This is a genomic window from Paenarthrobacter sp. 22069 (assembly GCF_052046035.1).
Classification (GTDB): domain Bacteria; phylum Actinomycetota; class Actinomycetes; order Actinomycetales; family Micrococcaceae; genus Arthrobacter.
On record NZ_JBQEQF010000024.1, the window covers coordinates 1 to 57671 of the forward strand.

Below are 57671 nucleotides of genomic sequence, written 5' to 3' on the forward strand. Positions count from 1 at the left end.
CTCACGGGCTGCTCGCACCACACTGTAGCCAGGCACGTCGCCGCGCGGGACGCCGGCCGGCCAATTGCAGAACCGGCGCCCCGGCCCAGGGTCACGGACGCTTACCTGCCTAAGATCGAGGAATGGGTAGAGGCGTCCAAGGGCCGGATCCGCGCCGACAAGGCCCACGAAAAGCTGCTCGCCCTAGGCTATGAGGGGTCCGAGCGGTCTACGCGCCGGGCGATCGCGCAGGTCAAGGCCGCGTGGCGGCTCGGACACACCCGTGTGCACCGGCCGTGGATCACCGAGCCTGGGATGTGGCTGCAGTACGACTTCGGCGACGGGCCACGGATCGGCGGCGTAAAAACCATTCTGTTCGTTGCCTGGCTGGCGTTCTCAAGGTTCCGGATCGTGATCCCGTTGCGGGACCGGACCGCGCCGAGCGTGTTCGCAGCCCTCGACCGGTGCTTCCGGATCCTGGGCGGGGCACCAACGTATGTCCTGACCGATAACGAGAAAACCGTGACAACGGCCCATGTCGCAGGGGTTCCGGTGCGGAACCAGCAGACCCTGGACTTCGCCCGGCACTACGGGGTCACCGTGCTGACCTGCCAGCCCGCGGACCCTGCAACGAAAGGCGGAGTCGAAGCGTCGGTGAAACTGGCCAAAGCCGACCTCGTGCCCACCGACACGAACCTGAGGCCCGGTTACGCTTCCTTTGCCGAGCTGGAGGCCGCCTGCGAGGCGTTCATGGACGAGGTCAACAACCGCGAACACCGGGCCACCCGACGTAAACCCGCAATGGTTTTGGCGGAGGAAGCGGCCCGGCTGCACCGGATCCCGGAGACCGCGCACACGGTCGCGTTCGGGCTGGCCCGTATAGTCCCGGAGAACACCCCGATGGTCTCCTTCGAGAACGCCCAGTACTCGGTGCCGTCGCATTTGCTCGGCGCGAAGGTGTTCGTCCGCTCCCACGGCACCGGCCCTGACGAACAGGTCATCATCGTCCACCACGGCCCGACCGGCCCGGTCGAAGTCGCCCGCCACGGCCGGGCAAGGCCCGGCAGTCCCGCGGTCATCGAGGAGCACTTCCCAGGGACCAGTACCAGAACCCCGGGCGACTACGCCGTGAAGGCACGCACCGCCGGTGAAGCCGAGTTCCTGGCCATCGGCGCCGGCGCCAAGACCTGGCTCGTGGAAGCCGCGGCTGCAGGAACAGGCCGGATGAACATGAAAATGGCCGAGGCCGTGACCCTGGCCAAGATCGCCGGGACCGAGTCCGTGGACCGTGCCCTGGGAGACGCCGCGCTGCACGGCCGGTTCGCCCACGGCGACCTGCCCTCCATCCTGAACGCGAACATCCGCCGCACCACCACCCACGCCGCTAACGAAACCAGGTCCCTCACCCAAGGCACCAGCGCCTGGGCAGGCCTCGGCGCCGAGCCGTCCAGCGCCCCCGCAAAGGAGCAGAGCCGATGAGCCCGGTCACCACCACGAACACCACCGCCCCGGCCCTGCCGGCCGACCTCGAAGCACTGATGCGGCAACTGAAAATGCCCCACGCCCGGGCACTGGCACCGGAACTCATCGCGACCGCCCGCGCCCAGCGCTGGGAACCAACCGAGATCATCAAGGCACTGTTCACCGAAGAAGCCGCAGGCCGGGCCCGGTCCATGCTCGCCACCCGACGCAAGGCGGCAGGCTTCCCGACCGGCAAAACCTTCGACGCCTGGGACCCCGCGGCCTCGTCGATCCCGGCGCCGACCCAGCAAGCGCTCCGGACGCTGGAATGGATCACCCGACGCGAGAACCTGGTCGTCTGCGGGCCCTCCGGCACCGGGAAAACGTTCTTCCTCGAAGCCCTCGGCCAGCAAGCCGTCGAAGCAGGCATGCGCGTGGCCTGGTTCAGACTCGAAGACCTCGGCGCCCTCATCCGCGCACACCGCACCGACGACAGCGTCACCAAAGCCGTCGCCCGGATACTGCGCGCCGAACTCGTCGTAATCGATGACATCGGGCTCCTGCCGGTGGCCACCGACGCCGCCGAAGGCCTCTACAGGGTCGTGGACGCAGCCTACGAAAAACGCTCCGTCGCGATCTCCTCGAACCTGCACCCCGCCGGGTTCGACGAACTCATGCCCAAAACCCTCGCCACCGCCACCGTTGACCGGCTCCTGCACCACGCCCACGTCTGCCAAACCAGCGGCGACTCGATCCGCCTCACCCAGGCCCTCGCCGGAAAAGGAGTCACCCAACTGAACTAACACCACCCGACAATGGCCAACCCCGCCGAGAACCTTCAGTGGGCAGATCTGTTGGCCATCACCGGGCAGTTTTACTGGCCACCGGCGGGCACTTTAAATGGCCGCCCGTGGGCAGAAACTAATGGCCATTGACATACATACTTGCTCAGTTAGGCGTTAGTGCGGCCAACCTGGCGATCGGTGCTCACAAGGAAACTCCAAAGCAAGAAGCACCAAAACCTACACACATTCCTGCGGTATGTCGTTTTTTAGCGGGATAGCTTGTCCCGATCCGGCTCCGTATCGCCGATGTGCCCGGCTGTGTTTGCCGCCAGGACTCGGGCGACGAAGGCGCCGGACTCGTCCATGTAGTGGCGTAGGAACTTCGCCGTGCGTTCATCCTTGACTTCGCCCCGTTCCTCAAATACTTCGATGTCATATGAACGTACGCTTCAGGCGAATTCAGTTGGGATGCGTCCAGGATGCTGCGGAAGGACGACTGCATCACTGCTGTGCCGATGCTTCCGGGAGAGGTCCCGATGATTCCCGTGGGTTTACGGGCGAATGAATTCTTCCCCCAACGACGAGAACCACAGTCGATAGCGTTTTTAAGGGCTATCGAGAATGGAACGGTTGTATTCGTGAGACACGAAGAGGATCAATTCCAGCGTCGTGGCGCTCCTCACCTCCGGCATGGCGAAGGTCCGCTCATCCCGCCGCTAAGTTGGTCCGGCTTACTTGGTATCGCTCTCCAAACGAACGTATCCTAGGAGGCCGCGACAACCCTGGCCAGGACCGATCAAGGGAGACGAACTGGGCTTGACCTTTGTGGTTAATCGGGAACACGACTCCGCGTTTCGCTTTCGCAACAACAGGATTGCCAGTTCACCTTCTACAGCCTTCAAAGCACTGATCTTGCCGGGCCGCGTGGCCCCGACATTCCTCTGTTTCCTAGGTGAATCGGAACCTCCGCGCGCCGAACTCAATCTGCCATCCCACCTTTGGCCCCCGCTTACGGCAGAGAGTGGATCGTAAAAGATGACATCAAAGCCGTGCCGTCCAGTTGTCACGCCCGCAGGGAGGGGCGGCGCTGGAATTGCTGGTGTCACCCAATCGGGGATCCTTGCTCGGTAGTTCATTCCGTGCTTTCCTTTTCAAGCTCTTTAGCCAGGTCACGGCCTTTCCGATCTTGCCAGTCGGTTCCAGGAAATTCATAGACGATAACCTTGTGGCAGCCATACCCGGAAACCCTCATCGCCGTAGACGGCTATGCGTCCGCGGCCGCCGTCAAGCCAGACCCAGAAGACCGATGCATCTTGTGTAACGACATCCACTTCCCCGGAGACCGCCGGCTCACTGTCCCGCTGAACGATTACATAGTGACCTTCCTCCAGCTGGGCCCAGTCGGCGGCCAAGAGCTCTTCGCCCTTCTCGTGCGCCTTGGGAAAAGGGACTCCACAGTTATCCCGAGGTCCAACGTCAATACCCATCGTCGGCCGTGCGTCTACTAACGCGGCAGCTGCATCCGCCCACATGGAAAAGAATGCAAGCGATGATATGTGAGGGAACGAGTACGCTTTCATGGCCTCATTCGAACCGGGAGCGGGGTTCTCGGAACCACTGCAATCCATACAAACTCCTATGTGGGGCACCGCCGTTGGCTGCCACTGAACAGTCCGGAGCCATGGCGACGGGAAGGCGATCGTCAAAAAAGCCAATTCTTAACCGAATTTAGCGTGCCTGTGACCCCCAAGGCCATGCAGTCAATGACTGAGAGGTCATTGCTTTTTGTACGCACGTACGGTTGCGCAGCGGCCAACGATACTGCCGTCGTCTATACAATCATTCCCACCTACACCCGAAACTACTTTACAAAGGACGGCCTCGCCGGGCCGCACCACAATGCTAAAGATCAGGGTCCAAGCCGTAGGTTTCCACACTGGCAGCCATGTACGGTCTGCGTGCTTCGCCGTTCCGGCCAGAGCATGCAATTGTTACTCGCCAAGGAACGCACTCGAAGCGTTAGACGTAGCGACACAAGGTGCGCGGCATTTTTATCAATTCACGACAATCGTGAACGGTCTGCCGGGCCCCATAGTTATCCGTGTCACTCAAGACGGCGCAGCACGGGCGTCTTCAGATCCATTAAGGAAAAGGAGAATGGTGAACTATGGCAGAAAGCGCAGCTAGTGCCAAGAACATAATGCGAAAGCGGCTGAAATGGACCGATGGCTTCGCCCTGACGATCGGGGTTATGACGACGGGTATTTTCACCTCTGTCGGATACACAATGGGTACGGTAGGCCTGTGGGGCATGATCGCTGTATGGGTAAGTGCCGCGTTGATCGGACTACTCCAGGTCATGCTGTTCACTGAAATGGCGCTAATGTTTCCCAACAAGACTGGCGGCATTGGCGTGTTCGCCCACGAGGCCTGGCGGAAGTATTTTGCACCAATTGGTCCGTTCTGTGTCTACGGATACTGGATGGCTTGGTCACTCGCGCTCTCGGCGGTCGGTTTGACCTTTGGCAATCTTGTGAAAGCACAGTGGTTTCCGGATACGGGAATCTTTTTTACAATCTTTGGTGTAGATATTGGTACTCAGCATTTTATTGCAGCAGGCGCAATCATTTTGGTGTGGATGCTAAATGTGTTAGGGGTCAAGCCAACAGTTCGTGTTTTGTGGATCCTCAACATCGGAGTTGTGTTTGTCCTGCTCGTATTCGTGGTTATGCCATTCATAACAGGACAATGGAGCGCGGAGAGCTTCACGTTCCATTTCTCGGGGGCATGGGGCGGCTGGAAGCTCGCTATAGCTTTGATGTACTTGGCAGCCTGGAGCGTATACGGTACCGAAATTATTGCGACTTTCGCCCCGGAGTTCGGTGATACGAAGCGGGACGTGCCCAAGGCGACTTCGTTCAACGGGTTCACAATGGTTGCTATTTATATCTTGGTGCCTATCGGTGCAGCCGGCACGCTCGGCGAGAACGCTATAGCCAATGATCCCATTGGCTACGCAGTGTTGGCTTTCCAGCACTTAGTCGGGCCAGCCTCGGGGTTCGTCACTCTAGTTGTCTGTGCATCAATGTTTGCCTCGATGACAGCCTCCAGTGGTGGCGCGGGACGAGCCCTCTTCGGACTCGCACGCGAGGGCATGACGCTCAAACAGCTGGACCATCTTGGCAAGCGAAGTGGCATGCCCGTGCGCCAGATGACACTGGACATGGTGGTCAATGTTGCGATGGTGTTCTTCCTTGGGTCAACACTGGCGGTACTATTCGCCAGCAACTTCGGATACCTCGTGTGCACAACATTCGCAGTCGCCGGGTTCGTGTTGCTGCGCAAGGACCGCCCAGACTGGCCGAGGCCGTTCAAGTTGCGATCTTACTGGGTGGGTATTGCCGCGGTCCTTGCGATAGTTGATGCTGTCATAGCCTTGGTCGGCTTCCTTAACCCGGATCTGGGGGGTTACGGGGACGCCAGCTCGATCTTCATCGCTTTAATCCTGCTTTCTTTCGGGCCTATCACCTACGTCATCAGGAAGAAGTTCCAGGATGGTGTGAAGCTGGTGCTCCGGGAATGGGTGCCGACTCACCCAGACGAAGAAGACCCGTCGTTCGAGGGCAAGGCAAAAGGTGAAACAACCACAAGGCCGGCGGCTGCCGAATCAAGCTGACCGAGGGTGAAGTTACTTGCATGTGCCGCATGGTTGATGCACGACGCGCAGGATGCGCCTCTTCCACGGGAGCATCGCTCGAAAAATTCGTAAGGGGCATTCCATGGTTGTCGTGACCAGTTCTGCATAGGGCGTGGACTAGCCTCGGCTCTAAGTGAGGCGCCGTTCTTAATCGCATGTTAGAAACGAGGAGGGTGCTCGAAGCCGCGACGTAGTGGTTATCCAAACCATAATTTGCCGAGCTAACGAGCACCCTTTCCGTTTCTAATCTCGCCAGCTTTTACGTGATGGTCCTGAGCTACGCCGAACACTAGCAATGGGTGACAGACATAACCCTTTCGGATTAAACCTTTTCGACTCTGGTTTCCTGGACATCACGGCTTCGAACAGGGGCTGATCACCCAGATGCAAGCATCAGATTAGCCCTGCCGTGATGCCTGAGCACGACCTCTTCGAGGTGCTCTCTCCAGTTGAACTGAAGCGCCGATAGTTTGCCCTTTTGTAAAGGTGGAAGAGAGTGATGGGTCCCTTGGATGCCTCAGCCACCGTGGGCTTGCTCCCTCGGGCCAGCGAAGGGTTCACCTGCGTCGTACTAAAATTGTTGGAGCAGTAGATGGAGCAATCGTCCCTGAACAGTAAGACGGCAGCCGGAGCGGCGCTGCTGGTTGCTATGAGCGCATGCGCCCCTGCCGGCGTCGACTGGCCTGTGCACGAAACGATGTCAATGGACATAGCCAGGGTTGTCGTGATTGGAGACTCGCTGAGTACCGGGTTGGGGACATCCCCACAACAGGCTTGGCCAGAACTCCTTAAGTCGGCACCCGGTTTCGACAAGCGTGCGGTTGAGATCACTAATGCTGCCGAGAACGGCAGCGGCTACATAGCCACGGGTGTTGATGGCGACACTTTCCACGGGGAAGTCCAGGCGGCAGTCACACCTTCAACCGATGTGATCTTGTTTTTCGGGTCAGACAACGACGCGGGGACAGATCCTGAGGAGCTCAAGGCGGCGGTAGCGTCAACGTTCGACGCCGCGTCGTCGCTGGCTCCCCAGGCCAGTCTCGTCGCGATCGGTCCGTTGACCGGGAGCGAGGGGCTGGATCAGGTGTTGGCCGCCGTGTGCCGTTCTGACGCTTCTGCCGTGCGCGATAAAGGGGTGAAATTCTTTGATCCCATAGCGGAGCACTGGCTCGGTGGCCGCGCCAGTGTGCTGCTCGGACCAGACGGCGAGCATCCCAGCGCCAAAGGACAGAGGTTCCTGCGAGACAAAATAGGGAGAATTCTTAGAGCCGCCCTATCCGACTGAAAGGCTCAAGGCGAAGTTCAGATTTACTGACAGTAGATCATGATGTTCTCAGATCACCGCCGGACGGTCGGAAGGGAAGAGGCTAAGCGGGTGAAACCCGGGAGTAGTCGAAGTACGCAAAGAAGTTGGGGCTAGACGGGATAAATTTGGGGCCGTGAGGAGCTATGCCCGCGTGCGCCTCAGAGGAGGCGTTAAGAACGAATGGGAAGCCCCCGTCCAACGTACGCGTGTGTGTTTCGCCTTGTCAGGCGCTTTCCACGTCAGGTTGGGGTGTGCCTTAGCCGGGCGAAGCCCGGGACCTTGAGCTAAGTCTTAGGACTTATGGATTCGGTTATACAAGAGAAGGCCTCCGGATTTGGACACCGGAAGCGCGTTCAATCGCATGGCCAAGGCGGTCATGGATGCTCGCCACGAGCCAGACAACGAGAGTTTCGAGTTGTTGAAGTTTGATTCGCTCCAGTTCTGGAAGATTACCTCCTAGGCCTCTCGAGACTTCGACGATGCGCTTCGGCGGCTTCTCGTCCGGGCGGGGGCAGCCACACTACGCTCTGTCTTCCGTCCTTCGGGTCGGGCATCCGTCCCACCAGACAGGCCACTTCAAGCCGCCGAACAACTCTGCTCACGTTAAACCGGCCCGTGCCGATGGCGTCTGCGATGTCCGTTGGACGGGCCGTGGTCCGCTAGATCAGTTGGTTGAGCAGCAAGAAAGCCGGCATGTCTCCAGGCAAGGGGCCCCCGCTCTGAACGAGAATGCTCTCGCGCACGGCGGTGGAATTCATTGCCCCGCCCATGAAGTAGGGGCACTGGGCTCACTACCACGTTCCGTAGGTCCACGCTCTCTTATGGTGCGCCGGAGCAACGCCTTGCAGCGCTGGCCTATGGCCGCATTCTTCAGTACGGCGAGGTGATGGGGATGGCCCCCGGAGCGGCGGGAGCGGCATCGCCAGGGCAATGGCACTCGGGCTTCGGGCATCCACCGGCGCAATGGTGTACACGCCGACCCGGGGGTGCTCGACCGCTGCCTTCCGGTACTAGGTGGGGGTCGGAGCACCAGCGCAGCGCGGGCTGGTCCCACTCCCAGGTGACCGCATGTACCGAGGACGGGCCCCGTTACCATGCGATTGCTGCCGGCCCCGGCGATCCCGCCACGGCTGTGATGGCAGGGGAGACTGCACACGCTCCTGCCCTCGCAGGTGACCGGCTGCCGACCGCGAAAGGGTCGCTGACACCGGCACTGCACTGGGCAACGTGCTCATACAGCGATTTCGTGCGGCCAGCCACACTTATGAGGTATCCAACTCGTCTGAACCCATGTCCTGCACGTCGACGGCGCAGGCAGGGGAGGTTGGTTCCCTCCACCTTGGTCTGGCGCAGGCGGCTTTTTCCACCCTTTGTAGGCGCCGCGCTGTTTGATTAGGGCAAGTTTCTTTTGTGCGCTGTAGGGTTTAACTGCGTAGTAATACAAGCTCGTCGAGTGGAAGGCGCTTTCGTGGGGCTGTCTCTCGTTGCTCCAGAATCTCGGAGAGGCGATCCGCGCTTGCAACCGTGCCCACGGCAGTGACGGTCATGGGCTTAAGATTTTCAGCAAGATTGAAGGCTTTCGTGAGCTTGTTCCAATCGACGCCCGCCATCTGGTGGGTGTAAAGGCCGTCTGCCTGCGCCTGCACACTAAAGTGAGCCAACGACTGGCCAAGGTCGTACTCTGCGTACGGTCGCCCATCCCCTTCCGGCGAGGACGTCTCCGCGATGCCCACCACCAGCGCCGACGCGGTGTGCGCCCATGAAGCGTTTAAACCAGCAAGGGCAGAGACGATAGTGTCGAATTCCGGTGTATTTCGGCGAGTCACGATGAAACGGCGGGGTTGATTGTTGCTCGCCGAGGGAGCCCAGCGCGCAGCCTCAAGAAGCGCGTCAAGCTGAGCATCGGTGATGCTAACGTCCGGATCGAAGGACCGAGGGCTCCAACGCTGAGACAGCTCCGAGATGATTGGAACACGCGTGTCAGCGGTACGGGAGGTCATTACGTCGGAGGGTTTCAATGTTATAGCTCTCTTCGTTTCTTTACGATTGCTCAGTCACAAGCCCACCCTAATAGGTAGGGCTCAGAACGGTCAGATCGGGTAATTTCTCATCAACACTAGGGCGTCCCTCACAAGATAGGCTTGTCCTTTTTATGTAATTTCTGCACAGGGTTTTTACGTACTCCGTGCAATTGAAGAGGTTTGCACAAGATTTCCCGAGGAGAGAAAACGGAATTGAGCGGACTCTCGCCCAGTGCGTATCCCAGCAGTGGCAAGTCTTGCCTGTGCAGTTCGGCCGGCGTCCTTGAGCGCTGCTTCCCACCCGCGCTTTCGCACGCGCCCGTCAAACCACTCCATGGAACCTGCGATGTGGGCGATGTCTGTGTGTCCGAGGTCAATGAGGTGCTGAGTTGCCAGCCGGGCCCCGAGTTCTTGATTTTCAGAGTAAGTGAAGACATCAGGAGTGGAAGAAACACCCGCTGCCACCATTTCAAGAGGCACCCGACGTGTTGCGCGCCAAACGGCAGCAGCCATGGACACCAGCGGCGCGATGACAATTATGCCGTCGACTCCGAGGTCTTCCAAGGTGTTGAGCGCGTTTGGGATCGATTCCTCGTACGGGGGTCGGACGGAAGCTACAGTGGTTGAGTATCCCTTTTCCCTGGCTACGTTCTCCAGCGCCAGAAGCGTTCCGACCGGCCCAAAACGCGGGGACCCATCGGTTACGATGCCGATGGATGTCGAGCGACTGGTCACAAGAGTGGTAGCGGCCCTATTGCGGCGATACCCAACATCCTTAATGATCTGCAATACCCGCTGCCGGGTAGACTCGTTGACTTCGGGATGGCCGTTAAGAACTCGGGAGACGGTTCCGTATGAAACGCCTGCCATTTGTGCGACTTCTTTAATAGTCATCCGCCGCTGGGGCGGGTTCGAGCCGGAGCCGTTCACCTCCGGGTGCGTCGCTGCTCCTGCCACAGCCGCGCCTCCTAACTCTTCACCTGGACCAACCGTCATGTATCCGCAATCAAACACTACGCGGCCAAGCCATCACGTACGCGCTCGTTGCCAGCAGCAGAGCACTGTGCTTCCAAATTTCGCCGTGCTTCAGGTGATGAGGCAGAGGGCGGACTCCTAATTTGGGCCACTTCTACATGCGGGGCCAAAGTGCCGATAATGGACGTTCTGTAGGGCCGGGGGAGTGGGGAGCGCTAGAGCTCAGTATGCTCCGTTCCGCCGTTCGCACGCTGACCCCTCAGTGACAGTGGGCAGGCGATGCCGGCGCCGGCCGAAGGCACTGGAATTGGCGAAACTCCGGCCAAATAGCGGTTGGCCGGAGTTCCGTGGACAACACTGCAGGGTGAACCTTGGGGTTGTGTGGGAGCGCCGGGCAGGGGAGGGGTTTACTTCAGCGCCGCTTGGCGGAGGTACTGGTAGACCGTTTCCCTGCTGATTCCGTAATCGCGGGCCAGTACGACTTTAGGGATGCCGGTGCCGGCTCGCTGGACCAGTTCGGCCGCACGCTCGGGTGTCAGAGTCTTTTTCCGTCCTTTGTAGGCGCCGCGTTGTCTGGCCAGCGCGATGCCTTCGCGCTGGCGTTCCCTGATCAGTGAGCGTTCGAATTCGGCGAAGGCGCCCATGACGGAGAGCATGAGGTTGGCCATGGGGGAGTCCTCGCCGGTGAAGACGAGCTGTTCTTTGAGGAACTCCACCCGGACCCCGCGCCGGGTGAGCCCTTGGACCAGGGCGCGAAGGTCATCGAGGTTGCGGGCGAGCCGGTCCATGCTGTGCACGACCACGGTGTCCCCGTCGCGGACGAACCGCAGCAACTCGGTCAGCTGCGGCCTTGCGGTGTCCCGGCCGGAGGCCTTGTCGGTGAACGTCCGGTCCAGGACCTGGCCATCAAGCTGGCGCAGCTCATTTTGGTCCACGGTGCTCACCCGCACGTAGCCGATGCGCTGACCATTCACGACGGCCTCCAATCCTCGCGGTGTGAGAACGAGTGTCGACCCCACCAGCGCAGAGGTCAAGACACGGGTCTGTCCAAAACCGCCTGACGACTAATTGCCAAGGAACGCACGTCCGGCAGGGGAACAACCCTGCCATGGTGTACGTTGCTCTCTGGTCGGGAAAGACCCGGTCAAAGACTGAAATGAGCACCGCCTACCGTGGCTACCGATTACGACGAAGTCCGTTCCGACGTCAAGGAATCCCAGGACCGGTCCCTCGAGGCGTTGAAGTCGGCCAGCGCTCCTGATGCCCGCAGCGTCGTCACCGAACTGGACGTGGCCGACGACGAAGGGCTGACGCCCGGCGGGGAAATCGTCTCCGAGGAACTCATCGTCCAGGTCATCCCGCAGGGCAAGGACGAGTTCACCTGCGCATCCTGCTTCCTCGTCCGGCACCGGTCCCAGCTCGCCGTCGAACGCAACGGCCAGCCTTACTGCATCGAGTGCGAAGGCTGACAACCTCGGGACGGCTCCCGCAACCTTCCCGACGCCGAGGACTTTTCGTCGTTCCCTGACCCCTGCCACTGCTGGTGACTCACTGCCGGCAGTGAGCCGTTCGGGGAGGGGCAGGGCTTTTAGAGCAGATCCAATTCCTGGATGAGTCCGTATTCAACGCCGGTGCTTAGGGTGGCAGTGAATGACCTGAAGCTGTGTCGGGTGATTAGTATGCCGCGGTCCGTTGCCTTCTCGCTGAGCAGGCGGGTGGCTTCTTCAAGCTGCAGATCTCTGGATGCGCGGTCGTGGGCTTCGATGATGATGGTGTCGTGGGTGAACATTGTTGGTCTCCTTTGTCCAATGTAAGAGTGGCGGCAAAGCTTTTGGCTGGGCTGGTTGCCGGAAGAGTGGTGGATCTTCAAAACCCTGGGAGCCGCCGACGGGCGCGCTGCAACAGATTTTGGTTGTGCTGTTTGGTGTGCCATCTCGCCGCCCTCAGGGGGCTTGTGGGCCCCTGGGTCAGCTTGGAGCCGATGAATGCGTGCTCGGCTTGCCTGCTTGGTTTCAGGCTCTGCGGAGGCGGCTTCGTTGGGCCGCGGCGGTAGCTGGCGACCTAACAGTTTGTGATGAAAGACGGGCGGGATGGGATCCCGGCTGGGTTTGGAAAACAACACTTTCCGCGCGGCGCATCCTCCGCCGAAACCTATGATTCATCAAAAGCTTCGCTCCAACAAATTGGCAGTGGAGACTCATTTTCAGGCGTGCATCTTGAGGAAATCTTGATCCGCAGGAAGCACCCGCTTGATCCTTTTCAGGAAGAGTGTCTTGGTCAGGTCATGCAGAGCGCCTGGCCAGTAACGGGGCTCGGGTTCCGTTGGCGGCGCTCGTAATCTTTGAGGATCCGTTTGAGAACCACCGTCAATATATTGCGTTTAGAACGACCCGGAGCTGCTGAGGCGATGGGCCCACGGGACGCTGACTCGGCCGCTTCGTTGCCGGGTGTCACCGGCGATATGTCGGCTCTCGACCTGCAAAGCCTGTGGAACATTGCCGAGGATACGCAGGGCCCTGCCCTGGCCCTGCAATTCCTCAGCGACTTTTTCAGCCTGCAGCAGGCTCGAGTGTCCCGGATCCTCGCCACTCTGGCCGAGGAGGACCCCGCGGGCTCAGCTAATGCTGTCCGTAGTTTGCACACTGCATCGTCCATGGCTGGCGCAAAGCACATTGCCGAGCGCTGCGCGATCATCCTGCCACTGGTCGGGGCCAGGAATTTCACGTCCGCGCGGGTACATGCAACGGCCCTGCAGTGCGACGTAGAGGCTCTGACTGCCGCTTCCCCCATGCTGCTGGAGCAAGCGGAGGCCCGGCTTGGTTCCATGCCAGCTGCCCACGCCTAGAATGCGGGGAAGCCGCCCCCTGGAATGGGACCGAGAGCAGGACATCAATTCGCCCTGGATGCCACGCGAGGCTTGCGTCCGCGGGCGTCCCTGGGCAAGACTCGGGGGACGCATGCTGAGTTGATGAAAAATTTGGAGCGGGATACACCACGAAAAGCGCTGGCAACGATGCTTGGCGCCCGCCGGCTGCGAAGGTGCAGCCACGAGGTCCCGCAGACCGAAAGGATCGCAATGGCAGGAATGTTCGAACTGTTTATCGACGCACAATCAGCTTTCAGGTTCCGTCTGACAGCACCGGACGGCACCGTAATGGCCGTATCCAGACCCTTCACGACCAAGACCGACGCCGTGGCAGGGATCGCCGCCGTCCGCGAGTACGCCGGCATGGGACTGATTACCGATTCCTGTACGACCCTCAGCGCTATCGGACATCGAGCCTACAATGACCCGCCTGCTCCGGCGGGCTCCCAACGGGTTCCCAAAATCGATTTCCATGGGCGCGCCCGTGCGGTCCGCCGGGCCGTCTCCGGTCCGCGCTGGGCCGGGGCAATACACAACTTTTCCTGAGCCCGGGGAGGGCCCGCCTCTGCCCCTTCCCAGCTCCAGCTTTACGTAAGATCCGATATCGGCTCTTTAAAATTGCTGGGGGAGAGGCCTAAAAATGCCCGGTTTTAGCGGCCGGTGAGGGTTCTGTCGGCCGGCGGCGGCGCGGCTGCCGGGTCGGTGTCGATGCTGTAGATGATTTCTGAGTGGTCGGTGAGCAAGGCAATGTTCTCGGTCGTGATGCTGATGAACGCCGACCGGTTCTTCAGGTGCTGGACCAGCTCCGTATACGGCCACAGCAGCCGGTCCACGTAGGTGTTGAACGACCGGCCGCTTGCTTTGGCATAGGCTGCGACGAGCGTAGGGTCGGTGATCCTTCTGCCGTAGGTGAGTTCGAGGTCGACGTCGCCCAGCGGGTCGATCTGAGGGTTGAGGTAGCTGCCGAAAACCCGCAACGTGTCGATGAACAGAGGCTTGGCCGGGTCGGCGTTGTAGGCGCGTGCCCGCTCCAGCAGTTCCGACACCAGGCGGTCGGCGGTTTTCCGGCTGATCGGTTTCCCGAAGCTTGCCATCGCCAGAGCGTTGCCCTGGATGGTCGTGTCCCACCAGATGTCCCCGGCGGCGTCGGTCTCGACCCTCTCCATGTATCCGGCAGCTTCCAATTGGGCCAGCACCGTCCCTGGTTGATGCCCGGTGCCGTCGAGGAGGTCTGCCACACCCACGTCGGTCATTTCCCGGCCCCTGAACCGGCGGACGATCGCGCGGGCCAAGTCGGCCGGCAGCCCGGCGATGACATCCGATTTCGCTACCCTCACAACCACAGCCTACGGGCGAAAATCTCAGTCACTAATCACCTGTGCTGCCAGCGCCTGGTTCAACGCCGGGATGTCCAGGAAGACGGGGTCAAATGGTTCATCCGTGCCGGTGGTCTCTGCGGCCCACTCGGTGTGCTCTGTGTGGTCTGGATGAGCCGGGTCGGCCAATGCCTCGAGGAGTTCTTCGTACCCCGGGAATCCTCCCGAGTCTTCCAGCGGGCCGCGGCGGGCACCGTCGAGCACGCGGGCCGCCGGAGTGCCGTCGGCTGCGGGGCGCCGCGTCACCAGCTCAAGCCGGTGCAGCCAGCTGTCGCCGAAGTCGTATTCGTAAAAGGCCGCGCCACCGCCCAGCGCCAGCAGCTGCGCAAGGGCCAAGTCTTCCTCTGGCCTGTCATCCGGTTCGTCGCACTCCCGCCGGGGAAGCCATTGCAGCGTCTCTGGAATCTGACCATCCACCGGCCGCAGCGGCGCGAACGAGTCATCGGCTGTGAACCTGTGCAGGTGCATGTCCTCCCAGCCAAAGGCAGTTTGCAGGATCTGGTGGACCCGGTCCAGGCTCAATGAGCCGCGGACCTCCAGTTGGCGCCATATTTTTGGGTTACTGTCGACCAGCTCGACGCGAACCTCCAGCATCCACCCCGATGTCCGGCCCATGGTGGTAGAAATGTTCTCCATGCAGGCCATTCTTGCAGCCGACGCCGCTCGCTTCCGGAGACCCTGGCCACTCCCCCGCCATCGAACCTCAGCCTTACAGAATCTCCATTATCGGCGTTTAAAAACAGGCAAGGGAGAGCCTGGAAAAGGTGCTGTTCTGACCGTCAGTCGTAGCGCTTTTTCCCCGAAGTCCGGTGCGTCAGAACAGCTCGGCGGGCGAAGGCAGAGTCAAACGGTGCGTCAGAGCGGGTCATGCCTGCCACCCAGGCAACATGTTTGGCGTGATCGGGATGGTCTGGGTCGGCAGGCTTCGGTGTGTCAGCGATGGTCGAAAACTGAGCCATTTCGCGCCGTCACAATGGCTCAGTTTTCGACCGTCACCGACACGGTGATCTCCTCGTACCCCGGCAATGCTCCCGAGTCCTTCAGTGGGTCGTTCCGGGCACCGTCAATCAGCCGAGCCGGTGACACGCCATCTTTAGGCACCGTCGCGACACCAACTCGAGCCGGTGTAGCCAGCTGTCGCCAAAGTCGTACTCGTAGAACGCTTCGCTTGAACCTAACGCGAGCAGCTGATCAAAGCAACAGTCCTTTTCGGGCCCTGTCGCCAGGCTCTTCACAGCTGTATAGGCGCGCGTTCTCCCAGCCAAAGGCTGCCTGCGGGACCTGACGTACCTGAAACAAAACTAACGAGCCAGGAGCTCGAAGCGCCGCAAAATCTCAGGCTCATCGTCGAGACTTGCCCATGCAGCAGCCCATTTCTACAGGTGTGCCTTACCTGGCTCTGATGTTTGTCCTCTTACTCTGCTCCACGGTCAAGTGTGAAAGCTATCGGGCGCATCGAGCCTGGCTCCGGGGCAGGGTGGCCAGACACGGCATCGGAGGGTATTTCGACAGAGATGGCCATCGGGGCCGTGACCTGTACATAGGTCTTCTGGCCGCGTCGTTCGCAGGAGATCTGTAGCTCACCGTGGGGTGTGGGGATAACACCGGCGGCTTTGGAGCGGTTGCCGAGTCGTGGTGCCACGCTGACGCGTGACCAGCCAGGCTCGAGAGGGACAGCTCCCAGGACGTAGCGGGGGAAGTAAAGCAACGGCACAGCACCCCAGGCGTGGCAGTCGCTGCGGAGACTGGTCGTGTCTTCTGCCCATGTAGTGAGGTTGTGGTCGAGCATTTCTGACCACGGCGACCAATCCACCAGGTCGCTGAGACCTGCTTGCTCGAGTGCCTGTATTTGCGGGAGGGCCATGGCATAGGAACAAGCGGCGAGGGCTGGATTATCTAAGGCCAAGCGTAGGAGGTCAGCGGCCGCCGTTTTGGTCAGCCGCCCGGTCAGGACTGCCCACACCTGTGCGTGGACGCTCTCGGGAAGGCCGCCTGGGGCGTCTGCATACAGGCCGGTGGCCGGGTCGATACTCCCCTCGAGTGCGACATCTGCCAGTTCGGCAGCGCGTGCTGCATACGCCTCCGCCTTGGCCTGCTCATCGCATTCCTGGGCGATGAGCGCCGCGTTGGTGAGGGCTACCGAGTACATCAGGGTAAGGATTGTGCTTGCCCCGTCGTGACGCACGACGGGCACTCCCCTGGACTCGTTCCATTGGGAAGTCCAGTCCACGAAGTTCCAATATTCCTCGCCCGTGAAGGCGACGAACCCGTCCTTCGTCACTGCCCTCTCATATGCAGCGAATACGGCGTCGATTCGTGGGAGGAAACGCCGGCTGAACGCACGGTCTGCGCGAAGCATGAGATGGTCGGCGATCATGAACACCCAATACAGGGCGAACCCGGGAATGTATTGCGGGGCACCCGCCGAGGGTGACCGGGCTTCTACGAGCCCGTCGAATTCCCCGGAGTCGGCGAAATCTTCGATCGCGCGGCGCACCATTCTGTCATCCTGCCCCAGGTGCAGGGCGAATAGCGCCTGCGACCGGGTGTCCATGGCGTACTGCAGTTGTTCGTAGTAGGGGCAGTCCTCGAAAGTGTCGTGCATGCACGCACGCAGAGTCCGTTCGCTGACCTCCCATAGGCGTGTGTCCAGAGGAAGGTCGGAGTGAAAGGAACCCGTGACCGTGAAGTCGGCTTGGATGCGGGTCAGTCGCGGTGGGGTGAGAGTGACGGGAGCTGACGCCGGCTCAACGGTGATTCGCAGGTAACGCAGGGTCCGGTACCAAAACGGTTCATAATGATGCTGACCTGCATCGGCGAACGTGTATATGTCGGCGTCGCCGTAGAGGTCACCGTTGCGGGAATCGGATCTGTCACCTTTTCTGCGGGCCCAGGGGGCAAAGATTGGTTCGAGCTCATAACACTCAGCTGCGAGTATCTCGAATCGGGTGTTCTCCGGCCCGTGTGCCTTAAATGAGAGTTGTGCGGTCAGAAGGACGCCAGCGTCGAAATCGAGAACGATGCGGCGGCCGGCTGGAATGACAAGTGGCTCACCGCGCAGCAGCGGAGTGGGGTCGAGGTCACCTTCGCGGGCGGTCACACCGACGAAATTAACATCCTCCAGGGACAGGGGTGCAGTTGGCCGATTGAACAGGGGTGCCGGCGCAGCTGCCGGAAAGCCTGGATGCCCGACTGCTGCGCGGGGCGTCTTCCAGTGGGAATCGTCTGCTTCGGGGTAGTGGAAGTCCGCAGCGACAGCGTTGCCCTCCGTTTCCTCTTGAATGCCAAGGAAAACCGTGTACAGGCCCTGTGAAACGGTCACCGGAAGCCTGGTGACCCGCCATGCATCCACGGCTGCCAGATCCGTGTCACCCGCGACACCTGTCACGTGGAGCGCCGGGGATGATCGACGCCGGACCGAGAAGTTGCCGTGTTCGTTGCTGCGGTAAGACAGAACTTCGATGGTGATCGCATTGGGGCCGGGTCGCAACGCATGGCCAATCGCTACTTCGTCGAAAAACCAGGCGGAGCGGCGGGGCTTGGCGGGGCCCACGGACAGAAGCTCGCCGTTAACCCGGAGCTTGTATCGGGAGTCAGCTGCGATCGTCAGGGATGTCGGCTGGGGCTGCCCGACGTCAACAACGGCGCGGAACAGATGGATATCGGCGATGCCCCTGGCGTCATCCGAGTGCGGGGCGAAAAACCAGGTTTGGCCACCGGATGCGATCGTCGCGTCCTCGGCAGTGTCAAGATCAGTCGCCATTGCCGATGGTACCCCTTTGTCTCGTATGCGTAACGAGGAGGTTATCCCGGCTCAGCGCGAATTTCAACCGCTGGTGGGTTTTCGCGGAACCCTCCAGCCATTAGCTTGCCGAGCACCTTGAAATGCTCCGCCATTCCTATGCCGGGATCCAGAAGCCATTGAATCTGGAGGCCGTCCGACACCGCCAGTAAGATGCGCGCGACTGTCTTTGGGTCAACATCGGGATCCATAAGACCGCGTTCCTGTTCCGAACTCACGATCCGGGTGAATTCGGCGGTGGCCTCCTGGTAGTGGCGCTCAAAAAATTGGCGACCCGCGGAATCGGTTTTTGGGGACGCGGCAGCGTGCCCCGCCATGGCCGTGAACAGGGCCACGGCACCTGGCACCTGAGAGTTGTGCTCGAAGGTAAGCGCGAAAGCATCGCTCAAGTTCGGAGTGTTGGCTATCCGGTCGGCGTCAAGGTTGCGGCGCCGCTCAAGCGCTGCCAGCAGAAGCTCATGCCATGAATCGAAGTGGTATAGGAGGCCGGCCTTGCTCATCCCGCACTCCTTGGCCACTGCGGTGAAGGTGAGATCTTCGTAGCCGATTTCATCAACCATCCGAAGGGTTGTGTCGAGTACGGTTTCGCGGATATCCGCCGTCTTTGCGTAAGGACCCCTGGGTGGTGACATGGCTCCGATATTACTCCCCAGCAACGAAATCCTACCGGTGGTTGATTTTTGGAAGGTTTCAATTTAGTGTTTGTGTCCAGCGCCACATCGCGTGACCCTGGACAAAGGAGTTCCCATGAAACCCAAAGCACATCTGGTGCGCTCAGGCACCGTCCTTACCCTTGCAGCCGTTATGTTTTCCCTCTCGGCGTGCAGTGGTGGCGGCGGCACCCCCAGCAGCGGCGAGGCCACGACCACCCTGAAACTCGGCGTCGGTGCTGCACCCGCGTCCTTCGACCCGGCGCAGATCGAAAACAACGGCAACGCCCTGGAGCTGGCACAGCCGGTCTACGATTCCCTTCTCCACCGGGCCCCCAATGGCGACATCCAGCCATGGCTCGCCAAGGACTGGAAGTACAACGACAACAAGACCCAGCTCACCCTCGACCTGCGGGACGACGTGACATTCAGCGACGGAACCAAGTTTGACGCCAAAAGCGCTGCCGACAATCTGAATCGATTCAAGTCCAGGGGCGGCCCTCAGGCCTCGATGCTGGCCGACGTCAGCAACGTCGCAGCTACCGACGCTGACACCGTCACACTTACCCTGGCGCAGCCGAACCCGGCTCTCGCTTCCTACCTGACAACGGTCGCAGGCCTGCAGGTCAGCCCCGCGTCCTTCGACAACCCCTCACTCGCGACCGAGCCGGCGGGATCCGGGCCATACAAGCTCGACACCTCGGCCACCACCTCGGGCAGCATCTACACCTACATAGCGCGCGACAATTACTGGAACAAGGACGCGGTCAAGTTCAACAAGATCGAGATCCGCGTCTTGACCGACCCCTCCGCCATGGCCAACGCGTTCGCGTCCGGTCAGATCGATGCCGGGCCTGCAGGGGTTACAAACCTTGATCAGTTCAAGGGATCCGGCGCACAGGTTGACACCGTGGAAGGCGACTGGGCCGGGTTTATGATGTTCGACCGCACCGGCAAGCTCTCGAAGCCTCTGGGTGACGTGCGCGTGCGTCAGGCATTCAACATGGCGCTGGACAAGGAAGCACTCCTCCAGACGCTGCAGAAGGGCCTGGGCACCGTCACCACGCAGATCTTCAGCCCGGAGGACCCAGGGTACGTCCCGGAACTGGACAAGAAGTACAGCCATGACCCGCAGCAGGCGAAAAAGCTGCTCGCTGATGCGGGCTACCCGGACGGGATCGACATCACCATGGTGGCGGCATCGGTTACTCCGGCTGACGTTCTGTCGGTGTACGCCCAGCAGTTGGCAGAAGCCGGCATCCGCGTGACCTGGGAAACGCAGGACATCAACGCTTTCCTTAGCACCATGTTCTCGGGCAAGAGCGCTATTAACCCGATGCAGCTGGGCGCCAAGGGAGGCTGGGAAATGATCAACCAGCTCGTGGCCCCGAACGCCCCGTGGAACCCGCTGAAGGATCAGACGCCTGAACTGGAGGCCATGATCAAGGATGTGCAGTTCGCCGCCGACGATGCCGCCCGTGCCACTGCGGTAAAGAAGGTCAACACCTACCTCGTCGATAACGCCTGGTTCGCACCCTGGTACCGCCTCGCATCCCCGTACGCCTTCAAGGCTGATCATGTTGGCGTGGAGATGCAGTACCAGCAGACCCTGCCGAGCATCTACAACTTCAAGCCCGCCAGCTGATCCGGCGGAGCGGGGAGCCGCAGGACAGCTGCGGCTCCCCGCTCGACATCTCATACCCCCGGGAACATCATGATCATCTTCTTCGTAAAGCGTGCCCTAGCGAGCCTGGTGCTGCTGTTTGTCGTTTCCCTTCTTACCTTCAGCCTCTTGAATCTCACCAGTGGGCAGGCCGTGGCCCGCACCATTCTTGGGCCTCTGGCCACCGAGGAGCAGGTACACCAGCGGGCCGAACAACTTGGCCTGCTCGCGCCGTTCTGGACTCGCTTCGGCGACTGGCTAAGCCATGCTGTCACCGGCGACCTGGGTCGGTCCTGGTTTGGCAGCGAACAGGTAACCAACATTCTTACCTCACGCCTGCCAGTGACGCTGTCCGTGGTCATCTGCACCGTCATCGTCACCGCTGTGCTGTCCACACTCCTGGGTGTCGCCGCAGCCGTCTACCGCGGCTGGGTTGACCGGGCTGTGCAGATCGCCGCCATCGTGGGTTTTGCTCTGCCTGGCTTCTGGGTTGCACTGCTCCTCGTCTCGACTCTTGCAGTCCAGGCACACGTGTTTGCGGCGACCGGATACATTGCGCCGAACACGTCGGTCGCAGGATGGTTGTCCACCATCACCCTTCCGGTCGCGTCACTGGCCATCGGATCCGTGGCCGCGCTGGCCCAGACTTTGCGTGGATCACTTATCGACGTGCTCCGCTCGGACTTCATCCGTACTCTTCGAGCAGGGGGTGTCAGCGAACGCAGCGTCCTTTTCCGCCATGCGCTCCGAAGCGCCGCCCCGCCCTGGCTCACCGTTCTCTCCCTTCAACTCGTAGGGCTTCTTGGCGGCGCCGTCATCATTGAGAAGATTTTCGCCCTTCCCGGCATCGGGTCGGTAGCAGAGCAGGCAACGGCACGAGGAGACCTGCCACTGGTACTGGGCGTCGTGGTGCTGATGGTCATCATCGTCATCGTCGTCAATCTCCTCGTCGATATTGCCAACGGCATCCTCAACCCGAAAGTGCGAATCTCGTGAGTACAGCAACTGGCACCCAGGCTTCGGAGACCCGAACACGCCGCACCGCCCTTGAGCGGTTCCTCCGTGACCCGCTCGGTGCAGGGTCAGCGGTCGTCCTTCTCATCATCATCGTGGCCAGCCTGGCGGCACCCCTGCTGAGCCCCTATGACCCGAACTTCACCTCGCTGAACCTGGTCTTCGCGCCACCCAGCGCGGCGCACCCACTCGGCGGGGACGGCGTTGGCCGCGACGTCCTTGCACGCCTGCTCTGGGGCGGTAGGGCCAGCCTCCTGTCCGGTGCCATTGTTCTGGTGGTTGCCTGCGTTCTGGGTGTCAGCTTGGGCCTTGTGGCCGGCTACCGGGGCGGCTTGTTCGACACCATTGGCAACTGGATTTCGAACGCCCTGATGGCTTTTCCCGGGATCATCATCCTGATGGCCAGCGCTGCAGCCCTTGGCCGTTCAATCTGGATCTCCATGACCATCTTCGGTGTCTTGCTCTCCCCGGGCTTCTACCGGATGACCCGCACGAACGTCCGCGCTGTCCGGAACGAGGCATTTGTGGACGCCGCTCGTGTCTTCGGGATCAGCCCGGCGCGCATCCTGTTCCGTCACATTCTGACGGTGGTGCGGGGCCCGCTGCTGATCCAGATCGCTGGCGCAGTCGGCATCGCCGTTGTGATCCAAGCCGGTCTCGACTTCCTGGGATTGGGTGACCCGACCTTGCCAAGCTGGGGCGTCATGCTCTCCGATGCTTTCCGGTCCATTTACACCTCCCCGCTGCAGATCCTCTGGCCCGGGCTGATGATCGGCCTCACTGCCGGTGCCGCCGCCCTGATCGGCAACTCGATCCGCGATGTCCTCGAAGAAGGCGATGTAGTCCGCGTTTCCCCGGCAGCAGTCCGCGCAGCACGCCGGCAGCAGCGTGAGGCCACTCAGGCTTCCATGGACGTCATGGACGATCCGAACGAACTTCTCGCCGCTGAAGATCTCCGGGTCAGTTACGGAATCTCCAAGTCCGCCACCAAGGAAGTCGTTCACGGGGTCAACCTCTCTATCCGACGCGGCGAAGTCCTCGGCCTTGTCGGTGAGTCCGGCAGCGGAAAAACCCAGACATCACTTGCCATCCTCGGGCTCCTGCCAGAAGGCGGCTTTGTATCTGGCGGACGCATCATGTTCAACGGTCTCCAGATCAATGGGCTGGGACCGGGCGAAATGCGGGGCATTCTGGGAAAGAAGATCGCTTATATACCCCAGGAACCCATGACGAACCTTGACCCCATGTTCAGCATCGGTAATCAACTCATCGAACGCCTGCGGTCGAACACCAACATGTCCCGTGCGCAGGCAGCAACAAAGATGAAGGGAATGCTGGACCGGGTCGGAATCGCGGATCCCGCGCGAGTCATGGCCAGCTACCCCCACCAAGTATCAGGCGGAATGGCCCAGCGCGTACTTATTGCCGGTGCTCTGGCGACAGAACCCGACCTCATTATCGCTGACGAACCATCGACCGCCCTCGACGTCACGGTGCAGGCTGAAGTGCTCGACCTTCTGCGTGAACTGCAACGCGAATCCCACTGCGCCATGCTGCTCGTGACCCATAACTTTGGAGTCGTTGCCGACATTTGCGACACCGTCGCCGTCATGCAGGGAGGACGGATTGTTGAAACAGCAGCCGTCCGCGACATCTTCGCCCGGCCCCAGCATGAATACACGCGCTCTCTGCTTGAGGCCAGCCTCGAAGGCAGACCGTCCCGCTCCGCCAGGGAGGCCCTCCAGTGAATGATCTCCACCTGCTCAACGCCAAAGACGTCGTCGTCGAGTACCCGCGCCCCGGATGGCGCACCAAACCCCACCGCGTCCTGCACGGTGTCTCGATGTCCGTGGACGCCGGCCGCACCCTCGGCCTCGTCGGCGAGTCCGGGTCAGGCAAGAGCACCTTCGGTCGCGCAGTCGTCGGTCTGGTAACGCCGGTTTCCGGCACCATCACGTACAACGGCGAGGACATCACGCGCCGATCCCGCGCCGACCAGCGCCGGCTCTCCCGTGAGATCCAGGTTGTCTTTCAGGACCCCTACTCATCCCTCAACCCCTCCATGAGGATCGCCGACATCCTGGCCGAACCCCTCGTAGGAGGCGGGGCCTCCAAGCGTGATGCTTCCGCCACCGTACGGTCGCTGCTGGACAGGGTGGGCCTGCCCGCCGATGCCGGTGACCGCCTTCCACGCGAGTTCTCAGGCGGGCAGCGGCAGCGGATTGCCATCGCACGGGCCCTCGCTGTCGACCCGCGAGTCATCGTCTGTGATGAGGCCGTCTCCGCCCTGGACCTCTCTACACAGTTGAAAATCCTCGACCTGCTCATCGAAATTCAGGAAAGCACTGGGGTGGCATACGTCTTTATCACGCACGACCTTGGGGCCGTCCGCTATATCAGCCATGACGTCGCGGTGATGTACCGAGGGGAAATCGTGGAACACGGGGACATCGACCAGGTGACCGAACAACCCGCCGACCCGTACACGCGACGCCTCATGATGGCCGCGCCTATAGCAGACCCCGACCGCCAAGCCAGGCGGCGGGACGAACGACGGCGACTTCTGGCAACCGTACCGGAGTAAGAAGACCCTGCCGCTCCTCCCCCGCAGGAACGACGTTGACCACACCAACTACCGAAACACGTCCAGCCGGTAGGTGCGGTTCCATCTGGGCTGACCACCATTCCATCAAAAAATTCCGCTGACACACTCAGCAGGAGGGCTTTACCATGCATCGCCTTGTTTCTGAACTGACCCTGGAAGAGAAGGCCGGACTTGTTTCCGGAGGTTCATTCTGGACAACACGAGCCGTTGAAAGGCTCGATATCCCGTCCGTCACGATGACCGACGGTCCCCACGGGGTCCGCATGCAGAGAGCATCAGCTGACCATCTCGGCATCAACGAAAGCGAGCCCGCGACCAGTTTCCCGACCGCTGCCGCGACAGGGTCGACCTGGAACCCTGAATTGCTCGAGGAAATGGGACGCGCGCTGGGCACCGAATCCCGAGCACTGGGTGTCGATATCCTCCTGGGGCCAGGAGTGAACATTAAGCGCTCTCCTCTGTGCGGGCGGAACTTCGAGTACTTTTCGGAGGACCCCCTGCTCTCGGGCGCTCTCGGAGCTGCCTGGGTCAACGGCATCCAGTCGGTTGGGGTAGGTGCTTCCCTTAAGCACTTCGCTGCCAATAACCAGGAAACAGATCGGATGCGCATCAGCGCGGAGGTCGACGAACGGACCCTGCGCGAGATCTATCTGCCGGCATTTGAGAACACTGTCCGTAGCGCCCAGCCGGCAACCATCATGTGCTCCTACAACAGGCTCAACGGTGTCTTCCTGTCCCAGAACTCACGGGTGCTGGAGGAGATACTCCGGGGTGACTGGGGCTATGACGGATATGTCGTCTCTGACTGGGGCGCCGTAGTGGATCCAGTCGCATCCGTCAGCTCCGGTCTTGACCTTGAAATGCCCAGCACAGGCGATCGAAGCCCGCAGCGCATCGTGGAAGCCGTCCGCTCAGGAAAGCTGGATGAATCCGCTCTCGACAAGGCGGTCTCCCGGGTCCTGACCGTTCACGATCGGCTCCTCACCGACAGGGCGGATGCCGGGGCCGTGGACTTCGCCGCGCACCACGACCTCGCCCGCAGGATCGCCGCTGAGAGCACCGTGCTGCTGGCCAACGATGGCGACCTCCTTCCGCTGGACCCCGCACGGGGCGGTCCGATCGCAGTTATCGGGGAGTTCGCGCACACACCGAGGTATCAGGGCGCCGGCAGCTCCCACATCAACCCGGTCCAACTCGATGATGCGCTCACGGCAATCATCGACGCCACAGACCGACAGGTGGCATTCGCCCCCGGCTTCACCCTGGACGGTACGACGAACCAGCTTCTCCACGAAGAAGCAGTAGCCCTGGCTGCCACATCCAGCGTGGTCCTGCTCTTCCTCGGCCTGCCCGCGGCTGAGGAGTCCGAGGGCTTCGACCGGACACACCTGGGGCTCCCGGAAGCTCAACTCGCTCTTCTGAAAGCGATTGCGGCTGTAAACAGCAAGGTCGCAGTTGTTCTGAGTAACGGTGGCGTAGTAACACTCGACGGAGTGTCCGGGGTTGCCCCCGCAATCCTCGAGACGTGGCTGGGCGGACAAGCGTCCGGTTCCGCAGCGGCTGACATCATTTTTGGCGCATCCGAACCCGGTGGACGCCTCGCCGAAACCATCCCCCACTCTCTGGCGCACACCCCCGCGCACGTAAATTGGCCCGGCAACGATGGTGTCGTCCGCTACGGCGAGGGCGTCTTCGTGGGCTACCGCTGGTACGACGCCACCGACCGGGCAGTAGCCTTCCCCTTCGGCTTTGGGCTCAGCTACACCTCCTTCGAATACTCCAACCTTTCAGTTTCAGTTCCCGACGCCGCAACTGCCCGGGCAATAGTGGAATTCACCATCACGAACACGGGTGCCCGCCCCGGCTCCGATGTCGCCCAGGTTTACGTGAGCGACCTCGAATCCTCCGTTCAGCGACCGCTGCGGGAATTGAAAGGCTTCGAGAAAGTTCACCTGGCACCCGGAGAACGCCGCACCGTCCGAATCGAACTGGACGCCCGGGCATTTGCCTTCTGGGGCCGCGCGGGGTGGACGGTGGAACCGGGAACATTCCGGATTGAGGCCGGATTCAACTCCCAGGACCTGCCCCTGAGCACTGACATAACACTCGAGGTTCCGGCACCCCCCGTTCCCCTGGACAAAAACTCAACCCTGGAGGAATGGCTCAGCCGCCCTATCAGCGCGGGCGTACTGCAGGCCGCAATGTCCGAAATGGGACAGGGCGCCGGCCTGGTTGCGGACGAGGAAACAGCACGGCTCTTCGGATCCATGCCACTTCCCACCCTCCTCAACTTCGCCCAAAAGGCAGGACAGACCAATTTCGATATCGACGAGAAAGTAACGGCGCTCCTCGAAACAGTTGACGTGGAAACAGAGCGTGCTGACCAGGTCAACAAATACGCGGTCCCGACGTCATAGATCTCGCGATGCAACCAAAGCGCTCGGGGCAAGACGTCCACCCCCCGCAGCGGGATTGACACCAGCCCGCCAAGCATGTCTCTAAAACGTCCTGCAGCAAGCCGCAGAACGGCCTCCTGGTCATCCAGGGGGCCGTTCCGGCCATTCGCACGGGGCTGACAACCGCGCTCACACTGGCCTACCTAAGGAAACCCCCATGCTCGAAACCGCGACAATGATCACCGCCGGTCCTGATCGCAGCGCCGCCGTCATACTGGCCCGTACCATCACGCTCGATAAGCAGGCCGGACCCCTCCAGAGGGCAACTTTGCGTGCCACCGCCCACGGCGTGTACGAAGCCCGCATTGGAGGCCAGCCCGTCTCAGACGCATTGTTGTCGCCTGGGTGGACCTCCTACGAATGGCGTCTGCAGGTCCAGGAGGTCGACGTCACACATATGGTTCAGGACGGCGTCGAGCTGCAGGTCCTACTGGGCAACGGTTGGTACCGCGGTGACCTGGGCTTCGAGAATGCCAACGCCAACTACGGCGAAGACATTGGCTTTATCGGTGAGCTTGAACTGAGCTACTCCGACGGGACCGCCCAGAAGATCGTCACAGACCACTATTGGAGTGCGCGCACCAGCGACATCCCCGACAACAGCCTCTACAACGGACAAAAAATAGACGCCCGGCTCCGCGGCGCCGGGACAGCCCTGGAAATCCACCACGTAGATTTCGACCGGTCCACCCTGATAAAGCAGGTCGGCCCGCCGGTGGTGCGTCAGGAAACGCTGCGCCCGCAGCGCATCTGGACCTCTCCGGCCGGCCGCACCCTGGTGGACTTCGGACAAAACCTTGTCGGCTGGCTTCGCTTCCAGGTCCAGGGCCCCGCCGGCACCGAAATAACCATCCGGCACGCCGAAGTCCTCGAGCACAATGAACTGGGGACCCGTCCCCTGCGCGCAGCCAAGGCTACCGACACCTTTGTGCTCTCCGGGGAACTGGACGCGTTTGAGCCCACCCTGACCTTCCATGGTTTCCGGTACGCCGAGATTACCGGCTGGCCCGGCAGTCTTAGCACCGAGAACATCGAAGCCATCGTGGTCCATTCCGAAATGCGCCGCACCGGTTGGTTTGAGTGCTCAAACCAGCTGGTCAACCAGCTGGTCAACAATTCTGTCTGGAGTCAGAAGGGCAACTTTCTTGACGTGCCCACCGACTGCCCCCAGCGGGACGAGCGGCTCGGCTGGACCGGAGACCTTGCTGCCTACGCTGCTACCGCAACGTTCCAGTTCGAGACCGCAGATTTCCTGCACAAATGGTTGCTCGATCTCGCCGAAGAAACCCGCCACGGCAAGCACGGGGTGCCCCACGTTGTTCCCGACGTGCTCAAGTACGCCAACTACCCGGAAGAGCATGCAGAAATTGAAGAACTGGTAGCGGGGCCAAAGACCATCTGGGGTGATGCGGCTGTCTGGGTCCCGGAAGCGCTCTGGGACGCCTACGGCGACCGCACCCGGCTGGCCGAGCACTATCCCGGTATGGTCCTCCACCTTGAATCCGTGCTGCCGCGGCTCAGTGAAAACGGGGTGTGGGATCAGGGCTTCCAGTTCGGCGACTGGCTTGACCCTGATGCCGCACCCGACGAACCATGGAAGGCCAAGGCCGATCCCGGCGTCGTAGCAACGGCCTGCCTCTACCGCTCAGCATGCTTCGCCGCCAAGACCGCCGCGCTGCTTGGCAAAATCGGTGACGCCGAACGGTGGCAGGAGTTGGCGATTCGCACACGCACAGCCTTCAACGACGCGTATGTCGACGCGGCCGGAAGGATCACCTCAGACTGCACGACGGTCTATACCCTGGCGATCTGTTTCGGGCTGCTTCCCGAAACTCTGTTGGAACCAGCCGGTGATCGGCTCGCCGAGCTGGTTCGAGACGCTGGGTATCGGATCTCCACAGGGTTCGCAGGCACGCCCTTCATCAACCGGGCCCTCTCCGAAACCGGACACGTCGAGGAGGCTTACCGCCTGCTCCTGGAAACCGGCAACCCCTCCTGGCTGTATCCCGTCAGCATGGGTGCCACCACCATTTGGGAGCGCTGGGACTCGATGCTCGAGGACGGCACAATCAACCCCGGGGACATGACCAGCTTCAATCACTACGCCCTCGGCGCCGTCGTCGACTGGCTCTACACCCATGTCGCCGGCCTCCGGCCGGCCGAACCTGGCTACTCACGGTTACTGCTGCAACCCATACCCGGACCAGGTCTCGATTACGCCAAAGCAACCCTGCACACTCCCCACGGCCCGGCCACATGCGGCTGGTCGCGCGACGGCGAACGCCTCGCGGTGGAGGCACTTGTCCCAGAAGGCGTAACAGCTGACGTGGTGCTCCCTGACGGCACAACCAAAACCATCGGATCAGGAAGGCACAGCTTCGAGGTCACTATGGCGGCCACTGCCTGAACTGCCCTCACCACGGGCAGAAAACAAAAGCCTGGCGTCCTGCCCCNACGCCAGGCTCTCGCGAGCTAACTGGGCGGCGTCCCCGACAGGATAATGGGTCGGGCCTTTATGAGCAGTCTCCAGCCGGTTGCCCCGTAAAGCAACGGGTTCTCAGGAGTACGAATCTCTGTGTTGCAGGCCCAGCCCCGGGTGCTCTTGCTACGACCGTGCGATGATGACGTCCAGGCGGCGGGGGCCGTGGACACCTTCCACGCGTTCAAGTTCGATGTCGGAGGTGGCGCTGGGGCCGCTGATCATCGTCAGCGGTGCTGTGCCGTCCACCTTGCGGAGGGCTTCTGGGAGGATCGCGGTAATGTCCTGGCTGCGGACTACGCAGATGTGGTGGTCGGGGATGAGCGAGATGGCGCGGCGGCCTTGGTTCGGGCTTCCGTCCAGGATGATGGTTCCGGATTCGGCCACGGTCACCGCGCTGCCGGTAACGACGGCGTCGGTTCCGTCGAGCTCGGTGACGGACCGTGGGCCATGCGCACCGCCGTCGTAAATCGTCCGGGAAGTGTCCGTTTCCCAAGCGAGCCAGGCCGGGTCCAGGCCGGCGGGGGCCACGTACGTGGTGGCGCCAGCGAGGATGGACTGGATGGTGGCGGGGATTGCGTCTTCGTCCACCACCGTGACGCCGGCCTTGTAGTCTTCCAGCCGGTCCACCAGGATCTCGATGCGCTGCTGCGCGTCGGCTTCCCCCTCCAGCCGGTAGCCCCGCGGGATGTCCGGGACGGCGGGTGCATCCTTGAGGGCGGTCCGGACTGCGGCGAGGATGTGTTCGCGGGTGCTCATGGTTTCTTGTGCTCCTTGTCCCACCAGTCACGGAAGGACTGTGCCGGTGGCGCCGGGATGTCCCGGCTTTGGGTCCAGCCGGCGGCGATGCCGGGCAGCTTTTTAATTTTCTTGTCCCGCCCCGCGGCTGCGCGCCCCAGGGGCAGGAGCTTTTCGACGGCGCCGAGCCGGCCTCCGGAGGACAGCGCCCAGGAGGCTGCCTTCAGGCCCACGTCCATCTGGGAGGGCAGACCGCCACGGTGGGCGTCCACGTCCTTGCCACGCAGGTGGACCAGGATGTCCGGGATGTTGATCTTCACCGGACAGGCGTCGTAGCAGGCCCCGCAGAGCGAGGAGGCGTACGGCAGCGAGCCGTTCTCTTCCGCCTCGACGCCGGTCATCAGCGGCGAGAGGATGGCGCCGATGGGGCCAGGGTAGGTGGAGCCGTAGGCGTGGCCGCCGGTGCGTTCGTAGACCGGGCAGACGTTGATGCAGGCGCTACAGCGAATGCAGTGAAGCGCCGAGCGTCCCAATTCGTCGGCCAGGGCGTTGGTGCGTCCGTTGTCCAGCAGGATGACGTGGAATTTCGAGGGACCGTCGCCTTCGGTGACGCCGGTCCACAGCGAGGTGTAGGGGTTCATCCGCTCGCCCGTTGAGGAACGGGGCAGCAGCTGCAGGAAGACCTCGAGGTCGGAGAACGTGGGCAGGAGCTTCTCGATGCCCATCACGGTGATGAGGGTTTCGGGCAACGTCAGGCACATCCGGCCGTTGCCCTCGGACTCCACTACGCCCAGGGTGCCGGAGTCGGCGATGCCGAAGTTCGCTCCGGAGATCGCCACCTTGGCGGTGAGGAATTTGGCCCGCAGATGCGCGCGGGCGGCCATTGCAAGGCGGCGCGGTTCATCGGTCAATCCGGGGTCGACGCCGGGCATTTCCTTGAGGAAGATGTCCCGGACCTCGGTGCGGTTCTTGTGGATGGCGGGGACCAGGATGTGGCTGGGCTTGTCGTGTCCCAGCTGGACGATCAGCTCGGCAAGGTCGGTCTCGTAGGCGGCGATGCCGTGTTCTTCCAGGTATTCGTTCATGCCGATTTCCTGGGTGGCCATGGATTTGACTTTGACTACCTCGTCCACGCCCTCAGCCTTGATCAGGTCGTGGATGATGCTGTTGGCCTCGTCCGCATCACGGGCCCAGTGCACAATTCCGCCGCGGGCGGTGACGTTGGCTTCGAAGGCCTCCAGCAGCTCAGGGAGGCGGGCCATGACCGAGGTTTTCAGGGCGCTGCCGGCCTCGCGGAGTTCCTCCCAGTCCGGAAGCTCCCCGGTGACGGCCAGGCGCTTGCCGCGGATGGTGGAGGTGGCGTGTTTCAGGTTCCTCCGTAGCTGGGTGTTGCCGAGCTCCCGCCGGGCCGCCGAGGGGAATTTTCCTCAGCGAAGAGGTTCCCGGAGCCGGGGCGCAGGCCGGGCATGCCAAGCTGTGTGCGGGACATTATTTGACCACCACTTTCACGGTTTGTCCGGCGGGTCCTGGAACGGTGACGGGTTCGGCTTCGGTGCTGGCGAGGATCTCGGCCAGGTGCAGCGTGGCCACGCCCGCGTCCTGCCGGGAAAGGCCACCACCGATATGCATCAGGCAGGAGTAGTCACCCCCGGCGCAGACGGACGCCCCGGTGCTGCGGATGTTCGCCGTCTTGTCTGCCAGCATCGCTGAGGAGACGTCGGCGTTCTTCACCGAGAACGTCCCACCAAAGCCGCAGCACTGGTCGGCTTCGGGGAGGTCTACCAGCTCCAGGCCCTTGACGCCGCGCAGCAGCCCGGCTTGCCGGTCGCCCAGCTTGAGCAGCCGCATACCGTGGCAGGAGGGATGGTACGTCACCGTGTGCGGGAAGTAGGAACCCAGCTGCTCAGCAGGATCGGTGACGCCCAGAACGTCCACCAGGAGTTCGGACAGTTCGTATGTCTTCTTTCCGACGGCGACGGCCCGCTCTTCGAGCCCGGCATCACCGGCCTGCCGGGCCACCATGGGGTGCTGGTGTTTCACTGAGGCGACGCAGGATCCGGAGGGTGCCACGGCGACGTCGTAGTTCTCCGCCTCGAAGGCGCGCACGTGGTTGGCCACCACGGGCACGGCTTCCTTGAAGTAGCCGCTGTTGACGTGCATCTGGCCGCAGCAGGCCTGTGCCTTGGGGAAGACAACCTCGTGGCCCAGCCGTTCCAGGACCTCCACGGTAGCCTGGGCTGCACGCGGGTACATGCCGTCCACGATGCAGGTGGCGAAGAGTGCGATTTTCATGGGTTCATTTCCGGGAGGTGGTGACGGGAAGTTCGGCGGGCTCGTAGCGCGTCAGGCTGCTGCCGGCGCTGACAAGGGCCCGCAGGTCAGCCAGGCTGCCCGCCAAGGCTCCTGCGGCCCGGGCCTGCATCAGCACGTTGCCCAGCGCTGTGGCCTCGACGGGGCCGGCGATGACTGGGCGCCGCGTCGCGTTGGCGGTCAGCTGGCACAGGAGGGCATTTTGCGAGCCGCCGCCCACCACGTGCACCACGTCGACGGACTTGCCAGCCAGGCGCTCGGCTTCGCCTAGGGTCCGCGCGTAGCCTGTGGCCAGGCTGTCCATGATGCAGCGGGTGATGGCCGCCGGATCATCGGCCAGCACCGCGCCAGTCAGGCGGGCCGCCGCCCGGATGCGCTCGGGCATGTTGTCCGGGGCGATGAAGTAGGGGTCATCAGGGTTGATTTTGGGGCCGCCATCCGGCAGCGCGGCCGCGGCTGCCAGCAGGGCGGCAAGGTCGTGCTGCATGCCGGCGGACGCCCAGGTGCGCTGGCATTCGGTGAGCAGCCACAGGCCGCCCATGTTGCGCAGGTAGCGAATGGTGCCGTCCACACCGCGTTCGTTGGTGAAGTTCGCTTCCCGGCTGGCCTCGGTGAGGACGGGGTGCTTCAACTCGAGCCCCACCAGCGACCAGGTGCCGGACGAGATGTAGGCGAAGTTTTCCTCCTGAGCGGGGACCGCGGCGACGGCCGAGGCGGTGTCGTGTGAGCCCACGGCCACCACCTCGGTGTCCGGCCGCAGGCCGACCTGCTCGGCGATGCCCGGCAGGAGCGTGCCGTAGGCCTCGCCCGGCTGGATCAGCGGCGGGAACAGGTCTTTTCGCAGGCCAAGGGCAGTGAGAAACTCTGTGGCCCACTCCCCCGCCACGGCGTCGAATAGGCCGGTGGTGGAGGCGTTGGTGGCCTCCGTCCGGCGCTTGCCGGTCAGCCGGAACGCGATCAGGTCCGGGATGAGCAGCGTCTGCAGCCCGGCCAGGTCCCGTTCGGCGGCGAGCTGGTAGATGGTATTGAACTGCAGGAACTGCAGGCCAGTGGTTTGGTACAGGCGGGCCGGGTCCAGTTTGGCGTGCACGGGTGCCACGGCGGCCCGGCTGCGTTCATCGCGGTAGCTGAATGGCTGGGCCACCAGCCGGCCGGCCTTGTCCACCAGCCCGTAGTCCACCGCCCACGTGTCGATGCCGAGGCTGGCGATGGTCTCGCCCTGCACGGCTGCCACCGCGGCCGCGGCCTTGAGTCCCTCAAGCACCTCCGCATACAGGGCTTCGAAGTTCCAGCGGAGTCCGCCGTCGATTTCCGCCACCCCGTTCGGGAACCGGTGGACGGTTTCCAGCTGTACCCCTCCTTCGGCTACCCGGCCAAGGATGACGCGGCCGGAAGAGGCGCCGATGTCGATGGCGGCGAATACGCCAAGGGTGGCAGCGGAATCCGCCCCGGCCGGAGCCGGAGCGGACTGGCTGTTGTGTGCCGCGCTCATCGGAGGAAGGCTGCGGCGACGCCGGCGTCCACGGGGATGTGCAGGCCGGTGGTGTGGGACAGTTCGTTGCTGGTGAGAACGGCGGCGGCGTTGGCCACGTGCTCGGGCAGGACTTCGCGCTTGAGCAGGGTGCGCTGGGCGTAGTACTCGCCCAGCTTCTCCTCGTCCACGCCGTAGACCGCGGCGCGCTTGGCGCCCCAGCCGCCGGCGAAGATCCCGGAGCCGCGGACCACGCCGTCGGGGTTGATGCCGTTCACGCGGATGCCGTGCTCGCCCAGTTCGGCCGCGAGCAGGCGGACCTGGTGGGCCTGGTCTGCCTTGGTGGCGGAGTAGGCGATGTTGTTGGGCCCGGCGAACACCGAGTTCTTGGAGGAGATGTAGATGATGTCCCCGCCCATGCCCTGGGCGATCATGACCTTCGCGGCGGCCTTGGCCACCAGGAACGAGCCCTTGGCCATGACGTTGTGCTGGAGGTCCCAGTCCTTTTCGGTGGTTTCCAGCAGCGGCTTGGAGATGGACAGTCCGGCGTTGTTGACCACCAGGTCCACGCCGCCGAAGGCAAGGACAGCGGCGTCGATCGCTGCCGCGACCTGCGCCTCGTCCGTGACGTCCGCCTGCACGCCGACGGCGACGTCGGCACCGCCCAGCTCCTCGGCGACCTTCTGTGCGTTCTCAAGGTTCAGGTCGGCAATGACCACGCACGCGCCGTCGGACGCCAACCGCGTGGCGATGGCCTTGCCGATCCCGGACGCGGCGCCGGTCACCAGCGCCACCCGGGTGGCGTGCGACTTGGGCTTGGGCATCCGGGCGAGCTTGGCTTCCTCCAGCGCCCAGTACTCGATCCGGAACTTCTCGGCTTCCTCGATCGGGGCGTAGGTGGAGATCGCCTCGGCACCGCGCATCACGTTGATCGCGTTGATATAGAACTCACCGGCAACCCGTGCGGTCTGCTTGTTCGCGCCGAAGGAGAACATGCCCACGCCGGGAACCAGCACGATGGCCGGGTCCGCCCCGCGCAAGGCCGGGCTGTTTTCGTCCGCGTGGCGGTCGTAGTATGCCTGGTAGTCCTCGCGGTAGTCCGCGTGCAGCTCGTGCAGCCGTGAGATCGAGTCCTCCACGCTGGCGTCGGCCGGCAGGTCCAGGATCAGCGGCTTGACCTTGGTGCGCAGGAAGTGGTCCGGGCAGGAGGTACCCAGGGCACCCAGGCGCGGGTGTTCGGCGGCTTCGAGGAAGTCCAGGACGACGGCGTCATCACTGAAGTGCCCCAGCTGCGGTTTGTCCGTGGAGGCCAGGCCGCGGATCACCGGTGCCAGGGCCGCGGCCTTCGCACGGCGCTCAGCCTCGGGCAGGGCTGCGTAGCCGGGGAGCTTGGCACCGAAGGGCTCGGACTTGCCGTTCTCGGCGATGTACTGCTCAGCCTGCTCGATGATCCACCGCGAGTTCTGCTCTGCTTCTTCGCTGGTGGCGCCCCAGGCGGTGATGCCGTGGCCGCCCAGGATGGTGCCGATGGCCTGCGGGTTGGCCTCCTTGATCGCGGCGATGTCCAGGCCCAGCTGGAACCCGGGACGGCGCCACGGCACCCACACCACCTTGTCACCGAAGATCTTGGTGGTCAGCGCCTCGCCGTCCACCGCCGTCGCGATGGCGATACCGGAGTCCGGGTGCAGGTGGTCCACGTGCGCGGCGTCCACCAGCCCATGCATGGCGGTGTCGATCGACGGTGCGGCGCCGCCCTTGCCGTGGAGGCAGTAATCGAAGGCAGCCACCATCTCGTCCTCACGCTCGACGCCGGGGTAGACGTTCTTCAAAGCGTTCAGCCGGTCCAGCCGCAGCACCGCAAGGTTCTGCTCCTTCAGGGTGCCCAGGTCACCGCCGGAACCCTTGACCCACAGCAGCTGGACGTCCTCACCGGTCACGGGATCCTTGTCGGAGCCCTTGGCCGAGGTGTTGCCGCCGGCGTAATTGGTGTTCCGCTTGTCCGCGCCCAGGCGGTTGGAACGGGCAATCAGCTCTTCAACAGTCTTGTTCGTCATAACTCTTTATGCGCCCCATCCGGCTTGCTGGCCGCCCACGCGGTCCTCGTTGATCTTCTTCTGGTAGCCGCTGGCCTTGTAGGCAGCGATCGGGTCGGCGGGCAGGCCGCGGGATTCGCGCCATTCGGCCAGGGCCGGACGCACGTCGGTGTAGAAGGCATCGTTGAAAATGCCGTTGGCGGCCAGGACGTCCCCGGCACGCTGGGCCTCGTTGAGGGCCGCGGTGTCGATCAGCAGCGCGCGGGCCGTCATTTCCTGGACGTTCAGCACGGAGCGGATCTGGCCCGGGATCTTCTCTTCCAGGTTGTGGCACTGGTCCAGCATGAGGGCCACGCCGGAGTCCTTGCCGAACCCGCCGCCGCGGATCACTTCGTGCATGATGCGGAAGAGCTGGAACGGGTCCGCGGCACCCACAATGAGGTCGTCGTCGGCGTAGAAGCGGGAGTTGAAGTCGAAGGATCCCAGCTTGCCCAGGCGCAGCAGCTGCATCACGATGAACTCGATGTTGGTGCCCGGCGCATGGTGGCCGGTGTCCAGGCAGACGAACGCTTTCTCCCCCAGGGCCAGGGTCTGGGCGTAGGACGTGCCCCAGTCCGGAACGTCGGTGTGGTAGAAAGCGGGCTCGAAGAACTTGTACTCCAGCACAAGGCGCTGCTCTTCACCCAGGGCCGCGTAGATCTCCTGCAGGGACTCGGCCAGGCGGTCCTGGCGGCCGCGCAGGTCATCCTGGCCCGGGTAATTGGTACCGTCCGCCAGCCAGATCTTCAAGTCCTGCGAACCCGTGGCGTGCATGATGTCGATGCAGTCCAGGTGGTGGTCGATCGCGCGGCGGCGGACAGCCTCGTTGGAGGAAGTCAGGGAACCGAACTTGTACTCGTCATCCTGGAACGTGTTGGAGTTGATAGTGCCCAGGCCCACGCCCACGCCGGCCGCGTACTCCTTGAGGGCGGCATAGTCGTCCACCTTGTCCCACGGAATGTGGAGGGCCACAGTCGGGGCCAGGCCGGTCAGCTCATGGACCTTGGCGGCGTCCGCCAGTTTCTCCTGGACGGTCCGCGGCGTACCCGGTGTGCCGAACACCTTGAACCGCGTGCCTGAATTTCCATAGGCCCACGAGGGGACCTCGATGGCAAGCTCCCCGAGCCTGCCCAGCGCCGTTGCTACGTCATTCATGATGGTTCTTTCCGGTGTCTAGTAATGCTGTGGTGGTCTTGCCGGGGCCCAGTCCGGCCCCGGCACTGAGCGTGTAGGGCAGGAAGCCTACGCCTGTCAGACGGAGGACTCTGCGGAGGCCGGCCGGTTTGGGTCAGGACGGTTCAAGGACCAGGCCCTCCTCGTTTGGAGCGTCGTCCGCAAGCTTGATCGTGTACACCTGCGAACACTGTTCAACGTCCGGCGCATCCTGTGAACTCCTCAACTCCCGCGCGTTGAATCGTTTCATTATGTCGATTCAAAGTACTCTTGGAAGTGACCAGGTGTCAAGTATGCGAAGACCTGCGGATGACCAAGGCCGGGAAGAAACCCGCAAACTCACCATTACGGAGATTCATGAACCGCACCGCCAGTGTTAAGGATGTAGCCACCCACGCCAGTGTTGCTGTGGGCACTGTTTCGAATGTCCTGAATTATCCTGACCGAGTGTCTGAGCGCACCAGGGAGCGGGTCCTGCGTGCCATCGACGAGTTGGGGTTCGTCCGCAATGACGCGGCGCGACAGCTCCGCGCGGGCCACAGCCGCACCATCGGACTCATCGTCCTGGACGTGGGCAACCCCTTCTTCACTTCGGTTGTGCGGGCCGCTGAGGACGCCGCTGCACTACAGGGAAGTGCGGTCCTGTTGGGCGACAGCGGCCACAACGCCAGCCGGGAGGCAAAGTACATTGACCTTTTCCAGGAACAGCGGGTCCAGGGCCTGCTGATTTCGCCTGTCGGCGATGTCACCGAGCGCTTGGATCTCCTCCTGGAGCGCGGGGTGCCCACGGTGTTGGTGGATCGGCTGGCTGACGCGTCCACGTTCAGCTCCGTTGCCGTGGATGACGACGCCGGAGGGTACCTCGCTGCCCGGCACCTGCTGGATACCGGCCGCCGTAGGCTCGCCTTTGTTGGTGGTTCCGCGTCCATTCGCCAGGTGGCGGACCGCCTGCAGGGGGCCCTGCGGGCCGTGGCGGAGGAAGCTGACGCCACGCTTGAGGTGCTGGATGCCGAGGGCCAGACGGTTTTGGCTGGCCGCAGCGTGGGCGACATGCTGGTGGAGCGGGGGCGGAAGGAGCTGCCGGAGGGCATTTTCTGTGCCAACGACCTCCTGGCGCTGGGCGTCATGCAGTCCATGACCATGACCCACACCTTCCGGATCCCCGAGGACGTGGCCCTGATCGGTTATGACGACATCGACTTCGCCGTCTCCGCGGTGGTGCCGCTGTCTTCCATCCGCCAGCCAACAGAGGCGCTGGGCCGGACCGCTATCGAACTCCTAACTGAAGAGGTCGGATCACAAAACTCTAAGCACCGCTCCGTGGTGTTCACTCCCGAACTTGTTGTGCGCCAAAGCACAGGCCTGCGTCGAAAATAGCGGCATTCGACTCTAAGAGGTCCTTTCGAAGGAGCTCTGCCGGAAGAGCTCCAAGCTGCGTCGCAGCTCAGTATGCAATTGTTTACAGACCTTCAAATTGGGCCGTTTGCTGCGAGCACGTTTGCTCAACAGTGTGAACTGCATTTGATGTTGAAAACCTGGTGGTTGGCGCAAGAGGCGGAACCTGGCTAGGGAATGCCGGTTCAATGTGGGTAGGGGCAGAGAGCGTTTGGGCATCCGCTGTGGCGTCTGTCAGCTTGATGGCGGAGAGGACGTACGGTCTCACAGACACCTTGTCACAGCTCAGCCGGCGCAGACGCATTGCCTCCATGCAGGACGCATCGCGTCAAATGCACGGCTTTTGCGCTGGCTGCATCCGATTTGCCTCGCTTTTCAGGGGTCTGCTACAGAGTGCCGTTGGCGAATTGGATCGTCCCCTCGGTGAGTGCAGTTTAGGAAGTGGCCATCGGCCAGCCGTCCGTCCAGGCAGAAACGCGGCTCGGCCATGGCCATGCTCGGCGTTGAATCTTTATCGAGGACTTGACTGGCGGTCCCTTCTTTTGGTGTTGAACCAAGCCCCGGGTTGACCCGGGTCTTAGACGTTAGTCCGCCTTTGCCGGACGCTACCCAATTGGAATGCGGGTCCCCTCCTGGTGTTTTCACCATGAGGGGACCCGCTTCTGGTCGCGTTTAGTGGGAGATCTGCGCTGGGCCAGTTCTTCGGCTTGATTTGGCGCTCAGGCCCCCACTGGCTCCAAGTCCTTCTGCGTTTCGGTGTCGAATTCGTCGTGGCGGTCCCGGGTGAGGAACACTTTCCAGGCGATGCCGCAGCCGATTGCAATCACGATGGCCAGGAAGAGGTAGAACATGCTCGGGCTGAACGCGACCAGAAGTGGGGTTACCGTGGCCAGGGCCGCGGCGAACAAGCGAGCGACGGCGATGATGGTGCCCTGGGCGGTGGTGCGCAGGAGGGTGGGGAACTGCTCCTGCGTCCACACCTTCATGATTCCCTCGGAAGCGAATGAACTGCCAACCAGCCCGATCAGTCCGGCAACGATCGCGGTGGTCAGGCTGATGCCGAAGAAGACGTAGACCAGCTGGGAGACAACCCAGCAGATCGCACCGATCTTGAAATAGGTGAAGCGCTTGGATGAGTCGGCGATCTTCATGAACCAGAGCGCACCGACGATACCCAGCGGGATGAAGGGCAGGCCGATCAGCGTGGCGGTCTGCAGGTCTACTCCTCCGGCGTTGACCAGGAGGTAGGAGCCGAACTGGCCGCCCGTGTTGGCCGCGAGGTTGGTGAGGGCATAGAAACCGAGCAGAGCCAGGAAGGGAGTCTTGTAGGAGCCGCGCAACAGGTCCTTCACGGAGGCGCGATCGGCCCGGACTGTCTTGATGCCTCGGCGGCGCTCGTCCCGGGCGGTCAGCCACGTGTCCGACTCGGGAATGGTCAGGCGTCCAACCAGGACCAAGGCCGCGACGACGGCGATATGAAGGAACAGAATCTGAGCACCGAGTGCACCCAGACTCGCGACACCTTCGCTAAGGAAAGAGCAGGCAATGATGCCGGCAGCCCACAGCAGGTGGGAGAAGCCAATGAGCTTTCCGCGGTTGTCATCCGAGGCGGCTTCGGAGATCGTGGAGAGCGATACGGGCAGGTCAGCTCCGGTGCCCAGGCCCAGCAGCAGGGCCGCAATCACGATTACCGGGAACGAGCCGGCGAACGCCAACGCCATGGCTGACGCAATGATCAGCACCATGGTGACGGTGAATACCGGCCTGCGTCCAAACCGGTCACCCAGCCGACCGCCGATGATGGCTCCGAACGCAATTCCAAGAGTCAAGCCGCCGGAGGCAAGTCCGATCTCGCCGGGGGTGAGGCCAATAGCAGCCTGATACAGAACCATGGCGGTGCCGAAACTGACGATGGCGGCGGCATCTATGTACGAGGCCATCCCCGAGACAACCGCTGTCCACCAGGGGCGGACCCTGCGGTCTGATGCGAGCTGGGACACGAGCTTCTCCTTTGAAGAAAAAGAAATGAGGGATCGGAGCTTCCGATCACAGGGATTGAAACGACTCAATGATTGCGACGCAGATCACTGTACACCCTGATTGTCTTGAGGACAATCATTTGGAGATGTCGTTGGCACCGGCATAATGAAGCCATGGCAAGGAGACCACAAGAGAGTATTGACCTGCGAGGCGTTGAGTTGAGCCGCGTGCCCCTCCTGCATGGGCGCGGAGCTGACTTTTCCATCGCCCTCCAAGCTCTCGTCACGGCAATGAACTCCACGGCGGTACGTGAGAGCATTCTGGTTCGGAGCGCGTTTCCCCTGCCTGGTGACATGCCGGCATTTTTACTGCTCAATCAGCTGATTTACCGCACTACGGCCCGCCCTACAGACATGGCCGACGCGATTGGCACGGGCCGCTCAAACGTGAGCAAGATTGTTAGGCGGCTTGAGCTCGCGGGACTCGTCGGGCGGATGGCGGATCCTCAGGACGGCCGGCAGAGCGTGGTGGGGCTGACCCCGGCAGGGCGGGAAGTAGCCGAGCGCATCGTTGCCGTCTCGAGGGAGGCCTACGAGATGATATTTCGAGACTGGGATGACGCCGACTTCCAGCACCTGGAAGCTCTCGTTGTCCGCCTTGTGGCAAGCATCGATGACCGCCTTGACCACGCCATCGAGCGCACGGCCGGTGTACGAATTCCCAGACCCGTCGACCCCGAGGCCTCCGAGGGATCAGGTGACCGAGTGGCTTCGTTAGTCTAAGCGCACGGTCACGATCGCGTTGCTTGGCCATATGGAGCGGGCCGATGACGGACTTGCGCTTTTATTGAATCCTTTCAATAATTAATGTCGAGCGTTTGCCAGCTATCTGCATTGGCATCGGCCCACTCCCCTCTGTGCCGCCGGGACCACCGAGGGTCTTGCCTGGAACCTCTTTGCTCCCCACCCCGTGAACACCTGACGCGGCGACGCGGGACCTGTCCTGCTCAGTCGATCCTGCTGATCGCCTACAGAACGGAAACAACCTTATGAAGCCTCTTTACACTGCAGAAGCCCTAGCCTCCGGAGAGGGACGGGACGGGAGCGCGCGCAGCAACGACGGGAAACTTGACGTCAGCCTCGCCAGCCCTGTCGAGCTTGGTGGCAGCGGTCGCGGAACCAACCCCGAACAGCTGTTCGCTGCCGGTTATGCCGCCTGCTTCCACTCTGCTCTCCGCCTGGTGGCGCGCCAGGTGCGCGCCGACCTTACTGACTCCGCCGTGGCCGCCAAGGTTCATCTCGGCCAGTTGGATGGTCCTGCGGGATTTGGGCTCGCGGTTGAACTCGAGATCGCATTGCCGGCCCTGGATTTGGTCACCGCTGAGGCCCTGGTTGCCAAAGCACATGAGGTTTGCCCCTACTCAAATGCCACCCGCGGCAACATCAGGGTTGATATCAAGATCTTGGAATACGCCGCCTGAGCCACAGTGCCCTTCCCGTCAGAGATGCGGAATGCAGGCATGAGTACGGGGTGCCTGAGCAATCCGGGGCTCATGCTGGCAACGCTCCCCAGGCCTTCGTCCTGGAGGAAGGCTTCCCGACAATAGACCCGATAAAGCAATAGGAGAAAGATGGACCTCCACCTGCAACCAGACTGGCAGCGTGCCCTAGGGCAGCGTGTGGAAATTTGGAAAGACGGACGATTTGTCCGCAGCGGAACGGTAGAGGTAGTAATGCCGGACAGCACGCTACTTTGGCTGTCGGCTGAGGGTGCACTACCGCGGCAAATTATGTCTCGGGAAGAGGGCTACTCTGTTTTCGCGCATTTTTCACCGCACTACGAACCGTGAAAGTGCAGCACGGGAACCGCTGAAGAGTTCTTTTGTCAGCGTCCTGATGGGGCCCTCGATCTTCTTCCCCGGCCCAGGCCATCGTCATGAGCCGCCGGTATACCCGTTGCCCCTCTGAAGAGCCGCCCTCGCGCCGTCAAGGAAGATACCGATGGAAAAGTCCTGTTGCCGCAGGCCGTAAGTGTCCACGCCGAGCCCGGCGACGCGCACGAGGTTGTTGATCCCGGGCCCGTGGACCGCGCAAGCACTGTCCAGGCTGGTCACGGAAACTCTCCAAAGGAGCTTTCTCGGGCGGCTGGGATCTGCGCAGGGAGCAACTCACCGCGGATCAGAAGGCGGATATTTCCGTTACCGCTCGCCCCACGATGAGCGCGTTCACTTCGTAACTACCTTCGTATGCGTAAATCGCTTCTGCGTCGGAGAAAATCTTAGCGATCTCAAAGTCCGTAGTAATGCCGTTGCCGCCAAGGATGTTGCGGGCCAAGGCGACGGATTCGCGCATTCGGGTGGTACAGGAGGCCTTGGCCATTGCTGCGTGTTCCATTCGCAGCTCGCCGCCTGCCTGCAGCCGGGCGAGCTGAATCATGAGGGAAAGTGACATGCTCGCATTGCCCAGTATCCGGGACAGCGGTTCCTGAACCAACTGAAAGGAAGCGATTGGTCGTCCGAATTGGTAGCGGCTCATGGCGTACGCGCGGGCGACGTCAAAGGCTGCCAGTTGTTGACCGACGCTCTGCCAGCCTACCCAGACCCGAGAGTTGAGCAGCAGCTTGTTGGCGGCGCTGAAGCCGTGGGCCCCGGGAAGGCGGTTGGTTTCGGGTACCTGAACGCCGTGGAGGCGGATATGGCCGTTCTGTACTGTGCGCAGGGATATCTTGTTCTCGATGGCGGTGGCGGAAAAGCCCGGTGCCCCGCGTTCTACGATGAAACCCTTAATCTGTCCGTCCGCGGTGTCCCGGGCCCAGATCAGAAGGTAGTCACCGTTGGTGCCGTTGCCAATCCAACGCTTTTCGTTTCCATTGGTGCCAGGGCTGCCAGCACGGCGTCGTCCGAGGTTGGGGTACAGAGTCCGAAGGGCTTGATGTAGTTGCTTAGCGGGCTTGAAGGATTGGCTGCAAGATCCCCAATGCAGGATTCGGCGATGAGGTTCTTGACGTAACTTACGTCGTTACCGCCGATGGTGATCGTCACGAGGTCAGTGTCTGCACCGACCGCGTCAATTTGCAGCCCTAAGGTATGGTTTCCCGACTTTTGAGGGGTCGTGGTGATGTTCTCGGTGGTGGCTCCGCCGCACGCGGCGCTGGCAAGGTTGAGGTTGAGGGCTTTGGCGACGAGGCTGGGATAGGCGCTGAGGGTTCGGCCGCACTGGTTGCCGTCCGTGGGGTCGGCAGGACCGACGTTGGCGCCGGCCGCATATGAACTCCCGAGAGCAACATATTTTGACCCCGGCTGGGGGCGGAGGTGGGTGCCGCCTGGACCGGACCTGCCATTAAGGCAACCCCGGCCATTGCTGCACCGGCGGCCGCGGCGAGGATGCGGACTGCGTTCTTGTTATGCATAACTGGCTCTCCAATGAGTCTATTATTTCGGGGGTGGATGAGGGTGCTGGTATCCGCAGCTGGGGGTAGGCGGCCAGCGACCGGGGTGAGCTCGACCGGGCCCTGCGGGGAGGCGTGACAGAAGAACTCGTTCCGAGCCCGCAGATCGTCGATGAAGGTCTCCCTGACAGTCTTCCATTGGATCTGGGTAATCTGTTAAAAGGATTTAGCAAATAGGATGCGCGCATAAGCACTCTCCTGTCAAGAGATGTGCGTGGCAACCATCGTCTTGCCTCCTGGCCTGTAAGGGCCTTAGCTCTCACGGGCGGATGCGGAATTGACACAAATGCTGATCACCCCACGGATGGGGCGTGCTCGCCCACCTTGCCGACGTGCCGTGTTCAGTACGCAGGCGAGGTAGTTGAACAGAGACCTGTCTCTAGAATCTTCGTATCCCCACATTTCGCTACCCGACGGCCTTCCATTCAGCCGAGCCCCGCTGGGCGCATAAACACCTCCGGGCTGCCGCGACTGCTGTATGGCAGTTGTGGCAGCCCGGAAGCTATTGGGTTTCAGCGGGTGAAGGTGACAACTGTGGAGGTTTGGCGTGTTATTGCTCCCAGCGTGTATTGCTGCTGGGTGTCGGCCAGTCCAAGGCGGACGGTGAAGGTGATGCTGCCATTCTTGTCCGGCTGGACGCTGGTCGGGATCCCGTTTGCCGTAACCGTGACCTGCTTTGCTCCGTTGAACAGGGGAGGGGTGGTGATGGTTGTGGTTCCGCTGCCTGTAACGGTCAACCCGTTGGTGCTGACGTCATTCAGGGTGAGGAACTCGAGTGCCCGCTGGGCGTCTGTGACAACGTGCCAGCCGTAAACATCGAATGATGGGTTAATTGAGGTGTAATCGAATGTCTGGGGTGCGGTGGGCGCTTGGGCGAAAACGGCCTGGAAGCGCTGGATTGTCTGGGCTATCTCGTACTTGAACATCGCTGGGCTGTGGCATCCCCAGCTCAAGTCCTCCCAGGAATGGCTGATTCCGAGGGAAGTCAGTGTTTGGTCGAAACTCACAGTTTCTGGGTGGACGATGTCGCTTTCGACGGCGCAGAAAGGCGTGCTCGTTGCTGACTCGCCACGAGTGGGGTCCAAAATGCCGCTGCCGCTGAACAGCTGGAGGTCAACCCCCCGCAGGTTTTCAGCGATGTCTGTCGGGTTGTGGCCGCGCCACCGGACTTCTTCGGTGAGTCGCGGTCCGTAAATCGAATCGGCCGGGGCGCCCATGAGGGTCGGGCTGGCGGAGATGGCGGCCATGCCCTGTGCAAAGTTGCTATCGGGCGCGCCGGAGAGGCTGGACACTGCTGCGAACTTGTCGGGATGCCGGGCGGCGAGCATGAGTGAGCCGTAGCCTCCCATGGAGTCGCCCATGATGGCGCGGTGTGCCCGGTCGGGAATCGTGCGGAAGTTCGCGTCAACCAGTGGTATGAGTTGGTCCATGACGAACGTCTCGTAATTCCGTGGTCCGTTGTTCAGCCAGTCACTCCAGTAGCCGCTCTCACCTTTAGGCGCGACAACAATTGAAGGGTAGGAGGCTGTCAATTCCTCGCCGGCGTATGCGGTTCGGAACCATGTTTCGTTTCCGTTCGTCCCGTGGGTGTGATAGGTCACGGGCCACTTTTGGGTCCCCGAGGTGTCGTAACCAACGGGAAAAACAACTTCCACCGGGGCGGGGGCGCTGAATGCATCCGTGGCCACGGTCAGCTGCAGGGTTCGGTCCGTGAGCCACTGTTCGCCAATGATTTGGGCACCGGAGACGGGGACTGTGCCTCCGAGCGGTGGTGGTGAGTCAGCAGTGGCGGGTGCCGCGGGGGCCAGTAATGCTACGGCGGAGACGGCTGCGGCGGTGACGGCCAAAGCCTGTCGCAGGTGCCAGATCTTAGCCTTTGCTCGGCTATTGAACACGGAAATTCCTCCTTGAATTATGAATATGGAACACATCAGTAAGCTGCGGTTTGACGCGTGCTGGGTCCTTGCGCTGCGTCGTTACGGAAATGGTCAGAGTCCGCAGGGCTCGGACGTAGAGGGGCAGATTTGCTGGCTGAAGGTCGCCGGTGTCCCGCTGGGGTTCGAACGGCGTCAACGATGTACCCCTCAGTCAACGGTTGACTCCCGCAATTCCAGGCCATCAATGCATGGGTGGGTGGCTACGCGTTCTCGGATCATGGTCGGTCGGAGGGCACCAAGAACATGTGCGGCATTCTCTGCGGTTAGAGTCGCACCTCCTCAGGATAAAAGGATTTAGCGGGAGGTGCAAGCATTCACAAGCTGCCGACGGGAATGCCCGGAACGATCGCCGAGGCTGCGAGCAACGCCGCAAAAACGGAGATAAGAGCCAGTGACTGCGCATCCCAGGATGGACGCGGCGTGCGGGGCCTGTTCTGGGCCGGGCGGCGAGGTGCTGAGGTCGTGTGATGTCTCATGGTTCCTTCTGTGAATGGTGGTCGGTTCCTCCGAAGAAGGCTAGAGCCTTGTCTACAGTCATTTTGCAGCGAAGCCACGACTGCGCCGGTGATCTATGGATCAATGGCCACAAAGCAGATCTGGCATGCAGAGCTCTAGTCCAAAGCCTCCGCGCAAAGCTGTCGACGTCAGTTCGTAAAAGGAAAGCCTGGTCTTCGCCGCCGAGGACTCCCCCATGGCCTAGGTGATGCTCTCGTCATGGCAGCCTTCGACGAGTTGGCAGGAGGAATCACTCCTGACCCCGCACGATGAATGCGGATGGTCGCTGGCGCCCCGCGTGATCGTTTGGGGGCGTTATACCCGTGATTCACCGAGCTTTTTTTCCTCAACCAAACCCAAGGGGACGTTTGGGTCTACTTCAACGGCATATTTTCCATAGCCAAGTTGAGTCACCAGAATGCCGTGCTTATGCCTGATGGCCACCGGGATTAACCTTTGCACTGCCTCATCTAAAAGCCTGTTCACATCTGCACCGAGCTCATGGACAGTCACGTCAATCCGAACCGCGGAGCGTATGTAGGACGTGGCATGTCCCTCTGGAGACATAGGAAAATACGGCCTGTAATCGAGACCCTCCATGGCAATCCTCTTTCGGTTGAAGAGGCGTCTCTTACGACCAAGACACCCATTAGTTTCTATTGAAGGCCCCACTTGCTTTGCGCCTTTGCTGGACCTGCCTTAATTCCGTGGTTCCCCCGTCTCTCTGTGAGTAGGAGGAACCACGGCCCGTTTGGTTGGGAGATAGAGCTTCCCCGTGAGAAGCCCTATGGTGGTCTTCTTATCGTGGGCAGGACATTCGCGTGCCGCTCTGGCTCGTGTAGGTACTGACCGGCACGCTGCCGAAGAAAACTGAGCGTGATCCTGGAGTCGGGTCTGTGGGACTTGCGCGCATGTCACCCCACCCGGCATATAGGTGACTGTTGTCGAGTGCCACGAAGGAGAAGTCGTCTCCTCCAGCAGGCTCCGGACCCGAAACATTGCCGCTAATCCTCAGCGGAGCGCTGAAACTCAGGCCGCCGTCACACGAAAGTGCGGACCAATAGTCGTATGTGTCGCTGTTGACGCTTGTGCCATACACGGTCTTGTAGCCGACGCCAAGCAGGCCTTGGGGCGAAAAATTGATCCATGGTTGGTACCGCTGGTTTGCTGGAGTCTGACCGACCAGTTGTGGCGTGGACCATGTTTCGCCGTAATCGAATGTCGTGCTGATGACAAGGTAGTCGGGGTTGGAAGTGGAAGCGCTGAGCCCGGCGCCACTCAGGATGGCGAAGTGCCCGGGGTTAGCAGGGTCGGCCGCTGTCCAGTTTGCGGCAACGGGAGTGCTGTGACGCGTCCAGGAAACGCCTTCGTCCGTGCTGGTCTCAAAGATGTTGCATGGGCATGCGCTCCCGGTAGATGCAGGACCGGCCACGTAGGAGATAGCAAGGATGCCATTTGCAGACGAGGGAATATAGTCTCCCAGAGGCTCTCCGCCCGCTTCCGGGTAGTCCGCCGAGTCAATCGCCTGAGGCTTCCCGAACGTCGCGGCCTTGTCGTGGGAAGCGACGATCCATCGTTGATTTCGGGGGAAGTCCGCGGCGCTCACGTAAACGGTTCCGGTGCTGTTGTCTACGGTCATGAAGGCCCGGTCCGAGTGGCCTGTATTACGACCGAGGGCCACGATGTCCACCGCGTCTTTGTCTCCCGTAGCAAACACCGGGGCGCTCCAGGTTTGACCGCCGTCACTCGAGCGGGAAACGTAGATATTGTAGTAGTCGGCAGGACCGGTGGGCTGGTCCCACCAGCCGCCGGCGGCGTAGATCGTTCCGTCCGGGCCAACGGCGACGGCCGGGTCGGAGCAGTTATGGTAAGGGACTCCAGGGGTTGGGCCGGGATCTGCTGGAAATGGCATACTTTGCCAAGACTGGCCGTTGTCACCCGAAACCTCTAAACCGCATTTGCTGTCCTGAGTGGTGTAGGCGAGGACCATCTTGTGATGGACCGGGTCCAGCCCGATCACCGGCTCCCCTCCCCCGTTCCCGTGAGTTACGTTGACTTCTGTAGGGCCGGGTGCGTTGGCCGCTGCAGACCCGCAGGTTCCCCCGATGAGCAGCACTCCAGCCAGGAGGCTTGCCAGCGCGGGTTTGCAGCGTCGAAGTTTTCTATTCATGCGTCTTCACCAGGTCCTTCATTGAGCCGACCTCCGTGGCACATCGGCAGGGGTGTGAACTGGGGTGCTGGTCGCCGGTTCTGACGGTCATACTGGGCCTCTCTGACTTTTGCTTGCGCTCATCGGGTAATGACGACAGTGGAGGTTGTTCGGTTGGTTGCGGCGCCGATTGTGTACTGCTGCTGGGCGTCGGGGGCTCCCTGCCTGACCGTGAAGGTAATGGTGCCGTTCTTGTCCGGCTGGACGACGCTGGTGGGGATTCCGTCGATGGTGAGCGTGACAGGTTTGGCTCCCTGGAATAGGGGCGGCGTGGTGATCGTCGTGTTGCCGCTGCCGGTGATGGTCAGGCCGTTGGCAGAAACACCCTCTATGTCTATGAATTCTGGGGCTCGTCCAGGGTCGGCTGTGATGTGCCATCCGAATGTCGTGAAGCTCGGTTCGATCGATGAGTAGTCGAAGGAATGGCTTGTTGTTGACGCGGGCTGGCTGAAGACTGTTTGGAAGCGCTGGACGGCCTGGGCCATCTCGTAGTCGAAGAGGGCTGGGCTGTGGCAGCCCCAAGGGATGTCCTGCCAGGCATGCGGGATGCCCAGGGTGAGGAGCCTCTGGTGCAGGCTCAGGCTCTCAGGGCGGACGATTCCCGCCTCAATCGAGCATCCGCTAGAGTCGGCTGCCCCAGTCTCCCGGGTGGCGTCGAGGATTCCGTTTCCGGTGAACACCTGCAAGTCGACACTGCTGAGGTTCGCGGCAAGATCTGTCGGGTTGTGGCCGCGCCAGCGGACCTCCTCTGTGGCGCGTGGCCCGTAGATCGAGTCCGGTGTGGCGCCCTGAAGCGTCGGGCTGGCCGAGATGGCTGCCATCCCCCCGGCCCAGTTGCTGTCCGGGGCCCCGGAGAGGCTGGCAGCTGCGGCGAACTCGTCCGGGTGACGTGCCGCGAGCATCAGCGTTCCGTAGCCGCCCATGGATTCGCCCATAATTGCGCGGTGGGCCCGGTCCGGGATGGTGCGGAAATTGGCGTCGATGAGCGGCACGAGCTGACTGGCGACGAAGGTCTCGTATTTCGGCGGGCCGCCGGCGCCGAGGTTGAACCAGTCGCTCCAGTACCCACTGTCCCCGCGGGGAGAGACGACTATCGAGGGATAGGAAGCAGTAACGGCTTCGCCGTTGTAGGCTGCCCTGAATGTGGTTTCATCGTGATTTGTTCCGGCGGTGTAGTAGGTCACTGGCCAGTTCCCGGCACTGTCGTAGTTGTTGGGGAACGTAACCTCCACCGGCACTGGAGCCGTGAAAGCCTCTGTCGCTACCGTGAGCTGCAGGGTCCGCGACGTGAGCCATTGCTCCCCGATGATTTCGGCGCCCGCGGCCGGAACTGTGCTGGCCAGGGGCGGCAGGGTGTCGGCGGCCGCCGGCTGGGCTGCTGAGAAGGGGGCGGCAACGATACAGGCGGCGATTATGGCAGAGGCGGGCTTACCGGACAATCTGGGTTTTTCCACACGGGTTTCGTCCATAATGACGGCTCCTCCTTTGGAGTCGAAGTGCGGGAATAGCTATCAGATATGGGGTTAGTTGTTGAGATGGTGTACTGGTACTGCTTCGGCTGCCTCAGGCGACGAAATGTTGGCGATTCGGAAGCGGCGTGTCTCGGGAGATCGACGCGTCGTTCAACTCACGCCTTCCGGGCAAGGTGGCCACGATCCACGGCGATAAATGGATTTACTTGCGGAAAAGGTTCGCACCCTTAGTGTTCCATGTCAAGCATGCCAACCCTGGAGTGGGCTTATGGGGGCAAGGTGAACCACCAGGCATCGCCAGGTCACTCATCACCAGGAGTGGGCGCTTTCCAACAAATTTCCACTAAAATCGGCCCGCCTCTGAGGGGGAGACGGCGGCCGCGCCAGTCATCCAGCAGTAAGGGGGATGAATGTTGGAGAACGTCCCGAGCGTTTTTCCCGAAGGAGCCACCCGCCACGGCATGCAGAAGTAGAAAGCTGCGGTGGGGCTGGCTGCAATGCGCTGAATCAGCCACCAAGGCATTTAGCATCGAGATGCCGGCCACATCATGCACCCACCATCCGAGCAGCGCCAGCATAGACGGCACGGCCTTGTGTGGGTAAAATCCGCCGACGTTCCAATCAGGCTGCGACAGCACCCTCCAGGCCGACTCCGAAAGCAGCCAGGGCTGCAGTTCCCCATGTCCACCCCGGCGGCAGGTCGATGGGGTCGCACACCCAACGTCGCGTTCACAGCCCAGCACGCCCCAGAGTGTGTCTTCCTTGGAACTACTTGACAGTACGCCCAGACGGAAGGAGACTTGCTGCTAAATGGATTTAGCACCGCTCGGTATCAGGGCGAACCAAATGGATTTAGCACCGCTCGGTATCAGGGCGAACCAAATGGATTTAGCGCACCGCCCGGTATCAGCGCGTACAACTCGTCGGTTCTGGATCACCAAGGGCTTCCGTGGAGACCGGGGCGGCCAAGGCAATGTCCGGGTGGAGAGCCTCCCCACGGTCCTTGGCAGCTCTGGTCATGCTCCTGCCACCGCCAAAGGATGCCCTTCCGGCGAATTGGTTGGCGCCGCCGGACGGGGGTGCGCCTGCCTCCGTTGAGGAAGGACTCGGGTGAACCGAAATGCCAGGAATCAAAGACGTTGCCAGGCTTGCCGGAGTATCAGCAGCCACAGTGTCGCGGGCACTGTGTGATGATGCCCGCGTCTCCGTTAGCACCCGCGAGCGGGTCAGGGCGGCCGCTAAAGAACTGGGTTACGTCAAGTCCTTTTCAGCTGCGGGGCTGGCCTCAGGGCGGAACCGGAATATTGGGGTTCTTCTTCCCACAGTGAGTCGCTGGTACTTTTCAGCAGTCCTGGAGGGGATAGCCGAAGCTCTGGTAGCCAAGGGCTATGATCTGACGCTGTACAACTCAGGAAGAGGAAGGCACCAGGAAACATTGCTGGATGATTTCCTCCTCCGACAACGCGTGGACGGAGTTATCATCGTCAACAGCTGCCTCCGCAGGGAAGACATAGGAAAGATTCTTGCCCTGCGCAAGCCGGTGGTCAGTGTGGGCGGATCCCCACCAGGTGTAGCCGCTGTCAGGAGCGACGAACTGGAGGCGTCCGCCGCAGCGACTTCTCATCTGATCTCCTTGGGGCATCGAAGGATCGCCCATGTGGGCGGGACGGGCGGCCCCCCAAGGTCCAGATCCTCAGGGCGATTCCGAGGATTCCAAGCCGCCATGGAGCAAGCAGGAATTCCGCTGCGCCGGCAATGGATAGTTCCGGCCGAATCCACACTCGGCGGTGGATACGAAGCTGCGCGGATGCTGCTAACAGCTCCGAAAATGGACCGGCCTTCTGCCGTTGTCGGGTCGTCGGACGACGTTGCGGCCGGGGTCATTCTTGCCGCTCGGGAACTGGCTCTCTCAGTCCCTGACGACTTATCAGTGGTCGGTGTTGACGGCAGTGAAGTCGGCGAAGCTTTTGGCCTGACAACAGCGAATTTGTTCGCGCAGCGACAAGGCCAACGTGCGGTCCGTCAACTCCTGGATGAGCTTGCGCGCCACGGTGATCGTTCGGGGCTTTTTTACCCAGAGTCCAGGCCGGAACTTGTAATACGCTCAAGTACGGGAATCCCGACAGACCCGAGCCGCCTGAACGCCAGTGGGGACGCCCCGGCAGCGGCGGATCCTTTCGCCCCCTAATCCTGGTGTGGGTGAGTTGCCCAGGCGTTGCAGCTCCGCGGCGGAGACCCGCAGGGGAGTACTCGAAAGGCCGTCAGGGAAACCTTGGTCTCGGGGTCCTCACAAACCCTATCTCCCCACCGAGTCCGTTTGTGAAGTGGAAAATGGGAGGAAGTGCACGCGTCCCGGGGCATGTCCGAGGCAAGCCTTCCGTATGCGCAGATCAAGGTAGGGAACGTCTATCCCAACTAGGCCTTTGGTAAAGGCTTTGAAGCAATTTCGTTCGCCGCTGCAGCCATCGCCACTCAGTAACCGCAAGATCAATCGTGCCGCTGTCCGATGCCCACACGGTCCAAACCGCCGCTCCCAGGTCAGCGGCATCGGGACTCGTGGGCAGGGCTGCCAAGACGGAGCGTCAAAGCTGGTCGCCCACGCCCAAGATTTCATGGCAGTCCTGCCCGTCTGGGGGCATTCTCATCGCGACCCACTCCCATCGGTGATTGGCGGTCCGGGCGAAGCTGCCGCGGCGCGGTGATGCGAAAGCTCCGCGTAGGAGCGGCACATCGTCCTCGACGGTCTGCCGGGCCCTCTTCTGGTAGGTTCTCCAAAAGACGCGGGCTTGCACTCATAGAAGCGCGCGGGAGAACGATCTATTTGTGGAGCCTCTTTTTGCGCCGATGTCAACGGCGTATGTCCGCAGCCGGGCTGAGTCGCTGCTTGAACGTCATGAACCGTGAACAGGCTGCAATGGCAAACGCTGACTGGTTTTGTTTACTCAAATAGAGCTAGGTGGTGCTCACGCCTGTGAGCGCAAAGAGCCCCGAAGTTGCACGGGCATCGGGACCAGATGTTCCTTTTTTTCCGCGTTCTGGTCCAACAGCAACCGTACCGCCAGCTCACCCATTTCTCTGAAGGGCAGAGCTGCCGTTGTGAGCTGGGGGCGCAGGTATGAGGCGAGCGGATCGTCGTCGAAGGACACGACGGAAACATCATCGGGTACGCGCAGGCCGGCTTCGGTGAGGGCTTGGTAAGCACCAAAGGCAAGGCGGTCGTTCAGACATAACAGCGCATTCAAGGGCTCTCGGGCGTCAATCAGGGTCTTGACCGCTGTGTAGCCAGCCTGCGCATCCCAAATTGGACAATCTATCTGCGCCAATGGAGTAATGCCGTGCTCGTCGAAGACAGAAAATATGCCATCGAGCCGTCGCGAAACTGCAGGCGTGCTTCCGGGGTCATGAATGGCGGTCTGGGAACTGCCGATAACGACAATGCCGCTGGAAAAGTTGTTGTCAATCAGCAGCCCGGCGATGGATCTGCCACCGGCATACTCGTCCGGAAGAACGCTGCATTCAGCTTCCGCTGAGCTGGAAGCGTTGAGGAGAACGACGGGAACTGACCGGGCTGCCTTAGGGACGGTAACCGGTTGGGACCGTACGGTGGCATATATGATGCCTTCCGGCAAGCGGTCCAGCAGGGCATTGATGGCTGCAGACTCATCGCCTGGTTCCGAGCCTTCAACGCCGGTTTCGGCTATAGCGTGGGGCACAAGGGGGTCCTGCTCTGTTTCAGTGATGAGCAGCACATGTTCGGTCTTGCGCGCTTCCTGCATCGCCCCGTGAATCATCTGGCCACCAAAACCGGCCAATGTGATGAAATCGGAGACGAAGCCGATTGTTTGGCTCTTTGTCCTGAGGCTCCGTGCCGCCATATTGGGCCGGTAGCCCAATTCCCGGGCCGCTTTCCTGACTCGTTCTGCAGCATCCTCTGAGAGCCGGCTGGGCCTGTCGTTGAGGATCAGGGAAGCGGCTGTGGGGGAAAGACCTGCACGACGGGCGACGTCGCTGAGTGTAGGGCGAGCCAATTTCCTTCTTCCGGTCGGCCGGGCCGTGGGTTCCGAACATCACAGTCCATCATCGCGGCAGTTCTACCATTATGTGGGACTTTCAGTAGCCAGGCTCGTCCGAAACACTGAGCAACGGCACGCCACCTTTCAAAATCATGCGCCTGTTCCCGCGTTCCATCCCCAGGAATACGCCGAGATCGCGGGTCACGAGCTCACTATGACCGGCAGCGGCACAACCCGGGTCACGACCGCGCCGATCTTCCGCGGAAACTACGCCGTCACTGTCCTGGTCAACGGGACTCCCGCAACTCTCAGCCCAGACAGCACCAGCCGGATCACCATCCCGGCGGACCTCGGCCGGCGTGACCAGGACGAGCAGTACATCTTCGGTGCTGCCACCAGCTCACGCACCGGCGTCGTCAGCTTCCTGCGCTGAGAAGCCCCAGAACACGCGAGGCTCGTCCAGGGCTTTACTGGCAACCAACCGGCGCCTGAAACAGAGGTCCTCGGCTTCCCCATCGCCTGCTGTGCGGCGGTTACCCGGGATTAATCCGGAGCAGGGGCCGCCGAGCAGGGACAATCGTGCTCGGCGCGGTTCTTTGATTCTTTGTTGACACGTTCGCCGGGGCCTGCTGAGTGTCGGGCCCAGGCAGCCAGCAGAGGCCGAGCGGATCGTCCTTTTAGGCGGGTCCTGCGGATGAAAGCCGGAATATCACTTCCACTGCGGCGTGGGCTGGTGTGCCGTTGCCCGGGTCGTGTCCAAGTATTCCGGCGATGCGTGCGGCTATTTGTTGAGCCTCTGAAGTCAAGTTGAACTTAACGCTGCTGATGGGTGGGCGGGCGAGGGCGGCAACGGGACTGTTATCGCCCCCTACGACACCCAGCCGCTGAGGAACCGCGATCTTCAGGGCCGCTGCGGCACTGATAATGCCGAGTGCAGCCAGATCGTTCCACGCAGCGATCCCGAGCGGTTCATCTGAGTTAGTGAACCACGCTTGCACTGTCTTGGAAATGCCGTCCACACTGCTGGAAATTGTGGTTGAAACTGCTCCCTTTACGCCACGCGCTGTGCAGATGTCGTGGAACGCTCTGATACGTGCGGTGGTGAACGCCCGCCCGCGGGGTTCTTCAGTTACTAGATAAGCGAGGCGGGTGTATCCCTGCTCGAGCAGGTGGTCGACCTGGGCGGCCACTATGGTGTCTTGTCCGATCGTGGTGTTGTGGGGGATCCCTGGGTGGTCGAGCAGCCGGGCGGATACTTCCGGTACGCCGGCGGACTCGAGCGCGTGCGCATCGTCGGGGCTCAACGGGTCAAAGGTCACGACGCAGGCACAGGAGATCCGGGAAAGCAGTTTGTGCAGGGAGCCTTGCCAGTGCTCGCCCTCGTAACGGAGGCAGACCAGTTCATAGGCAGCGACAAGGCGGCCGATTTCTTCCAGGAGGAGCTCGAGCTGACCGGAAACTTCCCAGTCGGGAATGAGTAGGAGCACGACGTCGCCCCGGCCGCTGCGAAGTGCACGTGCCGCCGGCGAACCAACGTAGCCCATCCTGCGCGCCGTATCCATTACCCGTTGCCGCGTTGGTTCGCTGACCCGTACGTCGCGACGTCCATTGAGGACATAGCTCACCGTGGCCCGCGAGACGCCGGCCTCCTTCGCCACGTCGCTGACGGTCAATGCAGTGGAACCCATTCTTTCCTCCTAGTGCTTGACACGATTAACCTTAGCGCATACTTTGTTAATCGGATGTGATTGACACGATTAATCAAGGAGGATTACATGTCCAGCTCTATCACCCCTGAGGCTAAGGACCCATGGACGGGTGCGGCTGCTCCAGTTGGCGCGTACAAACATCCCTGGCGCGTCGCCGTCATCGCCGGTCTCGCTTCGTACGTGGACGGTGCAGCGCTGACCGTTAACGGCATTGCACTGGTTATTTACCAGCAAACGATTGGACTCACGGCCGATCAGGTCGGCCTGCTAACCGCCATCGTGACCGTGGGGTTGGCGATCGGAGCGCTGGTCGGCGGCCGGCTCGGCGATCTCTACGGCCGCCGCAAGGTCTTTATCCTCACCATGGCCCTTATCGTGATCGGCAGCCTCGCACCGACATTTTCTACAGATTTCACCGTCCTGCTGGCCGGTATCGCTTTGCTGGGCCTGGCCGTCGGAGCCGACCTGCCGGTGTCACTGGCCACAATTGCGGAAGCCGCCACAGAGGAAAACCGTGGCAAGATGCTCGTCTTCACCCAGGTGATGTGGATCGCCGCGTCCCTGACCGTCGTACTTCTCACCACCGCGACCGGCGGGATGGGGCGGATGAGCGGGCAGATACTGTACGGCCTGATCGTCGTTGTCGCCCTCATTGGGCTCGCCCTGCGACTCACGGTTCCCGAGTCTCCGGTGTGGTTGCAGTCCCGCGAGGAACGCCGCCGCGGCATTCACACTGTCCGGGCCGATAAAGCCCGCGTCCGCGACCTACTGCAGCCCCCGTTCCGCCGCCCGTTCATTATCCTGTCGGTCTTTTACGCGCTGGTGCTGTCCGCAAGCACCGTCCTGGGTTCTTTCACCACCTACGTGGCCGTCAACGTCGCGGGCCTGGCAATCACCGAGGTCATCCCGTACACGGTCCTGCTGTTCCCTTTGGCCTTCATAGCATTGTTCCTTTTCATGAAGTACGTGGACACCCGCTTCCGGATCCCGCTGTTCCTCATCGGTGGTGTCGTGTTCATCGTTGGTCTGCTGCTACCGGTCTTCTTTGGGTTTACCCTCGTGACGATTCTGGGTGCCCTCCTGATCGGTTCCATCGGGCAAACCAGTTGCGGTGAACCCATTGCCCGGGTCTGGGGCAACGAGGCGTTTCCCACCATGCTGCGTTCCACCGCACAGGGGTTCGTGTTTACCTTCGGTCGTCTGGTGGCCGCTGCCACCGCCGCGATCATTCCCGCCGTCATTGCATTCTCCCCGAGCCTCATCTACATCGCCTCCGCCGTGGCTGCCCTCCTGGGCGTTGTAATCGGGTGGATCGGATTCCGTGGGGGCCGCATCGCAAACGAATTCCAGCACGAGCAGGAGCCCGACGCCGAATTCGCCGGCATGTCCTCAGCCGAATAAAGCCCGCACCCCCGGAACTTTGCCCCCTCCCTTAGAAAGCACCACTGACATGCCCGTTATCCCCGCCCTCCAGAACCTCCTTGACAGCATGCCCGCCACCGGTCTCACCGATGTGACCGACATGCCCTCCGTGCGGCAGGCCGGACTCGAAGGCTCCGACGCCCTCGCCGCCCTGGTCGCACAAGCACCGCTCGATGTAGGCTCCGTGCACACCGCGATGATCCCCGTTGACGGCGGTGAAATAAAGGTCCGGATCTACCAGCCAGCCACCCCCGGGCCACACCCGATCCACGTCTTCTACCACGGCGGCGGGTGGATGGCAGGAACCATCGAGGAGACCTTTGTCGACAGCCTCTGCCGGGAACGTACTGCCCTTGCCGGTTACGTCACCGTCGCCGTCGAATACCGCCTGGCTCCGGAATTCAAGTTCCCGATCCCTTTGGAAGACTCCTACGCCGCACTGCTCTGGACCGTGGAGCACGCAGCCGACTACGACGGCGACCCGCAAAACATCACTATCGGCGGAGGATCCGCCGGAGCCAACATCGCCGCGGCCATTGCCCTGAAAGCCCGAAATGAGAACGGGCCAAAGATTCGCTTCCAGGTCCTGGAAGTCCCAGCCCTGGACCTGACACTGAGCAGCCCCAGCGTGGAGCAGTACAGCGGCGGCCAGTACCCATTGCCAAAGCGTGAGCTTGACCTATGCGTTGAGGG

Annotated in this window: 43 protein-coding genes and 4 pseudogenes (1 of these 47 running past the window's edge); 20 read left to right on the forward strand and 27 right to left on the reverse strand. The window is 61.9% G+C overall.

Annotated features, from left to right (window positions below):
- Together istA and istB are read left to right on the forward strand one after the other, a co-directional pair.
- Positions 1–1458 (forward strand): IS21 family transposase (istA, locus tag ACTJK0_RS17655; protein WP_440746074.1); only part of this gene is annotated, 1458 nt, incomplete at its 5' end.
- Complete coding sequence (istB, locus tag ACTJK0_RS17660; protein WP_440746075.1) at positions 1455–2243, forward strand: IS21-like element helper ATPase IstB; 789 nt, start codon at positions 1455–1457, stop codon at positions 2241–2243. The genes istA and istB, both read left to right, overlap by 4 nt.
- A gap of 248 nt (positions 2244–2491) precedes the next feature.
- On the opposite strand, the pseudogene ACTJK0_RS17665 reads toward istB, so the two are convergent.
- Positions 2492–2881: pseudogene (locus ACTJK0_RS17665) on the reverse strand (NADPH-dependent FMN reductase); the annotation flags it as partial.
- Between the two features lie 1511 nt (positions 2882–4392).
- On the opposite strand from ACTJK0_RS17665, the gene ACTJK0_RS17670 reads away from it, so the two are divergent.
- Together ACTJK0_RS17670 and ACTJK0_RS17675 are read left to right on the forward strand one after the other, a co-directional pair.
- The gene (locus ACTJK0_RS17670; RefSeq protein WP_159630053.1) at positions 4393–5901 is read left to right on the forward strand and encodes an APC family permease; all 1509 of its coding nucleotides are present in this window, start codon (positions 4393–4395) and stop codon (positions 5899–5901) included.
- Positions 5902–6514: 613 nt separating this feature from the next.
- A complete protein-coding gene (locus ACTJK0_RS17675; RefSeq protein ID WP_159630055.1) occupies positions 6515–7207 on the forward strand; it encodes an SGNH/GDSL hydrolase family protein in 693 nt (230 codons plus the stop codon).
- Positions 7208–7677: 470 nt separating this feature from the next.
- Here ACTJK0_RS17675 and ACTJK0_RS17680 read toward each other — a convergent pair.
- The 4 genes and pseudogenes from ACTJK0_RS17680 to ACTJK0_RS17695 all read right to left on the reverse strand — a co-directional run.
- A pseudogene (locus ACTJK0_RS17680) lies at positions 7678–7866 on the reverse strand (hypothetical protein); the annotation flags it as partial.
- Between the two features lie 786 nt (positions 7867–8652).
- Positions 8653–9228, reverse strand: coding sequence for a nitroreductase family protein (locus ACTJK0_RS17685; RefSeq protein ID WP_159630057.1), 576 nt, complete (start codon positions 9226–9228; stop codon positions 8653–8655).
- Positions 9229–9402: 174 nt separating this feature from the next.
- Positions 9403–10206, reverse strand: a complete 804-nt coding sequence (locus tag ACTJK0_RS17690; protein WP_223917533.1) for a LacI family DNA-binding transcriptional regulator — start codon at positions 10204–10206, stop codon at positions 9403–9405.
- 425 nt (positions 10207–10631) lie between these two features.
- A complete protein-coding gene (locus ACTJK0_RS17695; protein WP_159630059.1) occupies positions 10632–11198 on the reverse strand; it encodes a recombinase family protein in 567 nt (188 codons plus the stop codon).
- Between the two features lie 198 nt (positions 11199–11396).
- Here ACTJK0_RS17695 and ACTJK0_RS17700 point away from each other — a divergent pair, with 198 nt between their 5' ends.
- Positions 11397–11693: a DUF4193 domain-containing protein gene (locus tag ACTJK0_RS17700; protein WP_159630061.1), complete on the forward strand. Its 297-nt coding sequence runs from the start codon at positions 11397–11399 to the stop codon at positions 11691–11693.
- A 119-nt stretch (positions 11694–11812) separates the two neighbouring features.
- Here ACTJK0_RS17700 and ACTJK0_RS17705 read toward each other — a convergent pair whose 3' ends face one another.
- Positions 11813–12013 carry a hypothetical protein gene (locus tag ACTJK0_RS17705; protein ID WP_159630063.1) on the reverse strand — a complete coding sequence of 67 codons (201 nt, stop codon included), beginning with the start codon at positions 12011–12013 and terminating at the stop codon, positions 11813–11815.
- 564 nt (positions 12014–12577) lie between these two features.
- Between ACTJK0_RS17705 and ACTJK0_RS17710 the strand changes: the two genes are divergently transcribed.
- Both ACTJK0_RS17710 and ACTJK0_RS17715 read left to right on the forward strand, forming a co-directional pair.
- On the forward strand, positions 12578–13069 hold the full coding sequence (locus tag ACTJK0_RS17710; RefSeq protein ID WP_159630065.1) for an Hpt domain-containing protein: 492 nt from the start codon (positions 12578–12580) through the stop codon (positions 13067–13069).
- A 231-nt stretch (positions 13070–13300) separates the two neighbouring features.
- On the forward strand, positions 13301–13636 hold the full coding sequence (locus ACTJK0_RS17715) for a YegP family protein (RefSeq protein WP_159630067.1): 336 nt from the start codon (positions 13301–13303) through the stop codon (positions 13634–13636).
- A 104-nt stretch (positions 13637–13740) separates the two neighbouring features.
- Here the strand turns inward: ACTJK0_RS17715 and ACTJK0_RS17720 are convergent, their stop codons facing one another.
- From ACTJK0_RS17720 to ACTJK0_RS17735, 4 genes are all read right to left on the reverse strand, one after another.
- Positions 13741–14427 (reverse strand): hypothetical protein, encoded by a 687-nt coding sequence (locus ACTJK0_RS17720; RefSeq protein WP_223995460.1) that lies wholly within the window; start codon positions 14425–14427, stop codon positions 13741–13743.
- Positions 14428–14451: 24 nt separating this feature from the next.
- Positions 14452–15102 carry a plasmid pRiA4b ORF-3 family protein gene (locus ACTJK0_RS17725; RefSeq protein ID WP_223995458.1) on the reverse strand — a complete coding sequence of 217 codons (651 nt, stop codon included), beginning with the start codon at positions 15100–15102 and terminating at the stop codon, positions 14452–14454.
- Between the two features lie 778 nt (positions 15103–15880).
- Positions 15881–18229 (reverse strand): alpha-L-rhamnosidase-related protein, encoded by a 2349-nt coding sequence (locus tag ACTJK0_RS17730; protein ID WP_440746076.1) that lies wholly within the window; start codon positions 18227–18229, stop codon positions 15881–15883.
- Between the two features lie 41 nt (positions 18230–18270).
- The gene (locus ACTJK0_RS17735; protein WP_440746077.1) at positions 18271–18900 is read right to left on the reverse strand and encodes a TetR/AcrR family transcriptional regulator; all 630 of its coding nucleotides are present in this window, start codon (positions 18898–18900) and stop codon (positions 18271–18273) included.
- A gap of 115 nt (positions 18901–19015) precedes the next feature.
- Between ACTJK0_RS17735 and ACTJK0_RS17740 the strand changes: the two genes are divergently transcribed.
- From ACTJK0_RS17740 to ACTJK0_RS17765, 6 genes are all read left to right on the forward strand, one after another.
- Positions 19016–20563 (forward strand): ABC transporter substrate-binding protein, encoded by a 1548-nt coding sequence (locus ACTJK0_RS17740; RefSeq protein ID WP_440746078.1) that lies wholly within the window; start codon positions 19016–19018, stop codon positions 20561–20563.
- Positions 20564–20632: 69 nt separating this feature from the next.
- Positions 20633–21577, forward strand: a complete 945-nt coding sequence (locus ACTJK0_RS17745) for an ABC transporter permease (RefSeq protein WP_440746079.1) — start codon at positions 20633–20635, stop codon at positions 21575–21577.
- Positions 21574–23343, forward strand: coding sequence for a dipeptide/oligopeptide/nickel ABC transporter permease/ATP-binding protein (locus ACTJK0_RS17750; RefSeq protein ID WP_440746080.1), 1770 nt, complete (start codon positions 21574–21576; stop codon positions 23341–23343). Before ACTJK0_RS17745 ends, ACTJK0_RS17750 begins: the two co-directional genes overlap by 4 nt.
- Positions 23340–24179, forward strand: a complete 840-nt coding sequence (locus ACTJK0_RS17755) for an ATP-binding cassette domain-containing protein (protein ID WP_440746081.1) — start codon at positions 23340–23342, stop codon at positions 24177–24179. The genes ACTJK0_RS17750 and ACTJK0_RS17755 overlap by 4 nt, the downstream gene beginning before the upstream one ends.
- 146 nt (positions 24180–24325) lie before the next feature.
- Positions 24326–26617, forward strand: coding sequence for a beta-glucosidase (locus tag ACTJK0_RS17760; protein ID WP_440746082.1), 2292 nt, complete (start codon positions 24326–24328; stop codon positions 26615–26617).
- Positions 26618–26813: 196 nt separating this feature from the next.
- The gene (locus ACTJK0_RS17765) at positions 26814–29063 is read left to right on the forward strand and encodes a family 78 glycoside hydrolase catalytic domain (protein WP_440746083.1); all 2250 of its coding nucleotides are present in this window, start codon (positions 26814–26816) and stop codon (positions 29061–29063) included.
- Between the two features lie 198 nt (positions 29064–29261).
- Here ACTJK0_RS17765 and ACTJK0_RS17770 read toward each other — a convergent pair whose 3' ends face one another.
- The 7 genes and pseudogenes from ACTJK0_RS17770 to ACTJK0_RS17800 form a co-directional block, all read right to left on the reverse strand.
- A complete protein-coding gene (locus ACTJK0_RS17770; RefSeq protein WP_440746084.1) occupies positions 29262–29894 on the reverse strand; it encodes a LutC/YkgG family protein in 633 nt (210 codons plus the stop codon).
- Positions 29891–31362: pseudogene (locus tag ACTJK0_RS17775) on the reverse strand (LutB/LldF family L-lactate oxidation iron-sulfur protein). Before ACTJK0_RS17775 ends, ACTJK0_RS17770 begins: the two are co-directional and overlap by 4 nt.
- Entirely contained in the window at positions 31362–32165 is an 804-nt protein-coding gene (locus ACTJK0_RS17780; protein ID WP_440746085.1) for a (Fe-S)-binding protein, read from the reverse strand. The pseudogene ACTJK0_RS17775 and the gene ACTJK0_RS17780 overlap by 1 nt, the downstream one beginning before the upstream one ends.
- A 4-nt stretch (positions 32166–32169) precedes the next feature.
- Entirely contained in the window at positions 32170–33675 is a 1506-nt protein-coding gene (locus ACTJK0_RS17785; RefSeq protein ID WP_440746086.1) for a rhamnulokinase, read from the reverse strand.
- Entirely contained in the window at positions 33672–35708 is a 2037-nt protein-coding gene (locus tag ACTJK0_RS17790; protein ID WP_440746087.1) for a bifunctional aldolase/short-chain dehydrogenase, read from the reverse strand. Before ACTJK0_RS17790 ends, ACTJK0_RS17785 begins: the two co-directional genes overlap by 4 nt.
- A gap of 6 nt (positions 35709–35714) precedes the next feature.
- A complete protein-coding gene (gene rhaI / locus ACTJK0_RS17795; RefSeq protein WP_440746088.1) occupies positions 35715–36881 on the reverse strand; it encodes an L-rhamnose isomerase in 1167 nt (388 codons plus the stop codon).
- 133 nt (positions 36882–37014) lie between these two features.
- Positions 37015–37149, reverse strand: a complete 135-nt coding sequence (locus ACTJK0_RS17800) for a hypothetical protein (RefSeq protein ID WP_440746089.1) — start codon at positions 37147–37149, stop codon at positions 37015–37017.
- 107 nt (positions 37150–37256) lie between these two features.
- Between ACTJK0_RS17800 and ACTJK0_RS17805 the strand changes: the two genes are divergently transcribed.
- Positions 37257–38276 carry a LacI family DNA-binding transcriptional regulator gene (locus ACTJK0_RS17805; protein WP_440746090.1) on the forward strand — a complete coding sequence of 340 codons (1020 nt, stop codon included), beginning with the start codon at positions 37257–37259 and terminating at the stop codon, positions 38274–38276.
- 737 nt (positions 38277–39013) lie between these two features.
- Here the strand turns inward: ACTJK0_RS17805 and ACTJK0_RS17810 are convergent.
- A complete protein-coding gene (locus ACTJK0_RS17810; RefSeq protein ID WP_440746091.1) occupies positions 39014–40294 on the reverse strand; it encodes an MFS transporter in 1281 nt (426 codons plus the stop codon).
- A gap of 333 nt (positions 40295–40627) precedes the next feature.
- Here ACTJK0_RS17810 and ACTJK0_RS17815 point away from each other — a divergent pair, with 333 nt between their 5' ends.
- Positions 40628–41056 (forward strand): MarR family winged helix-turn-helix transcriptional regulator, encoded by a 429-nt coding sequence (locus tag ACTJK0_RS17815; RefSeq protein WP_440746105.1) that lies wholly within the window; start codon positions 40628–40630, stop codon positions 41054–41056.
- A gap of 266 nt (positions 41057–41322) precedes the next feature.
- Positions 41323–41754, forward strand: coding sequence for an organic hydroperoxide resistance protein (locus ACTJK0_RS17820; RefSeq protein ID WP_440746092.1), 432 nt, complete (start codon positions 41323–41325; stop codon positions 41752–41754).
- A 453-nt stretch (positions 41755–42207) separates the two neighbouring features.
- Here ACTJK0_RS17820 and ACTJK0_RS17825 read toward each other — a convergent pair whose 3' ends face one another.
- The 7 genes and pseudogenes from ACTJK0_RS17825 to ACTJK0_RS17855 all read right to left on the reverse strand — a co-directional run bounded on the left by ACTJK0_RS17825 (position 42208) and on the right by ACTJK0_RS17855 (position 49831).
- A complete protein-coding gene (locus tag ACTJK0_RS17825; RefSeq protein WP_440746093.1) occupies positions 42208–42387 on the reverse strand; it encodes a hypothetical protein in 180 nt (59 codons plus the stop codon).
- 64 nt (positions 42388–42451) lie between these two features.
- Positions 42452–43189, reverse strand: a complete 738-nt coding sequence (locus ACTJK0_RS17830) for an acyl-CoA dehydrogenase family protein (RefSeq protein ID WP_440746106.1) — start codon at positions 43187–43189, stop codon at positions 42452–42454.
- Positions 43090–43548 (reverse strand): annotated as a pseudogene (locus ACTJK0_RS17835) (GDSL-type esterase/lipase family protein); the annotation flags it as partial. The pseudogene ACTJK0_RS17835 and the gene ACTJK0_RS17830, both read right to left, overlap by 100 nt.
- A gap of 685 nt (positions 43549–44233) precedes the next feature.
- Positions 44234–45616 carry an alpha/beta hydrolase gene (locus ACTJK0_RS17840; protein WP_440746094.1) on the reverse strand — a complete coding sequence of 461 codons (1383 nt, stop codon included), beginning with the start codon at positions 45614–45616 and terminating at the stop codon, positions 44234–44236.
- 852 nt (positions 45617–46468) lie between these two features.
- On the reverse strand, positions 46469–46753 hold the full coding sequence (locus ACTJK0_RS17845; RefSeq protein ID WP_440746095.1) for a hypothetical protein: 285 nt from the start codon (positions 46751–46753) through the stop codon (positions 46469–46471).
- A 199-nt stretch (positions 46754–46952) separates the two neighbouring features.
- A complete protein-coding gene (locus ACTJK0_RS17850; protein ID WP_440746096.1) occupies positions 46953–48173 on the reverse strand; it encodes a sialidase family protein in 1221 nt (406 codons plus the stop codon).
- A 269-nt stretch (positions 48174–48442) separates the two neighbouring features.
- Positions 48443–49831 carry an alpha/beta hydrolase gene (locus tag ACTJK0_RS17855; protein WP_440746097.1) on the reverse strand — a complete coding sequence of 463 codons (1389 nt, stop codon included), beginning with the start codon at positions 49829–49831 and terminating at the stop codon, positions 48443–48445.
- Between the two features lie 1123 nt (positions 49832–50954).
- Here ACTJK0_RS17855 and ACTJK0_RS17860 point away from each other — a divergent pair.
- On the forward strand, positions 50955–52022 hold the full coding sequence (locus ACTJK0_RS17860; RefSeq protein ID WP_440746098.1) for a LacI family DNA-binding transcriptional regulator: 1068 nt from the start codon (positions 50955–50957) through the stop codon (positions 52020–52022).
- A 775-nt stretch (positions 52023–52797) separates the two neighbouring features.
- On the opposite strand, the gene ACTJK0_RS17865 is transcribed toward ACTJK0_RS17860, so the two are convergent.
- A complete protein-coding gene (locus tag ACTJK0_RS17865) occupies positions 52798–53862 on the reverse strand; it encodes a LacI family DNA-binding transcriptional regulator (protein WP_440746099.1) in 1065 nt (354 codons plus the stop codon).
- A 199-nt stretch (positions 53863–54061) separates the two neighbouring features.
- Between ACTJK0_RS17865 and ACTJK0_RS17870 the strand changes: the two genes are divergently transcribed.
- Positions 54062–54280, forward strand: a complete 219-nt coding sequence (locus ACTJK0_RS17870) for a hypothetical protein (protein WP_440746100.1) — start codon at positions 54062–54064, stop codon at positions 54278–54280.
- Positions 54281–54524: 244 nt separating this feature from the next.
- On the opposite strand, the gene ACTJK0_RS17875 is transcribed toward ACTJK0_RS17870, so the two are convergent.
- Positions 54525–55535 carry a LacI family DNA-binding transcriptional regulator gene (locus tag ACTJK0_RS17875; protein ID WP_440746101.1) on the reverse strand — a complete coding sequence of 337 codons (1011 nt, stop codon included), beginning with the start codon at positions 55533–55535 and terminating at the stop codon, positions 54525–54527.
- An 87-nt stretch (positions 55536–55622) separates the two neighbouring features.
- Here ACTJK0_RS17875 and ACTJK0_RS17880 point away from each other — a divergent pair, with 87 nt between their 5' ends.
- Positions 55623–56957, forward strand: coding sequence for an MFS transporter (locus ACTJK0_RS17880; protein ID WP_440746102.1), 1335 nt, complete (start codon positions 55623–55625; stop codon positions 56955–56957).
- A 49-nt stretch (positions 56958–57006) separates the two neighbouring features.
- Positions 57007–57671 carry the 5' portion of an alpha/beta hydrolase gene (locus ACTJK0_RS17885; protein ID WP_440746103.1) on the forward strand. 307 nt of this gene lie beyond the right edge of the window, so the window shows 665 of its 972 coding nt (coding positions 1–665); its start codon is at positions 57007–57009; its stop codon lies beyond the right edge, outside the window.

Bases quoted from the DNA above. Each gene is read 5' to 3' on its own strand.
- ACTJK0_RS17860 (WP_440746098.1), top strand. From the start codon at position 50,955: ATGCCAGGAATCAAAGACGTTGCCAGGCTTGCCGGAGTATCAGCAGCC.
- ACTJK0_RS17800 (WP_440746089.1), bottom strand. From the start codon at position 37,149: ATGAAACGATTCAACGCGCGGGAGTTGAGGAGTTCACAGGATGCGCCG.
- ACTJK0_RS17705 (WP_159630063.1), bottom strand. From the start codon at position 12,013: ATGTTCACCCACGACACCATCATCATCGAAGCCCACGACCGCGCATCC.
- ACTJK0_RS17675 (WP_159630055.1), top strand. From the start codon at position 6,515: ATGGAGCAATCGTCCCTGAACAGTAAGACGGCAGCCGGAGCGGCGCTG.
- ACTJK0_RS17685 (WP_159630057.1), bottom strand. From the start codon at position 9,228: ATGACCTCCCGTACCGCTGACACGCGTGTTCCAATCATCTCGGAGCTG.
- ACTJK0_RS17790 (WP_440746087.1), bottom strand. From the start codon at position 35,708: ATGACGAACAAGACTGTTGAAGAGCTGATTGCCCGTTCCAACCGCCTG.
- ACTJK0_RS17740 (WP_440746078.1), top strand. From the start codon at position 19,016: ATGAAACCCAAAGCACATCTGGTGCGCTCAGGCACCGTCCTTACCCTT.
- ACTJK0_RS17780 (WP_440746085.1), bottom strand. From the start codon at position 32,165: ATGAAAATCGCACTCTTCGCCACCTGCATCGTGGACGGCATGTACCCG.
- ACTJK0_RS17725 (WP_223995458.1), bottom strand. From the start codon at position 15,102: ATGGAGAACATTTCTACCACCATGGGCCGGACATCGGGGTGGATGCTG.
- ACTJK0_RS17855 (WP_440746097.1), bottom strand. From the start codon at position 49,831: ATGGACGAAACCCGTGTGGAAAAACCCAGATTGTCCGGTAAGCCCGCC.
- ACTJK0_RS17870 (WP_440746100.1), top strand. From the start codon at position 54,062: ATGACCGGCAGCGGCACAACCCGGGTCACGACCGCGCCGATCTTCCGC.
- ACTJK0_RS17785 (WP_440746086.1), bottom strand. From the start codon at position 33,675: ATGAGCGCGGCACACAACAGCCAGTCCGCTCCGGCTCCGGCCGGGGCG.
- ACTJK0_RS17820 (WP_440746092.1), top strand. From the start codon at position 41,323: ATGAAGCCTCTTTACACTGCAGAAGCCCTAGCCTCCGGAGAGGGACGG.
- rhaI (WP_440746088.1), bottom strand. From the start codon at position 36,881: ATGAATGACGTAGCAACGGCGCTGGGCAGGCTCGGGGAGCTTGCCATC.
- ACTJK0_RS17745 (WP_440746079.1), top strand. From the start codon at position 20,633: ATGATCATCTTCTTCGTAAAGCGTGCCCTAGCGAGCCTGGTGCTGCTG.
- ACTJK0_RS17765 (WP_440746083.1), top strand. From the start codon at position 26,814: ATGCTCGAAACCGCGACAATGATCACCGCCGGTCCTGATCGCAGCGCC.
- ACTJK0_RS17770 (WP_440746084.1), bottom strand. From the start codon at position 29,894: ATGAGCACCCGCGAACACATCCTCGCCGCAGTCCGGACCGCCCTCAAG.
- ACTJK0_RS17875 (WP_440746101.1), bottom strand. From the start codon at position 55,535: ATGGGTTCCACTGCATTGACCGTCAGCGACGTGGCGAAGGAGGCCGGC.
- ACTJK0_RS17715 (WP_159630067.1), top strand. From the start codon at position 13,301: ATGGCAGGAATGTTCGAACTGTTTATCGACGCACAATCAGCTTTCAGG.
- ACTJK0_RS17735 (WP_440746077.1), bottom strand. From the start codon at position 18,900: ATGTCACCACCCAGGGGTCCTTACGCAAAGACGGCGGATATCCGCGAA.
- ACTJK0_RS17730 (WP_440746076.1), bottom strand. From the start codon at position 18,229: ATGGCGACTGATCTTGACACTGCCGAGGACGCGACGATCGCATCCGGT.
- ACTJK0_RS17805 (WP_440746090.1), top strand. From the start codon at position 37,257: ATGAACCGCACCGCCAGTGTTAAGGATGTAGCCACCCACGCCAGTGTT.
- ACTJK0_RS17670 (WP_159630053.1), top strand. From the start codon at position 4,393: ATGGCAGAAAGCGCAGCTAGTGCCAAGAACATAATGCGAAAGCGGCTG.
- ACTJK0_RS17880 (WP_440746102.1), top strand. From the start codon at position 55,623: ATGTCCAGCTCTATCACCCCTGAGGCTAAGGACCCATGGACGGGTGCG.
- ACTJK0_RS17815 (WP_440746105.1), top strand. From the start codon at position 40,628: ATGCCGGCATTTTTACTGCTCAATCAGCTGATTTACCGCACTACGGCC.
- istB (WP_440746075.1), top strand. From the start codon at position 1,455: ATGAGCCCGGTCACCACCACGAACACCACCGCCCCGGCCCTGCCGGCC.
- ACTJK0_RS17845 (WP_440746095.1), bottom strand. From the start codon at position 46,753: ATGGAGGGTCTCGATTACAGGCCGTATTTTCCTATGTCTCCAGAGGGA.
- ACTJK0_RS17760 (WP_440746082.1), top strand. From the start codon at position 24,326: ATGCATCGCCTTGTTTCTGAACTGACCCTGGAAGAGAAGGCCGGACTT.